Origin of the sequence: Rhodococcus sp. AG1013 (assembly GCF_003350365.1) — a bacterium.
In the GTDB taxonomy this organism is placed as follows: Bacteria; Actinomycetota; Actinomycetes; order Mycobacteriales; family Mycobacteriaceae; genus Prescottella.
On the sequence record NZ_QQAT01000011.1, the window covers coordinates 1 to 57671 of the forward strand.

At 68.2% G+C, this 57671-nt stretch carries 54 protein-coding genes, 1 tRNA gene and 1 pseudogene; 19 read left to right on the forward strand and 37 right to left on the reverse strand.

Translation table 11 applies throughout. The features are described 5' to 3' along the window. Positions 1–251: 251 nt before the first annotated feature. Complete coding sequence (gene murA / locus DEU38_RS14770) at positions 252–1514, reverse strand: UDP-N-acetylglucosamine 1-carboxyvinyltransferase (RefSeq protein ID WP_114722171.1); 1263 nt, start codon at positions 1512–1514, stop codon at positions 252–254. A 55-nt stretch (positions 1515–1569) separates the two neighbouring features. Here murA and DEU38_RS14775 point away from each other — a divergent pair, with 55 nt between their 5' ends. After that, the gene (locus tag DEU38_RS14775) at positions 1570–2148 is read left to right on the forward strand and encodes a cob(I)yrinic acid a,c-diamide adenosyltransferase (protein WP_114722172.1); all 579 of its coding nucleotides are present in this window, start codon (positions 1570–1572) and stop codon (positions 2146–2148) included. 74 nt (positions 2149–2222) lie between these two features. On the opposite strand, the gene DEU38_RS14780 is transcribed toward DEU38_RS14775, so the two are convergent. The 13 genes from DEU38_RS14780 to prmC form a co-directional block, all read right to left on the reverse strand. Continuing rightward, positions 2223–2645 carry a DUF2550 domain-containing protein gene (locus DEU38_RS14780; protein WP_114722306.1) on the reverse strand — a complete coding sequence of 141 codons (423 nt, stop codon included), beginning with the start codon at positions 2643–2645 and terminating at the stop codon, positions 2223–2225. A 48-nt stretch (positions 2646–2693) separates the two neighbouring features. Further along, entirely contained in the window at positions 2694–3062 is a 369-nt protein-coding gene (locus DEU38_RS14785; RefSeq protein ID WP_114722173.1) for a F0F1 ATP synthase subunit epsilon, read from the reverse strand. Positions 3063–3068: 6 nt separating this feature from the next. Next, a complete protein-coding gene (gene atpD, locus DEU38_RS14790) occupies positions 3069–4517 on the reverse strand; it encodes a F0F1 ATP synthase subunit beta (protein ID WP_114722174.1) in 1449 nt (482 codons plus the stop codon). A gap of 3 nt (positions 4518–4520) precedes the next feature. Beyond that, positions 4521–5501 (reverse strand): F0F1 ATP synthase subunit gamma, encoded by a 981-nt coding sequence (locus DEU38_RS14795; RefSeq protein ID WP_114722175.1) that lies wholly within the window; start codon positions 5499–5501, stop codon positions 4521–4523. Between the two features lie 48 nt (positions 5502–5549). Beyond that, entirely contained in the window at positions 5550–7193 is a 1644-nt protein-coding gene (atpA, locus tag DEU38_RS14800; RefSeq protein WP_114722176.1) for a F0F1 ATP synthase subunit alpha, read from the reverse strand. A 61-nt stretch (positions 7194–7254) separates the two neighbouring features. Then, complete coding sequence (locus DEU38_RS14805; RefSeq protein ID WP_114722307.1) at positions 7255–8079, reverse strand: F0F1 ATP synthase subunit delta; 825 nt, start codon at positions 8077–8079, stop codon at positions 7255–7257. A 5-nt stretch (positions 8080–8084) separates the two neighbouring features. Then, complete coding sequence (locus DEU38_RS14810; protein ID WP_114722177.1) at positions 8085–8645, reverse strand: F0F1 ATP synthase subunit B; 561 nt, start codon at positions 8643–8645, stop codon at positions 8085–8087. 9 nt (positions 8646–8654) lie between these two features. Continuing rightward, the gene (locus DEU38_RS14815; protein ID WP_114722178.1) at positions 8655–8909 is read right to left on the reverse strand and encodes an ATP synthase F0 subunit C; all 255 of its coding nucleotides are present in this window, start codon (positions 8907–8909) and stop codon (positions 8655–8657) included. 71 nt (positions 8910–8980) lie between these two features. Continuing rightward, positions 8981–9760 (reverse strand): F0F1 ATP synthase subunit A, encoded by a 780-nt coding sequence (gene atpB, locus DEU38_RS14820; protein WP_181818792.1) that lies wholly within the window; start codon positions 9758–9760, stop codon positions 8981–8983. Between the two features lie 411 nt (positions 9761–10171). After that, positions 10172–10636 carry a hypothetical protein gene (locus tag DEU38_RS14825; RefSeq protein WP_174914605.1) on the reverse strand — a complete coding sequence of 155 codons (465 nt, stop codon included), beginning with the start codon at positions 10634–10636 and terminating at the stop codon, positions 10172–10174. Between the two features lie 41 nt (positions 10637–10677). Continuing rightward, positions 10678–11859 (reverse strand): glycosyltransferase family 4 protein, encoded by a 1182-nt coding sequence (locus tag DEU38_RS14830; RefSeq protein ID WP_114722180.1) that lies wholly within the window; start codon positions 11857–11859, stop codon positions 10678–10680. Between the two features lie 63 nt (positions 11860–11922). Beyond that, the gene (locus tag DEU38_RS14835; protein WP_114722181.1) at positions 11923–12585 is read right to left on the reverse strand and encodes an L-threonylcarbamoyladenylate synthase; all 663 of its coding nucleotides are present in this window, start codon (positions 12583–12585) and stop codon (positions 11923–11925) included. Between the two features lie 33 nt (positions 12586–12618). Further along, positions 12619–13509, reverse strand: coding sequence for a peptide chain release factor N(5)-glutamine methyltransferase (gene prmC, locus DEU38_RS14840; RefSeq protein ID WP_114722182.1), 891 nt, complete (start codon positions 13507–13509; stop codon positions 12619–12621). A 141-nt stretch (positions 13510–13650) separates the two neighbouring features. Here prmC and DEU38_RS14845 point away from each other — a divergent pair, with 141 nt between their 5' ends. After that, entirely contained in the window at positions 13651–14058 is a 408-nt protein-coding gene (locus tag DEU38_RS14845; protein ID WP_114722183.1) for an amidohydrolase, read from the forward strand. A 9-nt stretch (positions 14059–14067) separates the two neighbouring features. Here DEU38_RS14845 and prfA read toward each other — a convergent pair whose 3' ends face one another. From prfA to argS, 8 genes are all read right to left on the reverse strand, one after another. Then, positions 14068–15147 (reverse strand): peptide chain release factor 1, encoded by a 1080-nt coding sequence (gene prfA, locus DEU38_RS14850; protein WP_114722184.1) that lies wholly within the window; start codon positions 15145–15147, stop codon positions 14068–14070. 163 nt (positions 15148–15310) lie between these two features. Beyond that, on the reverse strand, positions 15311–15544 hold the full coding sequence (gene rpmE / locus DEU38_RS14855) for a 50S ribosomal protein L31 (RefSeq protein WP_031938367.1): 234 nt from the start codon (positions 15542–15544) through the stop codon (positions 15311–15313). A gap of 215 nt (positions 15545–15759) precedes the next feature. Beyond that, positions 15760–17769 carry a transcription termination factor Rho gene (gene rho / locus DEU38_RS14860; RefSeq protein ID WP_114722185.1) on the reverse strand — a complete coding sequence of 670 codons (2010 nt, stop codon included), beginning with the start codon at positions 17767–17769 and terminating at the stop codon, positions 15760–15762. 332 nt (positions 17770–18101) lie between these two features. Beyond that, a complete protein-coding gene (thrB, locus tag DEU38_RS14865; RefSeq protein ID WP_114722309.1) occupies positions 18102–19034 on the reverse strand; it encodes a homoserine kinase in 933 nt (310 codons plus the stop codon). A 77-nt stretch (positions 19035–19111) separates the two neighbouring features. Continuing rightward, complete coding sequence (gene thrC / locus DEU38_RS14870) at positions 19112–20215, reverse strand: threonine synthase (protein ID WP_114722186.1); 1104 nt, start codon at positions 20213–20215, stop codon at positions 19112–19114. Beyond that, positions 20212–21525: a homoserine dehydrogenase gene (locus DEU38_RS14875; RefSeq protein ID WP_114722187.1), complete on the reverse strand. Its 1314-nt coding sequence runs from the start codon at positions 21523–21525 to the stop codon at positions 20212–20214. The genes thrC and DEU38_RS14875 overlap by 4 nt, the downstream gene beginning before the upstream one ends. Next, positions 21522–22943, reverse strand: a complete 1422-nt coding sequence (gene lysA, locus DEU38_RS14880) for a diaminopimelate decarboxylase (RefSeq protein ID WP_114722188.1) — start codon at positions 22941–22943, stop codon at positions 21522–21524. Before lysA ends, DEU38_RS14875 begins: the two co-directional genes overlap by 4 nt. Then, positions 22940–24592, reverse strand: a complete 1653-nt coding sequence (gene argS / locus DEU38_RS14885) for an arginine--tRNA ligase (RefSeq protein ID WP_114722189.1) — start codon at positions 24590–24592, stop codon at positions 22940–22942. Before argS ends, lysA begins: the two co-directional genes overlap by 4 nt. A gap of 166 nt (positions 24593–24758) precedes the next feature. On the opposite strand from argS, the gene DEU38_RS14890 reads away from it, so the two are divergent. From DEU38_RS14890 to DEU38_RS14900, 3 genes are all read left to right on the forward strand, one after another. After that, positions 24759–25664: a DUF3105 domain-containing protein gene (locus DEU38_RS14890; RefSeq protein ID WP_114722190.1), complete on the forward strand. Its 906-nt coding sequence runs from the start codon at positions 24759–24761 to the stop codon at positions 25662–25664. Between the two features lie 8 nt (positions 25665–25672). Beyond that, the gene (locus DEU38_RS14895; RefSeq protein ID WP_114722191.1) at positions 25673–26392 is read left to right on the forward strand and encodes a DUF305 domain-containing protein; all 720 of its coding nucleotides are present in this window, start codon (positions 25673–25675) and stop codon (positions 26390–26392) included. Between the two features lie 163 nt (positions 26393–26555). Then, positions 26556–26628, forward strand: a tRNA-Arg gene (locus tag DEU38_RS14900). 63 nt (positions 26629–26691) lie between these two features. Here the strand turns inward: DEU38_RS14900 and DEU38_RS14905 are convergent. Then, entirely contained in the window at positions 26692–27972 is a 1281-nt protein-coding gene (locus DEU38_RS14905) for a hypothetical protein (protein WP_114722192.1), read from the reverse strand. 35 nt (positions 27973–28007) lie between these two features. Next, on the reverse strand, positions 28008–29033 hold the full coding sequence (locus DEU38_RS14910) for a TIGR03617 family F420-dependent LLM class oxidoreductase (protein WP_114722193.1): 1026 nt from the start codon (positions 29031–29033) through the stop codon (positions 28008–28010). A gap of 90 nt (positions 29034–29123) precedes the next feature. Here DEU38_RS14910 and DEU38_RS14915 point away from each other — a divergent pair, with 90 nt between their 5' ends. Genes DEU38_RS14915 through DEU38_RS14925 form a run of 3 tightly spaced genes read left to right on the forward strand, consistent with a single transcriptional unit; the run spans position 29124 to position 33306 of the window. Next, positions 29124–32420, forward strand: a complete 3297-nt coding sequence (locus DEU38_RS14915; RefSeq protein ID WP_258557922.1) for an arabinosyltransferase domain-containing protein — start codon at positions 29124–29126, stop codon at positions 32418–32420. 60 nt (positions 32421–32480) lie between these two features. Then, positions 32481–32816 carry a helix-turn-helix transcriptional regulator gene (locus tag DEU38_RS14920; protein WP_114722194.1) on the forward strand — a complete coding sequence of 112 codons (336 nt, stop codon included), beginning with the start codon at positions 32481–32483 and terminating at the stop codon, positions 32814–32816. Positions 32817–32832: 16 nt separating this feature from the next. Further along, entirely contained in the window at positions 32833–33306 is a 474-nt protein-coding gene (locus DEU38_RS14925) for an SRPBCC family protein (RefSeq protein WP_114722195.1), read from the forward strand. A gap of 26 nt (positions 33307–33332) precedes the next feature. Here the strand turns inward: DEU38_RS14925 and DEU38_RS14930 are convergent, their stop codons facing one another. The 5 genes from DEU38_RS14930 to DEU38_RS14950 all read right to left on the reverse strand — a co-directional run bounded on the left by DEU38_RS14930 (position 33333) and on the right by DEU38_RS14950 (position 38629). Further along, a complete protein-coding gene (locus DEU38_RS14930) occupies positions 33333–33587 on the reverse strand; it encodes a helix-hairpin-helix domain-containing protein (RefSeq protein WP_114722196.1) in 255 nt (84 codons plus the stop codon). Positions 33588–33625: 38 nt separating this feature from the next. Continuing rightward, complete coding sequence (locus tag DEU38_RS14935; protein ID WP_114722197.1) at positions 33626–34741, reverse strand: 3'(2'),5'-bisphosphate nucleotidase CysQ; 1116 nt, start codon at positions 34739–34741, stop codon at positions 33626–33628. Next, complete coding sequence (gene cysC / locus DEU38_RS14940) at positions 34738–36591, reverse strand: adenylyl-sulfate kinase (protein WP_114722198.1); 1854 nt, start codon at positions 36589–36591, stop codon at positions 34738–34740. Before cysC ends, DEU38_RS14935 begins: the two co-directional genes overlap by 4 nt. Then, on the reverse strand, positions 36591–37517 hold the full coding sequence (gene cysD / locus DEU38_RS14945) for a sulfate adenylyltransferase subunit CysD (protein WP_114722199.1): 927 nt from the start codon (positions 37515–37517) through the stop codon (positions 36591–36593). The genes cysC and cysD overlap by 1 nt, the downstream gene beginning before the upstream one ends. Positions 37518–37693: 176 nt before the next feature. Further along, a complete protein-coding gene (locus tag DEU38_RS14950; protein ID WP_114722200.1) occupies positions 37694–38629 on the reverse strand; it encodes an IclR family transcriptional regulator in 936 nt (311 codons plus the stop codon). Positions 38630–38722: 93 nt separating this feature from the next. Between DEU38_RS14950 and DEU38_RS14955 the strand changes: the two genes are divergently transcribed. The 4 genes from DEU38_RS14955 to DEU38_RS14970 all read left to right on the forward strand — a co-directional run bounded on the left by DEU38_RS14955 (position 38723) and on the right by DEU38_RS14970 (position 43367). Then, positions 38723–39889, forward strand: coding sequence for a hypothetical protein (locus DEU38_RS14955; protein ID WP_114722201.1), 1167 nt, complete (start codon positions 38723–38725; stop codon positions 39887–39889). Between the two features lie 3 nt (positions 39890–39892). Next, a complete protein-coding gene (locus DEU38_RS14960; RefSeq protein WP_114722202.1) occupies positions 39893–40675 on the forward strand; it encodes an SDR family oxidoreductase in 783 nt (260 codons plus the stop codon). Positions 40676–40697: 22 nt separating this feature from the next. After that, entirely contained in the window at positions 40698–41846 is a 1149-nt protein-coding gene (locus DEU38_RS14965) for a sulfotransferase (RefSeq protein WP_114722203.1), read from the forward strand. 117 nt (positions 41847–41963) lie between these two features. Then, complete coding sequence (locus DEU38_RS14970) at positions 41964–43367, forward strand: alpha/beta hydrolase domain-containing protein (protein WP_114722204.1); 1404 nt, start codon at positions 41964–41966, stop codon at positions 43365–43367. On the opposite strand, the gene DEU38_RS14975 is transcribed toward DEU38_RS14970, so the two are convergent. After that, entirely contained in the window at positions 43357–44208 is an 852-nt protein-coding gene (locus tag DEU38_RS14975; protein ID WP_114722205.1) for an alpha/beta fold hydrolase, read from the reverse strand. The genes DEU38_RS14970 and DEU38_RS14975 overlap by 11 nt on opposite strands. 446 nt (positions 44209–44654) lie before the next feature. Here DEU38_RS14975 and DEU38_RS14980 point away from each other — a divergent pair. Next, positions 44655–45730, forward strand: a pseudogene (locus DEU38_RS14980) (MFS transporter). A gap of 36 nt (positions 45731–45766) precedes the next feature. Here the strand turns inward: DEU38_RS14980 and DEU38_RS14985 are convergent. From DEU38_RS14985 to DEU38_RS15010, 6 genes are read right to left on the reverse strand one after another with little or no spacing between them, the layout of a single operon-like run. Next, positions 45767–47014, reverse strand: coding sequence for a TerD family protein (locus DEU38_RS14985; protein WP_181818793.1), 1248 nt, complete (start codon positions 47012–47014; stop codon positions 45767–45769). 38 nt (positions 47015–47052) lie between these two features. Further along, positions 47053–47925 carry an HAD family hydrolase gene (locus DEU38_RS14990; RefSeq protein WP_114722207.1) on the reverse strand — a complete coding sequence of 291 codons (873 nt, stop codon included), beginning with the start codon at positions 47923–47925 and terminating at the stop codon, positions 47053–47055. Next, positions 47922–49031, reverse strand: coding sequence for a cysteine protease StiP family protein (locus DEU38_RS14995; protein WP_114722208.1), 1110 nt, complete (start codon positions 49029–49031; stop codon positions 47922–47924). Before DEU38_RS14995 ends, DEU38_RS14990 begins: the two co-directional genes overlap by 4 nt. Beyond that, positions 49028–50335: a phosphoribosyltransferase family protein gene (locus DEU38_RS15000; RefSeq protein WP_114722209.1), complete on the reverse strand. Its 1308-nt coding sequence runs from the start codon at positions 50333–50335 to the stop codon at positions 49028–49030. The genes DEU38_RS14995 and DEU38_RS15000 overlap by 4 nt, the downstream gene beginning before the upstream one ends. Further along, the gene (locus tag DEU38_RS15005; RefSeq protein ID WP_114722210.1) at positions 50332–51489 is read right to left on the reverse strand and encodes an HpcH/HpaI aldolase/citrate lyase family protein; all 1158 of its coding nucleotides are present in this window, start codon (positions 51487–51489) and stop codon (positions 50332–50334) included. The genes DEU38_RS15000 and DEU38_RS15005 overlap by 4 nt, the downstream gene beginning before the upstream one ends. Positions 51490–51518: 29 nt before the next feature. Continuing rightward, positions 51519–52712: a hypothetical protein gene (locus DEU38_RS15010; protein ID WP_258557923.1), complete on the reverse strand. Its 1194-nt coding sequence runs from the start codon at positions 52710–52712 to the stop codon at positions 51519–51521. A gap of 166 nt (positions 52713–52878) precedes the next feature. On the opposite strand from DEU38_RS15010, the gene DEU38_RS15015 reads away from it, so the two are divergent. The 5 genes from DEU38_RS15015 (at position 52879) to DEU38_RS29215 (ending at position 56409) form a co-directional block, all read left to right on the forward strand. After that, entirely contained in the window at positions 52879–53454 is a 576-nt protein-coding gene (locus DEU38_RS15015) for a TerD family protein (RefSeq protein ID WP_114722211.1), read from the forward strand. Between the two features lie 191 nt (positions 53455–53645). Next, the gene (locus tag DEU38_RS15020; RefSeq protein WP_114722312.1) at positions 53646–54224 is read left to right on the forward strand and encodes a TerD family protein; all 579 of its coding nucleotides are present in this window, start codon (positions 53646–53648) and stop codon (positions 54222–54224) included. A 61-nt stretch (positions 54225–54285) separates the two neighbouring features. Beyond that, positions 54286–55404 carry a DUF475 domain-containing protein gene (locus DEU38_RS15025; protein WP_114722212.1) on the forward strand — a complete coding sequence of 373 codons (1119 nt, stop codon included), beginning with the start codon at positions 54286–54288 and terminating at the stop codon, positions 55402–55404. Between the two features lie 26 nt (positions 55405–55430). Next, on the forward strand, positions 55431–56114 hold the full coding sequence (locus DEU38_RS15030; protein WP_114722213.1) for a tellurium resistance protein: 684 nt from the start codon (positions 55431–55433) through the stop codon (positions 56112–56114). A gap of 166 nt (positions 56115–56280) precedes the next feature. Beyond that, positions 56281–56409: a hypothetical protein gene (locus tag DEU38_RS29215; protein WP_258557924.1), complete on the forward strand. Its 129-nt coding sequence runs from the start codon at positions 56281–56283 to the stop codon at positions 56407–56409. A 76-nt stretch (positions 56410–56485) separates the two neighbouring features. On the opposite strand, the gene DEU38_RS15035 is transcribed toward DEU38_RS29215, so the two are convergent. Beyond that, complete coding sequence (locus DEU38_RS15035) at positions 56486–56941, reverse strand: tellurite resistance TerB family protein (protein WP_114722214.1); 456 nt, start codon at positions 56939–56941, stop codon at positions 56486–56488. Between the two features lie 168 nt (positions 56942–57109). Here DEU38_RS15035 and DEU38_RS15040 point away from each other — a divergent pair, with 168 nt between their 5' ends. Beyond that, a complete protein-coding gene (locus tag DEU38_RS15040) occupies positions 57110–57646 on the forward strand; it encodes a MarR family winged helix-turn-helix transcriptional regulator (protein WP_114722215.1) in 537 nt (178 codons plus the stop codon). The last annotated feature ends 25 nt before the right edge of the window (positions 57647–57671 follow it).

The window sequence follows — 57671 nt, forward strand, 5'->3', positions numbered from 1 at the left end:
AGATTCGCCAGGCGCTCTCCGTACAACCTCGTTTTCCCAGTCCCTCAGGTCCGGGTCGGTGTCCGTGTCGCTCTGACCTGGAATAAGTTACGCGAGCCGGCGGTGGGCGTCAAACCGCCTGGTCGGAGACGTACGGAGCAGACTTTCCGCAGGTCGTGCGGCCCGATCGGCGACGATTACGAACAAACGTCCAGTTGTGACGCCGAGCACAGGCCCTCGAGAGGCTCCAGGGCCCCTCCCCTGCGCGGCCGCTACTCGCTGTCGACCACTCTCCGGATGTCGCCGCCCAGTCCCGACAGGTCCTCGACGAAGCGCGGGTAGCCACGGTCGATGTGGTAGACGTCGTGCACCTCCGTCACGCCGTCCGCGACCAGGCCGGCGAGGACGAGGCCCGCCCCTGCGCGAATGTCCGACGACCACACCGGGGCGCTGGACAGCTCGGGCACCCCACGCACTACTGCGTGATGGCCATCGGTCCGGGCATCGGCACCCAGCCGGATCATCTCCTCGACGAAGCGGAACCGCGCCTCGAAGACGTTCTCGGTGATCATCGAGGTGCCCTCCGCGATCGCGGCGAGCCCGATCGCCATGGGCTGCAGGTCCGTCGGAAACCCCGGATACGGCAGCGTCGCGAAGTTGACGGCCTGGGGACGCTTCGCCTGCGCCACGCGGAACCCATCAGCCTCTGCCGACACCTGAGCGCCGGCCGCCCGCAGCTTGTCGAGCACCAGAGTCAGGTGCTTGGGGTTCACCCCGCGAACGAGGACGTCACCGCGAGTCATGGCCGCCGCAATCCCCCACGTCGCCGCGACGATCCGGTCCCCGATGACGCGATGCGTGGTCGGCTCCAGCTTCTCGACACCGCGAATGGTCAGCGTCGTCGAGCCGGCGCCACTGATCTTCGCGCCCATCCTCGTCAGCATGTTGCACAAGTCGACGATCTCCGGCTCCCGCGCAGCATTGTCGATGACGGTCTCGCCCCTGGCGAGAACTGCGGCCATCAAGATGTTCTCGGTCGCCCCGACCGACGGGAAGGCCAATCGAATGTTCGCGCCGTGCAGGTCATCGGCTTCCGCCACAACGCATCCGTGCTCGATCTCGCTGTGAGCGCCGAGCAGTCGCAGTCCCGACTGGTGCATATCGAGAGGCCGAGAACCGATCGCGTCGCCACCAGGCAGTGCCACAACCGCCTTCCGGCAGCGTGCAACCAGTGGTCCGAGCACGCACACCGACGCCCGGAACTGGCGCACGGCGGCGAAGTCCGCGTGGTACTTGGGCTGGGCCGGCGTCGTGATGGTCGCAACGGACCCCTCGAGGACGACCTCGCACCCGAGGCCCCTGAGGACTTCGGCCATCAGGGGCACGTCGAGGATGTCGGGGCAGTTGCTGATCACACTGGTTCCCTCGGCCAACAATGCCGCGGCCATCAGCTTCAGGACGCTGTTCTTCGCCCCGCCCACTGGCACCTCACCGACGAGGCGGTTTCCACCAGTGACAAGAAAGCGCTCACTCACAGTCGCACAGCCTAGCCAGGGCTGCGGCAGACCTGCTGGGCGGTACCGTTAGCCCATGGCTGTTCACTTGACGCGGATCTATACCCGGACCGGGGACGACGGCACCACGGGACTCAGCGATTTCTCCCGTGTGTCCAAGAACGATCCTCGACTGATCGCGTACGCGGATTGCGACGAAACGAACGCGAGCATCGGCGTCGTGCTCGCTCTGGGTGCGCCACCCGAGGAGATCGTCGACGTACTCCGGCAGATTCAGAACGATCTCTTCGACGCCGGAGCCGACCTCTCGACACCTGTCGTCCCGGACCCGAAATACCCGCCTCTGCGCGTGACGCAGCCGTACATCGACCGCGTCGAGGCCTGGTGCGACCAGTTCAACGAGCGCCTCGAGCCGCTGCACTCGTTCATCCTGCCCGGCGGCACCCCCCTCGGGGCCCTGCTCCATTCCGCCCGGACGATCGCCCGGCGCGCGGAGCGCTCGGCGTGGGCTGCCGTCGAAGCCAGCCCCGAGGACACCGGTGTGCTTCCGGCGAAGTACCTCAACCGACTGTCGGACCTGCTGTTCATCGTCAGCCGGCTGGCGAACCCGGGCGGCGACGTCCTCTGGAAGCCCGGTGCCGGAGGCGACGCCTGACCGCAACCGGGTAACGCGAAAGGGAGGCCCGCGGGCCTCCCTTTTCTCTTTCCGTCAGCGGCGTCTCGGCTCGATCAGGCCGGACGACCGCGCATCGAACGCCCCGATGGCCGCGATTCGACCCACGAGAGGAACGCGGTCAGTGCGCCCCGGTCCAGCGCGATCTCGTACGTCCGGGCGCCGTCCGTCACCTCGAGGATCACGATCTCGTCGGTCATGATGTCGTACTCGTTGCCGACCGGACCGCGACGAGCGCCGACCTCGATGCCCTGGCGACTCATCCGCGTGTCCGGACCCGGCCGCAGACTCGACAGCTTGAAGAAGACCAGGGAGCCCTCGCCATACCGCACCACTCCGTGCCGCCAACCGCTCCCGCCGGGGGCGGGCGTGACACGGAGGATCGCGGCGGTCCCGCCGCGACGCAACACCGTCAGTCGATACACGAAAGCCGCGACGAAGACCGCGAGCAGCACAACCAGAATGATGAGAACTACCATCCCGATCGTCACTGCTCGTCGGCTCCGTCGCGGCTCGTCGTGAACTGACTAGGCGCGCTCGACCGCACGCAGCTGACCCTTGGCGACCGCAATCGCCTCGAGGTCGTCGGTGGTCTCAGCCAGGACGGCCTTGGCCGCCTCGACGTCGACGTCCTGGGCCATGTCCGCGGACTCGGCCAGGATCGTCACCGTGGTGGCGGTCACCGAGAGGAAACCGCCGTGCACGGCCGCGACCACACGCTCGCCGTCGACGGTCGTGATCGAAACCACGCCGCCCTCCACCAGCTGACCGAGGACCGGCTCATGCCCGGGCATGACACCGATCTCGCCCTCGGTCGTCTGGGCGCTGACGAGCTTCGCCGATCCCGACCAGAGTCGCTGCTCGACGGCAACGAGTTCAACGGTCATCTCAGCCATGTCGGTCTACTTTCCGGCGATCTTCTTGGCAGCGGCCTCGACGTCGTCGAGTCCACCGCAGCTGTTGAACGCCTGCTCCGGCAGGTGGTCGAACTCGCCCTTGCAGACGCGGTCGAACGCCTCGATGGTGTCGCGCAGCGGCACGACCGAGCCGGGCTCACCGGTGAACTTCTCGGCGACGATGAAGTTCTGGCCGAGGAACTTCTGGATACGGCGGGCGCGGCCGACGAGGACCTTGTCCTCTTCCTGAAGCTCGTCCATACCGAGGATGGCGATGATGTCCTGCAGCTCCTTGTACTTCTGCAGGATCCGCTTGACCTCGTTCGCGACGCGGAAGTGCTCGGCACCGACGATGCCGGGCTCCAGGATGCGCGAGGTCGACGTCAGCGGGTCCACAGCGGGGTAGATACCCATCTGCGAAATCGGACGCGAGAGCTCGGTGGTCGCATCGAGGTGCGCGAACGTGGTGGCCGGCGCCGGGTCGGTGTAGTCGTCGGCGGGGACGTAGATCGCCTGCAGCGAGGTGATCGAGCGACCACGGGTCGAGGTGATGCGCTCCTGGAGCTCACCCATCTCGTCCGCCAGCGTCGGCTGGTAACCCACGGCAGAAGGCATACGACCCAGCAGGGTCGAGACCTCGGAGCCGGCCTGGGTGAAGCGGAAGATGTTGTCGATGAACAGCAGGACGTCCTGGCCCTGGACATCGCGGAAGTACTCCGCCATGGTCAGCGCGGACAGGGCGACGCGCATACGCGTTCCCGGCGGCTCGTCCATCTGGCCGAAGACAAGGGCGGTGTCCTGGAGGACGCCCATCTCTTCCATCTCGAGGTGGAGGTCGGTGCCCTCACGGGTCCGCTCACCGACGCCTGCGAACACCGAGGTTCCGGAGAACTCGCGGGCGATACGGGTGATCATCTCCTGGATCAGAACGGTCTTGCCGACGCCGGCACCACCGAACAGACCGATCTTGCCGCCCTTGACGTACGGGGTCAGCAGGTCGATGACCTTGATGCCGGTCTCGAGGATCTCGGTCTTGCCCTCGAGCTGATCGAAGGCCGGGGGCTTGCGGTGGATGCCCCACTGCTCGCCGTCGCGACCGGTGCCCGGAGCGTCGAGGCAGTCACCGAGCGCGTTGAACACGTGGCCCTTGACGACGTCGCCGACGGGAACCGAGATCGGCTTGCCGGTGTCGGCCACCGCAGCGCCACGGACCAGGCCGTCGGTCGGCTGCATCGAGATGGTGCGCACCAGGTTGTCGCCCAGGTGCTGCGCAACCTCGAGCGTCAGCGTCTTCGCCACCGACGGCAGGGTGACCTGCGAGTGCAGGGCGTTGAACAGGTCGGGAACATGGCCGCGCGGGAACTCAACGTCCACAACGGGACCGATGACCCGCACGACCCGGCCGGACGTGGTGTCCTGGCCGTTCGCGTTGGTTTGGGTTACTGCTGCGGTCATGTGCTAGTCACTTCCTGCGCTCGAGGCCAGCGCATTCGCGCCACCGACGATCTCGCTGATTTCCTGGGTGATCTGGGCCTGGCGAGCCTGGTTTGCCTGACGGCTCAGGGTGTTCACCAGTTCGTTCGCATTATCCGTCGCGGCCTTCATCGCGGTACGACGGGCGGCAGACTCCGAGGCGGCGGAGTCCAGCAGAGCCGAGTAGATACGCGTGCTGACGTACTTCGGCAGCAGAGCCGACAGCAGCGTGCCGGCCTCGGGCTCGAAGTCGTAGCCAGCCACCGGACCCGACTTGCCGTCGTGCTGGCCGTTGGACAGGATGTCCTCGCCCAGCTCGATGTGATCCTCGGTGTAGTCCACCTCGAGCGGGGCCATCCGCCGGACTTCCGGCTTCTGGGTGAGCATCGAGACGAAGCGCGTGTAGACGATGTGGAGCTCGTCGACGCCCTCGATCGTGCCTTCCCCGTTCGGTGCCTCGACCTCGGCACCGGATCCGGCCATGAACAGCTCGACCAGGTGACGGCTCGCCTTCGCGGCATCCGCGTAACCGGGCTCCTGGGAGAAGCCGGTCCACGATCCGCCGATGTTGCGGCCGCGGAAGGTGTAGTAGCCGAGTCCCTTGGAACCGAGCACGTAGATCACGGGCTCCTTACCCTCGGAGCGCAGCAGCTGGAACAGCTCCTCCGCCTCCTTGAGGGCATTGGAGTTGTAACCGCCACACATACCGCGGTCACTGGTGACGACCAGGACAGCGGCGCGCTTCGGGTTCGCACGCTCGTTGAGCAGCGGGTGATCGAGCGACGCCGAAGCACTGGCCAGCTCGGAGAGCACCTTGGTGATCTCCTCGGCGTACGGCTTGGAAGCCGCAACCCGGGCCTGCGCCTTCGTGATACGCGAAGTCGCGATCAGTTCCTGCGCCTTGGTGATCTTCTTGGTCGAGTTGACCGACTTGATGCGAGAACGCAGTTCGCGGATGCTTGCCATCGATCGATCACTCTCCCTTCGGGTGACGCTGAGTCATGGGGTCCACGCTCACTTGCTGACAGTGGTGCGCTTGACGGTGACCTTCTCCTGGCCGACCTGGGAAGCGTCGAGAGCTTCAGCCTCGGCCTCGTTCACGACACGGCTTCCGTCGGAGGCGAGGAAGCCCTGCTTGAACTTGTCGGTGGCCGCCATGAGGGCTGCGGTCGAATCCGCATCGAGGGCCTTGCCGCCCTTGATCGACTCGTAGACACCGGCAGCGTTGCGGTGCAGGTCCTCGAGCAGCTCGGCCTCGAAGCGACGGACGTCGCCGACGGGAACCGAGTCGAACACGCCTTCGCCGGCGAGGTAGATCGAGATGATCTGGTCCTCGACCGCGATCGGCGAGTACTGGTCCTGCTTGAGCAGCTCGACGAGGCGCTGGCCACGCTCGAGCTGAGCCTTCGAAGCGGCGTCCAGGTCGGAGGCGAAGGCCGAGAAGGCCTCGAGCTCACGGAACTGGGCCAGCTCGAGACGCAGCGAACCGGAGACCTTCTTCATGCCCTTGGTCTGCGCGGCGCCACCGACTCGGGAGACCGAGATACCGACGTTGATCGCCGGGCGGATGCCCTTGTTGAACAGGTCGGACTCGAGGAAGACCTGGCCGTCGGTGATCGAGATGACGTTGGTCGGGATGTACGCCGAGACGTCGTTGGCCTTGGTCTCGATGATCGGCAGAGCCGTCAGCGAACCGCCACCGAGCTCGTCGGACAGCTTGGCCGAACGCTCCAGCAGACGAGAGTGCAGGTAGAAGACGTCACCCGGGTAGGCCTCACGTCCCGGCGGACGACGCAGCAGCAGCGAGATGGCGCGGTACGCCTCGGCCTGCTTGGTCAGGTCGTCGAACACGATGAGGACGTGCTTGCCCTGGTACATCCAGTGCTGGCCGATGGCCGAACCGGTGTACGGGGCCAGCCACTTGAAGCCGGCGGAATCGGAGGCCGGGGCAGCGACGATGGTGGTGTACTCCATCGCGCCCTGCTCCTCGAGCGCCTGCTTGACGCCGGCGATGGTGGAGCCCTTCTGGCCGATCGCGACGTAGATGCAGCGGACCTGCTGCTTCGGGTCGCCGGTCGCCCAGTTTGCCTTCTGGTTCAGGATGGCGTCGACGCAGACCGCGGTCTTGCCGGTCTTACGGTCGCCGATGACGAGCTGACGCTGGCCGCGACCGATCGGGGTCATGGCGTCGATGGCCTTGATACCCGTCTGCAGCGGCTCCTCGACGGGCTGACGCTCCAGCACGGAAGCGGCCTGCAGCTCGAGCGCGCGAGTCTCGGTGGTCTCGATGTCGCCGAGGCCGTCGATCGGACGACCCAGCGGGTCCACGACACGACCCAGGTAGCCGTCGCCGACCGGCACCGACAGAACGTCGCCGGTCCGCTTGACTTCCTGGCCCTCTTCGATGTGCTCGTAGTCGCCCAGGACGACCGCGCCGATCTCCGTCGCGTCCAGGTTCAGCGCCACGCCGAGCACGCCGCCCGGGAACTCCAGCAGCTCGTTGGCCATCGCCGACGGCAGGCCGGTGATGTGAGCGATGCCGTCGCTGGTGTCGGACACCGTGCCGACCTCCTCGCGGGAGGCCTCCGGTGAGTAGCTCGCGGTGTAGTTCTCGATCGCGCTACGGATCTCGTCGGAGGAGATCGTCAGCTCCGCCATGTTTTTCCTGCTCTCGGTATCTGGTCTTCGAAAAGATCGGGAGTATGTGTTCGGTCGTCGGCTACTTGAAGGTCTTCCGCAGGGCAGCGAGGCGACCGGCCGCGCTCCCGTCGATGACCTCGTGGCCCACCCGGACGACCATGCCGCTGAGGAGGGCGGGTTCGACCTCCACGTGCACGGTGACGGGCTTGCCGTAGGTACGGGTCAGCGTCGCCGACAGGCGATCGACCTGCTCGCTCGACAACGCCGAGGCGCTGCGCACGTGCGCAACGGCCTTGTTCCGCTGAGCCGCAGCCAGCGTCGACAGTTCGTCGAACGCGTCAGCGGGAGCGGTCCGCAGGCGACCCACGGCCTGAATGGAGAGGGCCTCCGTGATCGCGGTGACCTTGCCGTACAGCAGCTTCGACAGCAGCTCGCGCTTGCCGGCGACGGGCGTCGAACGATCCGAAAGGACCTGCTCCAGCTGCGGATTGCCGGCAACGATGCGGCCGAGGCGGAAGAGCTCGTCCTCGACCGTGTCGCTCTGGTTCTGGTCCGCCGCTGCCCGGAGCAGGGACTCGCGTCCGACCGTGACCAGCGAGTTCAGCAGATCCGCCGAGGTCGACCAGTCCTGGCCCGCGGCGGCCTCGAGGGCTGCCAGCGCCTCGGCGCCGACCTTCCCCGAGAACACCTGGCGGGCCAGGCCCTGTCGACCAGCGGCAGGCGTGGACGCGTCGGCCAGGGCACTCCGAAGAGTGCGCTGACCGTCGAGAACCTCGACCACCGAGAACAGCTCGGATCCAGCCTGCGCCGCGGCCGAAGTGGCCGCGCCGGGAGAGACGGAATCCAACGCCGCGGTGAGCGCAGTACGGGTCTGCGTCAGGGCTTCACGGCTCGCTGCGTACATGGTGCTCACTTTCCTGCTGCGGAATCGGCGCTGACTGCGTCCAGCTCGTTGAGGAAGCGATCAACCGTTCCGGCGCGCTTGACGTCGTCGGCGAGAGACTCCCCGATGACCTTCTCGGCCAGGTCGACCGCGGTCTTGCCGAGGTCTCCCCGCAGCTCGGTCACGATCTGCTGACGCTGGGCGACGAGCTGGCTGTGACCGGCGGCGACGATGCGGTCGCTCTCCTCCTGAGCCTGTGCCTTCATCTCAGCGATGATCTGCTGGCCCTGAGTACGTGCTTCCTCGCGGATCTGTGCGGCTTCGGTGCGAGCCTCGGCGAGCTGGGCATGGTACTGCTCCAGCGCGGCCTTGGCCTCAGCCTGAGCCTCTTCGGCACGCTTGATGCCGCCGTCGATCTGCTCGGTGCGCTCGGCGAGAACCTTCTGGAACATCGGAAGGACAAACTTCCAGAAGACGAACCCGACGACCACCAGGGCAACGATCGACCAAGTGATGTCATACGTCGCGGGCAGGAGGGGGTTGTGTGTTTCCCCCTCGGCCGCGAGCAATGCGATGGTGGTTGACATGGTGTGTTCTTAGAAGATGAAGCCGGCAACGAGGCCGATCAGCGCGAGGGCCTCGGTGAATGCAATACCGAGGAACATCGTGGTACGAACCTGGCCGGCCATCTCGGGCTGACGGACCATGCCCTCGATCGCCTTGCCGACGACGATACCGATGCCGACGCCCGGGCCGATGGCCGCGAGACCGTAGCCGACTGCGCCGAGACCCTTGAAGGTGGTCGTCGTATCCTGCGCGAGGACCTCAACTGCCTGAAGCGCAACGCTCATGTGGTGTTCCGTTCCCTTTCTATTGCCCACCGCCGGGCGGCGAGTGGGACAGGTCTAACGATTGTGAGTGGTCAGTGCGAGTCGGCGTGGAGAGCCAGGTCGATGTACACCGAGGTCAGCAGGGCGAAGACGTACGCCTGCAGGAAGATCACCAGCAACTCGAAGAAGGTCATGGCGATGCCGGCCAGGATCGACGGCACGCCGAAGATCGCCTGGAACCCTCCGGAGGTGAAGAAGAAGTACTGCGTGGCGCTGAAGAACAGCACGAGCAGGATGTGCCCCGCGAGCATGTTGGCCATGAGACGGACCATCAACGTGAACGGCCGGAGCACGAAGGTCGAGAGGAACTCGATCGGGATGAGCAGCACGTGCAGCGCCGGCGGAACACCAGGCACCACGATGCTGGACTTCACGTACTTGAAGAAGCCGTACTTCTTGATGCCGACGTAGTTGAACGTGATGTATGCCAGTGCAGCGAGCACGAGCGGCATACCGATCTTCGCATTGGGCGAGATGTTCAAGAACGGCGTGATACTCGCGATGTTGCTTGCCAGCACGACGAAGAAGATGGTCGTGATGATCGGCAGGAAACGCTTTCCCTGCTCCTTGCCGAGGATGTCTTCCGCGATGTTGATCCGGACGAAATCGAGAGCAATCTCGCCAACGTTCTGGATACCGCGGGGAACGATCTTCGGGCTACGCATCGCGATGATGAAGAACAGTGCCACCAGGCCCGACATCAGCAGACGGATCAGCATCAGACGGTCGAGCTCGAAGGCGGTGCCTTCGAACAGCACTGCGGGCGGGTAGAAATCATCGAGTGACGGCGGATGGTATTCACCCGCGGCCATGAAGGTGACGCTCAGCGGTCTCTCCCGTAGTCGGCCGCAGGCATCACTGTCTGCGGTTCGATCGGACATTGACGATCTAACAAGTCGACCAGGTCGGCTCGCGTATTCGTCAGCAGCTGGAGACCCGGGTGAACCGGTCCTGGCGTCTGTCGGTGTCGGCGACGGTCGTCGACTCGGCAACGCGAGGGCGGTTCCGTCCGAATCGAAAATTCGGACAACTCCGACGACCCCTGCTGCCTGCAAGCGCGGCCCAATCTGCGGGTTCTATGGAATTTCCCGTAGTCAGCACACTCGCTTGGCCCAGAGACTATCAAGACATCTACGACGTTGTGTAGATGGGGTACCCCTTGAATCCGGGAAAGGCTCTCCGGGCATTCCCGGCACCCCCCTGCGGGCCCGCACGGTGACGGGCTAGTCGGTGCCCCCGTCGTCGTCGGACTCGGCGGGCGTGACATACGGAACCTTGGTCTGCATCACGCCGTAAGTCTCGGCGCCCAGCACGATGACCAGCGACAGGACAATGACGATGACCATGGCCTGGCGGTTGTAGAAGTCCAGTGGGTCCAGGATCGCGAGGACGGTGATCGCGAGGATCATCTTCAGCAGCCAGCTGCCGAGCAGCACCGCGCCGGCCGTTACGGCCGGGAGCTTGGCGGTCAGCAGCACCGCGAGGGCGGTGCACAGGATGAATCCGCCGCCGACGGCCGCTCCGAGGAGCGCCCCCCACAATCCCTCGACACCGGCGAACAGGCTCGCGACGATCGCGCCTCCGACGGCAAGCACGAGCAGTCCGAGCAGTCCGTAACGGACGCCTCGGCGGAGGGCAGCGGTGGGATCGGAAGAGTACGGCGCGGGGGTCGAAGTCACGGCACCCAGGTTAGAGGAAGGCTGCGGGACGCCCGCTGCCCCCGCCCTGGCTACCGGCGGCGATCCTGCTGCAATCCACGCCATGACGGGACCGCCGTGACCACCAGCGCGAACACCAGTCCACCGGCCACCAGTAGGACCACGACCCGCCGATCGATCAGCGCCGAGCCGACCGCTCCGAACGCGAGCACCGCGACCCACAAATAGATCAGCAACACGACGCGACGGTGCGAGTGACCGATCTGCAGCAGTCGATGGTGCAGGTGCATCTTGTCCGGGCTGAACGGGCTGACCCCGGCACGCGTCCGCCGGACGATGGCGAGCAGCAAATCGAGGATCGGAATGAACATGACCGCACCCACCAGCAGGAGCGGTGAGAGCAGGCCGAGCAGATCCCGGGACCCGTACGCACTCAGACTGATCCGGCCGGACGCACTCGTCGAGACCGCTGCCAGGGTCAGACCGATCAGCATCGACCCGGAGTCGCCCATGAAGATCCGGGCCGGCTGGAAGTTGTGCGGCAGGAAACCCAGACAGGCGCCGGCGAGGGCCGCCGCGATCATCGCCGGGGGGTACGCGCTGACGTCGCCGCCCTGGTCGTGGAGCAGTCCCACCGAGAAGGCACAGATCGCGAGCGACGCGATCAGCCCGAGCCCGGCCGCGAGGCCGTCGAGGCCGTCGACGAAGTTCATCGCGTTGATCATCACGACCGCCACCGCGACCGTCACCAAGCCCGCCTGCAGTTGATCGAGGATCACCGTGGTGCCCTCGCCGAACGGCAGGAAGACGATGTACCAACTGACCCCCATGACGACGAGGATCCCGGCCGCGGTCACCTGACCGACGAACTTGGTGAGCGCGTCGAGGCCCCAGCGATCGTCGATCACGCCGACCAGCACGATGACGAAACCGGCGACCAGGACCGCGCTGATGTCGGTCGTGAACTCGAACCCACGTGTCAGGGCCGGTAGCTGCTGCGCGAACAGGAGCGCGACGAGCATGCCGATGTACATCCCGACACCACCGAGTCGTGGCGTGGGCTGTACGTGGACATCGCGGTCGCGGGGCACGGCGACCGCCCCGAAGCGAATCGCGAGCACCCGGACCGCGCCCGTCCCCAGGAACGTGACGACGGCTGCGGTGAACAGCACCAGGAGTAGCTCACGCAGCGGCACACCCGCCCCGTTGCCACCCTGGGCGAGCGCCAGCAGGGCCGTATCCGCAGGACTCACCTGGACGACGCTACCGGCCGACCGGCCGACGGCCGGGATTGTGCACGACGAGTCCCGTCACGACTACGCCCCTCCCGGCAGCAGACTCTCCGCGGTGACACCGAGCACCTCGGCGACGTCGGCGGTCGACACCGCTCCCTCGCGGAGGATGCGCGGCTCGTCGCCGGTGAGGTCGACGATCGTCGACGCGACGGCGTGGGCGGCCGGTCCGCCGTCGAGGTAGACGCTGGCGGCCCCGCCCAACTGGTCGCGGGCTTCGTCGACGGTGGTCGCCGGCGGGCGTCCGGAGATGTTGGCGCTCGAGACCGCGAGCGGACCCACCTCACGCAGGAGGTCGAGCGCGACCGGGTGCAGCGGCATCCGCAGCATGACCGTCCCCCGGCTGTCGCCGAGATCCCAGGCCAGCGAAGGCGCTTGCTGCACAACGAGACTCAGACCACCGGGCCAGAAGGCCTTGATGAGGTCGCGTGCCTGCGGGCGCACCGAGTAGACGAGTCCGTCGATCGTGTTCCACGACCCCACCAGGACCGGCACCGGCATGTCCCGACCGCGCCCCTTGGCCCTGAGCAGGCTTGCGACGGCGTCACCGTCGAACGCGTCGGCGCCCAGTCCGTACAGGGTGTCGGTCGGCAGCACGACCAGTCGGCCGGCCCGCAGCGCGTTCTTGGCCGCGGTCAGTCCTGCTTCACGGTTGTCGGGTTGCTTGCAGTCGTAGACGGTGCTCACTCCCCCATCCTTTCACTCACGCTCGGAGCGCCGTCATCGTGCCGCCTCGACATCGGTCGCAACGCGGTGCGCCACCACGAATCGGGGCCGACCCGCGAGATCCGGATGTTCGACGACGTGATCGAACACCCGGCGTGACCGGAACAGTTCGGCGACCTGGGCGCCGTTGGTGTCGTCGTGCTCGACGCCCACCGCGCCGCCGATGCGCAGCCACCGCGCAATGTTGTTGACCATCGGCTTGATCACCGACAACCCGTCCGCCCCACCGAACAGCGCGGTGTGCGGATCGTGGTCGGCCACTTCGGGGTCCAGCACGGCGCCCTCGGGAATGTACGGCGGATTGGAGACGACGAGGTCGACGCCACCCTCGAGTTCGGTGAGTAACGCGCGGTCGGTCACGTCGCCCTGGAGGAGGCGGATCGGAGTGTCGCCGGCCTCGCGCCGACGATCGGAGTTGCGGCGCGCCCACGCCAGCGCCTCCGGCTGGAGTTCCACGGCATGGACGACGGCATCGGGCCTGGCGTGCGCGATCGCCAGCGCGAGCGCGCCGGATCCGGTGCACAGGTCCATCACGACGGGCGCACGGCGGCCGGACGACTCGAGATGTGCGAGCGCCCACGCCAGCAGGAGTTCGGTCTCCGGCCGCGGAACGAACACCCCCGGCCCGACCTCGAGCGAAATGTTGCCCATCGCAGTCGATCCCGTGATGTATTGCAGCGGAATACGTTCCGCGCGGCGCGCCACGAGCTTGCGGTACTCGTCGATCACGGGCGGGTCCACCAGCGGCACGAGGCCGAGTCGCGTCCGTTCGACGCCCAGCAGGTGCGCGGCGAGGAGCTCGGCATCCACCCGCGCCGAGGGGACCCCGGCTCTCTCCAACTCGGCGGCTGCCTCGATGATGGCCAGGCGGATGGGTTGTCTCACGGGTACAGACTGCCACGTCGGTCACGGACGCAGCACGGATAGGTGCCGGACAGCTTGCGCGGACGCTCCAGCGGCCGTACCGGCGATAGAATACGACCGGTCTGGACACCGTCAGACCGAGGCCGGACGAAGGAACATCCCATGTTCTCCGCCACAGCGGCGCGCTTGCTGACCGCCGCAGCATTCACCACAGTCACCGTCGCGATCGGACCCGCTCTCGCGCACGCCACCCCGTTCGACGTACAGCCGGCACCGGCGATCTGCCCCAACGGGATGGGAGTCGCCGACGCCACTCCACTGCCCGGTGGACGGCTCGCGATCAGCGTCGACGAGCCGCCGCCGGCCGGCGGCGGCAGGGTCGTGTGGGTCAACAACTCCACCGGCGCCAACGGCATCGCCACCCTCACCAACAACGGGACCCGCGCCGAGTTCGTCGCGGACACCGGACCGGGCACCGTCGTCACCGTGCTCGACGGTGTCTACACCAACGGCGCCGGTCAGCCCTGTGTGCTGGCGCAGGGCGGCGTCGCCACCACCGTCGTCCCCTGACGCGGGCGGCTACTCGGCAGCGAGACGCGCTTCGCGGTCGGCCTTGCCGAGGGCGTCGAGCAGCGCTTCCATGTCGCCGTCGAGGACCGCGTCGAGGTTGTGCGCCTTGAACCCGATGCGGTGATCGGTGATGCGGTTCTCGGGGAAGTTGTAGGTGCGGATGCGCTCGGAGCGGTCGACCGTGCGGACCTGGCTCTGACGACCCGCCGACGCCTCGGCGTCCGCGGCCTCCTCAGCGGCAGCCTGCAGGCGTGCCGCGAGCACCTGCATCGCGCGGGCCTTGTTCTGTAGCTGCGAACGCTCGTTCTGGCAGGTCACGACGATGCCCGTCGGCAGGTGGGTGATCCGCACCGCGGAGTCGGTGGTGTTGACGCCCTGGCCACCCTTGCCCGACGAGCGGTAGACGTCGATGCGCAGATCGGTCTCGTCGATCTGCACCTCCTCGACCTCCTCGGGCTCGGGGTAGATCAGCACACCGGCGGCGGAGGTGTGGACGCGTCCCTGCGACTCGGTCACCGGCACCCGCTGCACGCGGTGCACGCCGCCCTCGAACTTAAGGCGCGACCAGACACCGTCGCGGACGTCGCCCTTCGACTTGATCGAGATGGTCGCGTCCTTGTATCCGCCGAGATCGGAGACCGTGGCGTCGAGGATCTCGACCTTCCAGCCGGCCCGCTCGGCGTGACGGACGTACATCCGGGCGAGGTCGGAGGCGAACAGCGCCGATTCCTCGCCGCCCTCGCCGGACTTGAGCTCGAGCACCACGTCGTCGCCGTCGTGCGGATCCCGCGGGGCCAGCAGGTCGGTGAGTGCCTTGTCGAGCTCGGTGACCGTCTCCTCGAGCGCGGGAATCTCGGCCGCGAAGGTGGAGTCGTCGGCGGCGAGCTCACGCGCCGCCTCGAGATCCTCCTGCGCCGCCACGAGCTTGGCGTACGTGGCCATGACGGGTGCGAGCTCGGCGAAGCGCTTGCCGGCCTTGCGTGCCGCGGTCGGATCGTTGTGCAGTGCCGGATCGGCCAACTGCTGCTCGAGACCTGCGTGCTCGGCCAGGATGTCGTCGATCGCCGACGGCTGCGTCGTCCCTGCCATGGTGGGCTCCTGTTTCGCGTTTCGCGCACTTGTCGGTGTTTTCGAAGCCTCCGGACCGCGGCAAGCGCGCCAAACGCGGTTCAGGGGACGGCACAACTGTCGTGCCGGAGAAAAAGACCGACGCCCGGCCTGCAGAATCGCAGGACGGGCGTCGGCGGGACAGCTACTGGTCGGCAGCGGCCTTCTTGTCGGCACGCTTGCCGTAGCGAGCCTCGAAGCGAGCCACGCGGCCGCCGGTGTCGAGGATCTTCTGCTTGCCGGTGTAGAACGGGTGGCACTGCGAGCAGACCTCGACGTTGATACGTCCGCTGGTCGCGGTGCTGTGGGTCTCGAACGTGTTACCGCAACCGCACACGACGGTGGTGGCGACGTATTCGGGGTGGATTCCAGCCTTCATGGTGTCCCTTTCGATGGCCGCCGGGTCGACCTCGCCGTTCGAGGCCGTGAACCGGAACCGGACATGATTGTCACGCGATCGCCCATTCTGCCAGAGGCGGACGCATCCTCATAAACGCGCCCCCACGCAGATTGATTCCCGCCCGATACGACCTCGTCCCCGCTGCGCGAGGCACACGGGGACGAGGTCGTCGATCAGGTTCGGGCCTGTGGAGGTCAGTCCCCCAGCGCGCCCGGAGCAGTCTTCGAGACCTGCATCAGGAACTCGATGTTGCTCTTGCTCTTCTTGAGGCGGTCGACGAGCAGGTCGATGGCCTGGTGCGAATCGAGGCCGGAGAGCACACGCCGCAGCTTGTGCACGACGGCGAACTCGTCGGGGCTCATCAGCAGCTCGTCCTTGCGGGTGCTGGACAGGTTGACGTCCACCGCCGGGAAGACGCGACGCTCGGCGATCTTGCGGTCGAGCTTGATCTCGGCGTTGCCGGTGCCCTTGAACTCCTCGAAGATCACGGTGTCACCAGTCGAGCCGGTCTCGACCAGCGCGGACGCGATGATGGTCAGCGAGCCACCGTTCTCGATGTTGCGAGCGGCACCGAGGAATCGCTTCGGCGGGTACAGCGCGGTCGAGTCGACACCACCGGACAGGATGCGTCCCGACGCGGGCGACGAGTTGTTGTACGCGCGGCCCAGACGGGTGATCGAGTCGAGCAGAACCACGACGTCGCGACCGGCCTCGACGAGGCGCTTCGCGCGCTCGATCGCCAGCTCGGCAACCGAGGTGTGATCGGCCGGCGGACGGTCGAACGTCGAGGCGATGACCTCGCCGTTCACCGAGCGCTGCATGTCGGTGACTTCCTCGGGACGCTCGTCGACGAGGACGACCATGAGGTAGCACTCGGGGTTGTTGACCGTGATCGCGTTCGCGATGTCCTGCAGGACGGTGGTCTTACCGGCCTTCGGCGGCGACACGATCAGGGCACGCTGACCCTTACCGATCGGCATGATCAGGTCGATGACACGCGTGGTGAGGATGTTCGGCGTGGTCTCGAGGCGCAGTCGCTGGTTCGGGTAGAGCGGCGTGAGCTTGTTGAACTCCGGACGCTTGCGCGCCGCCTCGACGTCGCCACCGTTGACGGTGTCCAGGCGCACCAGCGGGTTGAACTTCTGCCGCTGGTTGCTCTGCTGCTCGCCCTCACGGGGAACGCGGACCGCGCCGGTGATCGCGTCACCGCGACGCAGGCCGTTCTTGCGAACCAGGTTCATCGAGACGTACACGTCGTTCGGGCCTGCGAGGTAGCCGGAGGTGCGCACGAACGCGTAGTTGTCGAGGACGTCGAGGATGCCGGCGACCGGCTGCAGGACGTCGTCCTCGCGGATCTCGGGCTCGCGGCCCTCGCGGACCTCGCCGCCCTCGCCACGGTCGCGTCCACGACGGCGCTCACGGAAACGGCGTCCGCGACGTCCGCGACCGCCCTCTTCGTCGTCACCGTCACGGCGTTCACCGCGACCTTCGCCACGAGGTCCGTTGCCGCCCTGGGAGCGGTCGCCGCCCTGAGCACGCTCGCCGCGGTCACCGCGTTCGCCACGCTCACCGCGCTCACCGCGCTCACCGCGCTCACGACGTCCGCCGCGCTCGCCGCGGTCGTCGGACTGCTGGTCCTTGCCCTGGTCCTTGGTCTGCTCCCGGCCCTGCTCCTGCTTGGAGTCGGCCGCCTTGGGCTCGGCCTGGGCGGTGTCGGCCTGCGCGTTCTCCGCCTCGGCACCCTCGGGAGCACCCGTACGACGCGAGGCGCCGCGACGCTGACGACCACGACGGCTGCCCTGCTCGGCGTCGGCGCTCTCCTGCACATCGGCAGTCGCCGGTGCCGACGACTCGGCGCTCTCCTTGCGAGGCGCCGGCGCTTCCGCGGCGGGAGCGGCTTCGGCAGGAGCCGCCTTGGCGGCACTCGAGCCACCCTGACGCTCCTTGATTGCGGCGATCAGGTCACCCTTGCGCATTCCCGAGGTGCCCTTGATACCGAGTTCGCCCGCGAGCGAACGAAGCTCGGCGAGCACCATCCCGGACAGCCCGGCTCCACGCCGGGCCTCGGCACGCTTGGTGGACGCGACGACCGCGCCCTCGCGCGGTGCAGCGTCAGAAGTCTTTGGAGAATTACCCGCCCGGGCACCCTCGGCCTCTGCCGGGGAATCTTGAACAGGCGTGGCAATCAGGTCCGTATCGGTCACGGAGGTCCTTTCCTTCCCTCGCTCGCGCTGCGCAAAGCCGAGGGTTCGTCCCGCAGTTCAGTCGACAACTGAACTCGGATGTGCCGTATCCGCTGGATGGAATGTCGGCCTTGTCCCCCATCACATCACCCGAGAAGGCGGGTGCTGTCGATCGATCCACGCAGAAGAAATCGCGTAGGAATCGTGCCAGGATTACCCCGAAGAAATGGAGTGATTGCCCTGGTGAAGCACCGGCGTCTGAAGCGCACGATGTACGGACACGCTCAGGATAGCGGCGAATGCCCTACTCGGCAAGAACCAGTCCTGAGCGCGTCCCATCGGTCCATCCGGACTCAGTCGATCTGAACGCCGTCTGCGATCTCGAGTTCGAGCACTCGCAGGGCCTCGCGCTCGGCCTCGACCCGCAGCGCCTCCGGGAACGGCCGGTCGGAAAGCGCCAGCACGGTCGGGCCGGCGCCCGAGACGGTGGCCGCGATCCCCGCCTCACGGAGCTTCGCGATCCACCGCGTCGTCAACGGCAGCGCCGGAGCGCGCTGCGTCTGGTGCAGCTTGTCCTCCGTCGCGGTCATCAACAGATCCGGTCGCTGGGTGAGCGCGACGACCGCGAGCGCACCGCGGCTGACGTTGAACGCGGCGTCGCGGTGCGGAACCGTCTCCGGCAGCAGTCCGCGGGTGAGCGCGGTCGACGAACGCTCGGACGGCACCAGTGCCACCACTCGGACGTCGGGGTGCACCGGCAACCGCACCGCGCGGTAGAGGCGCTGCGCATCGTCGTCGTCCGAGGTCTCGCTCCACGACACCACTGCCCCGCCCAGCACGCTGGCGGCGGCATTGTCGGGATGTCCCTCGAACTCCGACGACAGCTGCACCAGCTGCGCGTCGGTGAGCTCGAGTTCGGGAGCCGCCTTGCGGGCGAGTCCGTTGGCCGCGGCCAGGCCACCGACAGCGGCCGAGGCCGAGGAACCGAGCCCGCGCGAGTGCGGAATGGCGTTCCGGCACACCACATCCAGGCCGTCGGCCCACACTCCCGCCGCTTCGAGACCCCGCTCGATGGCGCGGACGACGAGGTGCGACGGACCCCACGGCACGTCGTCGGCGCCCTCACCCTCGACCCGGACGGTCAGGCCCGACTCGGTGGTGGTGACCGTGATCTCGTCGTACAGACCCAGCGCCAGCCCCAGGGTGTCGAATCCCGGACCGAGATTCGCACTGGACGCGGGGACGCGCGCGGTCACCGTGAGTCCGATGGGGAGGGTCTGTGTCATCGTCTGGTTCCGAGTCGTGGTCCGGGTCGTCTCGTCCTGGTTCGCCGGCGTGGCTGCCGTGTCCCTGGCCGCGGTCACTACGCCAGCTCGAGGGCGGAGGCGACAGCCACGGGGTCGACCGGGATCGGCTGCACCGCAGGCATGCCCGCGAGCGCGGTGTCGGGATCCTTGAGGCCGTTGCCGGTGACGGTGCAGACCACGGTCAGGCCGGAATCGAGCCAGCCCTCCTTGCGCGCGGCGAGCAGGCCCGCGACGCTGGCGGCCGACGCCGGCTCCACGAAGACACCCTCGGTGGCCGCGATCAGGCGGTACGCCTCGAGGATCTCCTCGTCGGTCGCGGCACGGAACGCGCCGTTCGACTCCTCCTTGGCGGCGACGGCACCGTCCCACGACGCGGGTGCGCCGATGCGGATCGCGGTCGCGATGGTCTCGGGATCCTTGACCGGGGCGCCGTGCACCAGCGGAGCGGCACCGGCGGCCTGGACACCGAGCATGCGCGGACGCACCGAGGTGATCCCGTCGGCGAAGTACTCCGAGTAGCCGCGCCAGTAGGCGGTGATGTTGCCGGCGTTACCGACGGGCAGCGCGTGCACGTCGGGGGCCTTGCCGAGGGCGTCGCAGATCTCGAATGCGGCGGTCTTCTGGCCCTCGATACGCACCGGGTTGACCGAGTTGACCAGGCCGATGGTCGGGAACTCGGCGGTGGTCTTGCGAGCCAGCTCGAGGCAGTCGTCGAAGTTGCCCTGCACCTGGATGATTCGCGCGCCGTGCATGACGGCCTGCGCGAGCTTGCCCATCGCGATCTTGCCCTGCGGAACCAGCACGGCGCAGCCCATCCCGGCCTTGGCGGCGTACGCGGCGGCGGAGGCGGAGGTGTTACCGGTGGACGCGCACAGCACGGCCTGCTGGCCGCGGGCGAGGGCGTCGGTGACGGCCATCGTCATGCCGCGGTCCTTGAAGGAACCGGTGGGGTTGAGGCCCTCGACCTTGAGGTACACGTCGCAGCCGGTGAGCTCCGACAGGTGCCCGGCGGGCAGCAGCGGCGTGCCGCCCTCGCGCAGGGTGACGGTCTTCCAGTTCGGTCCGATCGCGAGCCGGTCACGGTAGGCCTCGATCAGTCCCGGCCACGGCGTGTGGACGGGGGTGGTCTTGGTATCGGCCTTGGGGTTGGCGCCGGTCATTCGGAGGTACCTTCCAGTCGGAGCACGCTGGTCACAGCGGTTACAGATTCGAGTTCGGCAAGGGCGGCAACCGTTTCCGACAGTGCCGCGTCGTTCGCGAGGTGAGTGACGACCACCAGGCGCGCGCCGTCGCCGGCGCCCTCCTGCCGGACCGTGGAGATGCTGACGCCACGCTTGGCGAACTCGGCGGAGACCGCCGAGAGGACGCCGGCGCGGTCGGCGACCTGCATGTTCACGTAGTACCGGGTGGGAATGTCGCCCATCGGCGCGATCGGCAGGTCCGCGTACTTGGACTCGCGGGGTCCGCGTCCGCCGTGCACGCGGTTGCGCGCGGCCATGACGAGGTCGCCCATGACGGCCGACGCGGTGGGAGCGCCACCGGCGCCCTGGCCGTAGAACATCAGGCGGCCCGCGGCGGCGGACTCGACGACCACGGCGTTGTAGGCGCCGTTGACACCGGCGAGGGGGTGCTCGCGCGGGACGAGCGCCGGGTACACGCGGGCGGAGACGCGCTCGCTGCCGTCCTCGCCGACGATGCGCTCGCAGATCGACAGCAGCTTGATCGTGCAGTCCAGCGACTTCGCGGCATCGAGGTCGGCGGAGGTGATCTTCGAGATGCCCTCGCGGTACACGTCACCGGCAGTGACGCGGGTGTGGAACGCGATCGATGCGAGGATCGCGGCCTTCGACGCCGCGTCGAAGCCCTCGACGTCGGCGGTCGGGTCGGCCTCGGCGTAACCCAGACGACCGGCCTCGGCGAGCGTGTCGGCGTAGTCGGCGCCGGTCTCGTCCATCGCGGACAGGATGAAGTTGGTGGTGCCGTTGACGATGCCGAGGACGCGGTCCACACGGTCACCGGCGAGGGACTGGGTCAGCGGGCGGATCACCGGGATCGCGCCGGCGACGGCGGCCTCGAAGTACAGGTCCACGCTCTGCCGCTCTGCCGCCTCGGCGAGTTCGCCGGTGTACTCGGCGAGCAGGGCCTTGTTGGCCGTCACCACGGACTTGCCCGCGTTGAGCGCTGCGAGCACCAGCTTGCGCGGCAACTCGATACCGCCGATCACCTCGACGACCACGTCGACGTCGTCGCGGGTCACGAGGGACTCCGCGTCGGTGGTCAGCAACTCCCGCGGCACGCCGCGATCACCGTCGATGCGGCGCACCGCGACACCGCGCAGTTCCAGACGCGCACCGACTCGGGCCTCGAGGTCCGTCGAGTGGTCCCGGATGATCCGAGCCACCTCGCTGCCCACGGTCCCGAGGCCGAGAACAGCCACCCCGATGGCGCGCTGCGCCGATTCGCTGGTCACTCCGAAACCTCCAAGCTGAGCAGATCTTCCACAGTTTCCCTACGCAAGATTAGGCGTGAGGCGCCGTCTCGCACTGCCACCACGGCTGGGCGGGTGAGCAGGTTGTACCGGCTGGACATCGAATAGCAGTATGCGCCCGTCGCCGCGACCGCGAGCAAATCTCCGGGACCCAGGTCGTCCGGCATCCACGCGTCGCGGATGACGATGTCACCACTTTCGCAATGCTTGCCGACGACACGCGCGACGACGGGCTCGCCGTCGCTGTCCCGCGAGACCAGACGCGCATCATATTCCGCCTGGTACAGCGACGTGCGGATGTTGTCACTCATGCCGCCGTCGACGCTGATGTACCGCCGGGTCGCACCGGCGTCGAGGGTGACGTCCTTGATGGTGCCGACCTCGTACAGCGTGATGGTGCCCGGACCGGCAATCGCGCGGCCGGGTTCGACCATGAGGGTCGGGGTGGGCAGTCCCGCGGCCTCGGACTCGGTGGCGACGATGTGCGCGAGCTTGGCCGCGAGCTGGTCCACGGGCGGCGGATTGTCGCTGGACAGGTACGAGATACCGAGACCGCCGCCGAGGTCGACGATCGACAGCTGCGCGGTCTTCTCCGGCCCGAAACGGTCGACGATCTCGCGCATCAGCCCGATCACGCGGTGCGCGGCCAGCTCGAAGCCGTCGACCTCGAAGATCTGCGAGCCGATGTGGCTGTGCAGACCGACCAGTCGCAGGTTCGCCGAAGCGAACACGGCGGCAGCCGCCTCCATGGCCTTGCCGCCGGACAGCGAGAACCCGAACTTCTGGTCCTCGTGGGCGGTCGCGATGAACTCGTGGGTGTGCGCCTCGACACCGACCGTGATCCGGATCAGCACGTCCTGCACGACACCGTGCCGAGCCGCGACCTCGTCCAGGCGGTCGATCTCGACCATCGAGTCGAGCACGATGTGCCCGACGCCGGCGGTGACCGCGGTGTCGAGTTCGGCGACGGACTTGTTGTTGCCGTGCATCGTGATGCGCCCGGCGGGGAACCCGGCGTGCAGCGCGACGGCGAGTTCGCCGCCCGATGCGACGTCCATCGACAGTCCCTCGTCACGCACCCAGCGGGCGATCTCGGCGGACAGGAACGCCTTGGACGCGTAGTGCACGCGCTCGGCGCCGCCGAACGCGCGCGCCATTTCGCGGCACCGGGACCGGAAGTCGTCCTCGTCGACGACGAACAGCGGGGTGCCGTACTTCGCGGCCAGGTCGGTGACCGGGACACCGGCGATGCGGACGACACCGTCGGCGCCACGCTCGGCGCCACGCGGCCACACCTGCGCGGGCAGCGCCGTCATCGCCGACGCCGTGGTCGGACGCGGCGGCAGCCCGGGGGCGTGCTGGATCTCGGCGTGCCGGGGACCGGCGGGATGCGCGTTCACATGCGCTCCGGGGTGGAGACGCCGAGCAGTCCGAGACCGTTGGCCAGCACCTGACGCGACGCGTCGCACAGGGCCAGACGCGCGGTGTGCAGGTCGCCGGCCTCCTCCTCGCCCTGCGGCAGGATGCGGCACGCGTCGTAGAAGCGGTGGTAGGTGCCCGCGAGCTCCTCGAGGTACCGCGCGATGCGGTGCGGCTCGCGCAGGTCGGCGGCCTTCGCCACGACGCGCGGGTACTCGCCGATGGTGCGGATGAGGTCGCCCTCGCGGTCGTGCGTGAGCAGACCCAGGTTCGGGTTCTCCGCGCTCAACCCCAGGTCGGCGGCGTTGCGGGCGATCGAGCACAGGCGCGCGTGCGCGTACTGGACGTAGTACACCGGGTTCTCGTTGCTGGTGCTGGTCCACAGCTCGAGGTCGATGTCGATGCTCTGGTCCACCGACGAGCGCACCAGGACATACCGGGCGGCGTCGACGCCGATCGCCTCGACGAGATCGTCGAGGGTGATGACGGTGCCGGCTCGCTTGCTCATCTTCACGGCCACGCCGCCGCGAACGAGGTTGACCATCTGCCCGATCATGACCTCGACGGTGTCCGGATCGTCACCGAACGCGGCCGCGGCGGCCTTGAGGCGGCCGATGTAGCCGTGGTGGTCGGCGCCGAGCATGTAGATGCACAGGTCGAAGCCGCGGGCCCGCTTGTTCTGGAAGTACGCGATGTCACCGGCGATGTAGGCCGCGTTGCCGTCCGACTTGATGACGACGCGGTCCTTGTCGTCACCGAAGTCGGTGCTCTTGAGCCACCACGCACCGTCCTCGTGGTACAGGTTGCCGGAGCTCTTGAGGGTCTCGACCGCCGTCTCCACCGCGCCCGACTCGAACAGCGAGTTCTCGTGGAAGTAGACGTCGAAGTCGACGCCGAACTCGTGGAGCGTGCGCTTGATGTGGGTGAACATCAGCTCGACGCCGATGGACCGGAAGGTCTCGTGGCACTCGGCCTCGGGCAGCTCGAGGACGCCCGGGGCCTGCTTCTGCACATCGGCGGCGATGTCGACGATGTATTCGCCGGCGTACCCGTCCTCCGGCGCCGGTTCGCCCTTCGCCGCGGCGATCAGCGAACGCGTGAAGCGGTCGATCTGGGCGCCGTGGTCGTTGAAGTAGTACTCGCGCGTCACGTCGGCGCCCTGCGTGGACAGGATACGGCCCAGCGCGTCGCCGACCGCGGCCCAGCGGGTTCCACCGAGGTGGATGGGGCCGGTGGGGTTCGCGGAGACGAATTCGAGGTTGATCCGCTTCCCGGCGAGCGCGTCACCCGCGCCGTACGCCGCGCCCGCCTCGAGCGCCTTCGCGACGATCGCGCCCTGCGCGTCGGCTGCGAGGCGAATGTTGAGGAAGCCGGGTCCCGCGACGTCGGCCGAGTCGATGCCCTCGGACGCCGTCAGCGCCTCCGCCAGCCAGGTGGCCAGATCGCGGGGATTGACGCCGGCCTTCTTGGCGACCTGCATCGCCACGTTGGTGGCGTAATCGCCGTGCTCGGGATTTCGCGGACGCTCGACCGTCAACGTCGCGGGCAGTACGGATACGTCGAGTCCGTGCTCGGCGAGCACCTTCGCGGCGGTCCCTCGGAGCAGTTCGGCAAGGTCGGCTGGAGTCACAGGAGTCCATCTTATTGCCTGGACGAGCACACCGATTACCCAGTATCGCCCTCTCAGAGGTTTCACTCAGGGTCGGAACGTACAGTGGTGAAGCCTGAGGGGGATCGGGGAGGCTACATACTCCTCGGAGATGCCCTATGTCCAATCACCGAAAGAGCACTCATCGATGCCCAGCGGTTCGGAAAGTCGCGGTCCCGGAAATAACAACACCCGGGCCAAGTCAGCCAAGGCAATCAAGGCAGCGAAGAACAAGGGCGGGGTGCCTGCCGCCAAGCGCGGCGGGGGCACGGCGCGCCAGATTCCGTGGCTGACCATCGGCGCGGTCATCGCCGTCGTCGCCCTGATCGGCGTCCTCGCGATCAACATCTTCCCGAAGTACCAGGATCAGCAGGCGGTGGCGAAGTTCACCCCGTCCGAGTCCAATCAGGATCCGTCGACAGCGATCGACGGCGTCGTCACGGTCGACTACCCGGCCGGCGTGCACGTCGACGCGACCCAGCGGGTCGCGTACGACCAGACCCCGCCGTTCGGCGGACCGCACGATTCCGTGTGGGCCACATGCATGGGCACCGTGTACGCCGATCCGATCCGCACCGAGAACGCCGTCCACTCGCTCGAACACGGCGCGATCTGGATCGCGTACAACCCCGACAAGATCGACGACGCGCAGCGCAAGCAGCTCGAGGAGCGTGCAAGCTCCCGTGACGGCTACATGCTGATGTCTCCGTACCCGGGCATGGACTCCCCGATCTCGCTGCAGTCGTGGGGACACCAGCTCGAGGTCGACACCGCCGATGACGAGCGCATCGACCAGTTCATCGCCGCCCTGCGCCTCAACCGGTACGCCTACCCCGAGGTCGGCGCGAGCTGCTCGACGATCCCCGGCTCGTTCGATCCCGCCAACCCGCCTCCGTTCGACGCGGCCGCGCCGGGACCGGACGCGGTCCCGATGGACGGCGGCGGCATCACGCCGGACGCGAGTGAGACCGGCGGCGGCGCCGGTCTGCCCAATGGCATGCAGATTCCGACCGAACTCCAGCAGCCGGCGCCCGCGACCGGCGGAAACGGCTGACCGACCCGATGACCGACAACCAGAACCAGGCCGAGGCCGGTCCCGCTCCGTCCAGCCGCAGTCAACGAACGGCGCTCACCGTGATCGGGCTGATCGGTGTCCTGGCCATCGGATTCGCGCTCGGGTTCTTCGTGAAGCTGCCGCTGAACGACGACACCACCACAGTCCCGAAATCTGATTCCGTCGACGTCGGGTTCGCGCAGGACATGACGGTCCATCACAACCAGGCCATCGACATGGCCACGATCGCGCTGACGAAGTCGGGCGATCAGGCGGTGAAGAACCTCGCGTACGACATCCTGACGACCCAGCAGAACCAGGTCGGCCAGATGCAAGGCTGGCTGGCCCTGTGGGATCAGGCGCCACTGCCCAGCGGCGGGTACATGACCTGGATGACCGAGGGCGAGGGCCACGGTCATTCGGACCACGCAGCGGCATCGACGGCGGAGCCGGCGCAGGACTCCAGCTCGATGCCGGGTATGGCGAGCCCCGAGGAGATGTCGGCGCTGGGACAGTCGTCGGGGCCGGCGCTCGACGTGATGTTCCTTCAGCTCATGCTGCGGCACCATCAGGGTGGGCTCCCGATGATGCAGTACGCCGAGCAGTACGCGGACGTTCCGGTGGTTCGTAACCTCGCGAAGACGATGGTCGCGACGCAGCAGGGCGAGTCGACGCTCATCACGGGCATGCTCGCGGAGCGGAACGCCGCCCCGCTACCGATGAACTAGTCGGTACGCCTGTGGACCGGGCGGCGCATCCTCGAACGGGTGTGCCGCCCGGTCTCGTTTCCGCGCCGACCGGCCGAGAAACACCGATCTACCAGGCGATGTGGATGATCGCCGACAATGCGCTACGCTAACTCCGCCCACTGGCACACCGGATTTCCGGTGCGCCCCCGTAGCTCAGGGGATAGAGCGTTCGCCTCCGGAGCGAAAGGCCGCAGGTTCGAATCCTGCCGGGGGCACCGAGAAGGCCCCACTCTTTCGAGAGTGGGGCCTTCGGCCGTTTCCGGGCATGGTCCGTGACGTCAGTAGGCCCCCCGGGCTCCCGATCGCAGATCGAGTCCCCACGCGCCCACACCGCACAACACGATCGCTGCGAGGGCAACCGCGGCGGCGGGCGCCGAGACCGACACCTGCGGTTCGAAGACCGACGACGACGCGTAGTCGGCGTACCGTTCGGTGATCGTCCAGGCCGCTGCCGCGATGCCCGGGATCCCGACGGTGAACGGTAGCGAGAGTCCGACCGTGGACGCAGGCGCAGCTGTGGGCAGACAGGCACCGACCACGTACCCCGCTGCGGCGGGCAGCACGAACATGGAGGCGATCGAGCGGAGATCCCACTCGGGTGCCACCAGGGACGCCGCAGCCACCGCCGCCAGGAGCGCGAACCCGGCCACCGGAACCGGCCACCGGAGCCCCGTCGCGACTCCGGCGACGATCAGCGCGGCCGGAATCGCGAGGGCCCACCAGTCGGTGCTCGACCACGGCATTCCCCCTGTTGCCGCGGCGAGTACCGCGACACCGGCGAACACCACCTGCCCGTCACGCCCGGGCAACTGCCACGCGATCCAGGCAACCAGCGCCACCGTCACACCGACGTACGGATACCACCACTCGGGACGCGCCCCCGACTCGATCAGGATCCAGTTGGCCGCGAAGGCCGCGACGGGCAGTGCGGCGGCGACCGCGAGCCACCGGGTGTCGACCCGCGCAGTCCACGAAACTCTCCGATCGACGAGAGCCGTCAGGACGACCAGGACCGCGGCTACGACGGCGGGCCACAGGCCCACCACGCCCGACTGCTCCACGGACTCGCGCGACGTCAGCGGGGCATAGCCGATCCAACCCGAGTCCGCACTACCGAACCGACGCAGGTCGACGACGGACCCCGACAGCAGGAAGGCACCGATGGCACCCCCGACGAGCGCGGCCTGGACGTTCCGATCGCGGGCGGCGAGAGGTGAGATCGCACCCAGAACCATGCCTGCGGCAACGGAATTCGAGTACAGGAGCACCGCCGGATCGTCGGGATACGACAGCACCTCCGGCAAGGCGAGCAGCAGCAGCCCGGCCACGGCAGCGGCCGTCACCAGCGTCACCGAGCGCCGCCGGGTCAGTGCAACCGTCACCAGCACGGCCACGACGGCGGCACACGCGACACCCGCCCCGTTCGCGGAGAGGGCGTCGGGCAGCCTGCTCCCGCCCCTGACGTAGTCGTCGGGCATCGGCGACCACAACACCCGACCGGCGAGCACACCGCACAGCAGTGCGGCGAGCACGGGCACGATCCGAGCGACACGACTCATCCCACTCCCCTCCACAACTCTCCAGCTTCCGGGCCCTACATGGCCTGCAACTCGGCCACCACGTCGGCCATCCGCCGATCCTGGTCGGGGTTCTCGGGCAGCGCCAGCGTGACACCCTGCGCGACGCCGTCCAGACGCCGGCTGATCGCGTCGGCGAGCGTGTCGTAGCGCGCGGTAGGCACGATCGTGCCGAGGACGTCGTCGGTGACGATGTCGCGCAACCGATCCCAGTCCTCGCGACGGACCAGATCGGACAACCACCCCTGGAGGTCGGGGAAGCCGTGACGCTCGAGCGCACCGCGGTAGGCCGGCGTCGAGTACAGGAACGCGAACAGGCGGCGGCGACGTTCGCGTTCCTCGGCGACGTCCGCGTCGGTCGCGCCGGTGATCACCTGCAGTCCGGCAACGACATCGAAGCCGTCGAGGCAGCGACCTACCGTCGACGCACCTTCGGTCAGCGCCGGCACGCATTCGTCGACGAGGTAGCGCGGATCGGAGTTGGTGGGGTGGGTGACGAGGCCGTCCGCGCACTCTCCTGCGACGCGGCACATGAGCGGTCCCACGCCGCCCAGGTAGATCGGGGGCATCGGGGTTGCCGAATCGGGGCCCGGGTTGAAGTACGGCTGCATCCGCGTGAAGCGGTACCTGTCCCCCTCGTACGCAACGAGTTCTCCGGTGCGGAACGTCGCGAACGCGGCCCGCACGACGCCGACGTATTCACGCATCGCCGCCGCGGGCGCGCTCCACGGCATTGCGTACCGCTCTTCGATGTTCTGCCGGATCTGGCTGCCGAGACCGAGATGGAACCGTCCGCCGGACAGCTTCGACAGGTCCCATGCGGTGTAGGCGGTCACGAGCGGGCTGCGCACGAACGCGAGCGCCACCGAGGTCCGCACCGTGATCCGTTCGGTGGCCTGCAGCGCGAGCAACGCGAGCAGGAACGGGTCGTGCACGGTCTCCGAGACGTGGAGGCCGTTGTAGCCGGCGGCCTCCACGCGTCGGGCGAACTCGGCCACCTTCGACAGATCGATGGCGGGATCGGTTCCGGTGTAGACCTTCATCCGTCAGTTCTACCCGGCGAATTGCCGGATTTCGCAGTGACGCGGTGCGTATGGCCGCGGTTCGTGTGATTGCGGTTACCATCGCTTCTCGTGGTCGACAGCATGGTGGGGGCGGAGCATGCATCCGCGAGCGGGCAGGCACGAGCAGACGATCGGGCGGCGTCGAGGTGGGGGCTTCGACGTGCGCGACTGGTCGCGATCGTCGCGGCAATCGTCGGCATCGTGTCGGCGCTGGTCATACCTTTACTGCCGGTGCATCAGGAGCAGGCGACGCTGTCGTGGCCGCAGAACGGCGTCACGACCAGCGTCGAGGCGCCCCTCGTGTCGTATGCGCCCTTCACCTTCGACGCCCGCATCCCGTGCGCGACGGCCGCGGGCCTCGACGACGGAGGCCTTCTGGTCTCGACGATTCCCGCCGGTGCGCCGGGAACGGAGCAGTACGGCCTCATCGCCAAGACCGTGGCGGCGTCGGAGTCCACACCCGCCCGCCTGGAGGTGATCCTCCGCGACAGGTCGCTGATCTCGACTCCGCTGTCGGAACTGCGCGGCGTCGACTGCGCGATCGTCATCTCGTCCGATTCGAACCGGACGACGGCGTCGATCACGGGCCCCGGCGGGGAGTTGACGACGAAGACTGTCGAGGGCGACGTCCGCCCCCAGATGGTCGGCGTGTTCAGCGATCTCGACGGTTCGGCACCGGCCGGGTTGCAGGTGACCGCGGAACTCGACACCCGGTTCTCCACGACGCCCACGCTGATCAAGATCGTCGCGATGATCGTCGCGGTGCTGGCGACGTTGCTGGCCCTGCTCGCGCTGCATCGACTCGATCTGACGGACGGCCGCCGGGCGCGCCGTTTCCTGCCCGCCCGGTGGTGGCGTTTCGGGGTCGTGGACGTGGTCGTCATCGGAACGCTGCTGCTGTGGCACTTCATCGGCGCGACCACTGCCGACGACGGCTACCAGTACACGATGGCGCGCTCGGCGCAGTCGTCCGGCTACATGTCCAACTACTTCCGCTACTTCGGTGTCCCGGAGACCCCGTTCGGCACCCCGTACTACTACATCTTCGGACTGCTCGACGACATCTGGAACGCGAGTCCGTGGGTGCGCCTGCCGGCGCTGCTCGCGGGCATCGTGACGTGGATGGTGCTCAGTCGCGAGGTGGTGCCGCGGCTCGGTGCCGCGGCGCGCACGAGTCGCCTCGCGCTGTGGACGGGCGCGTTGGGCTTCCTCGCGGTGTGGTTGCCGTACAACAACGGCCTGCGTCCGGAACCGATCGTCGCGGCCGGTGTGCTGCTCACCTGGTGCTCGGTGGAGCGGGCGATCGCGACCCGGCGCCTGCTGCCGGCGGCGGTCGCGATCCTCGTCGCCGCCGCGACGCTCTCGGTCGGGCCCTCCGGAATCATCTGTTTCGCTGCACTGCTCGCCGGACTGCGGCCGCTCCTGCGGATCGTGATCGCACGCGCGAAGACCGTCGGTTTTGCGGCGCTGTTGTTGCCGCTCGTGGCCGCCGGCACCGCCATACTCGTCGCGATCTTCGCCGACCAGACGCTCGCGGTCGTCCCGGCGATGCAGGACGCCCACGACGCCGGCGGCCCGAGCGAGAAGTGGTTCAGCGAGAACCTGAGGTACCAGTGGTTGCTCAACGACACCGCCGACGGCTCGCTCTCGCGGAGGTTCGGCATCTTCGTGATGTTCCTGGGGCTCGCGGTCTCCGTCCTCGCGATGTTGCGCAAGGGAGGACGCATCCCCGGCACCTCGGCCGGTCCGTCCCGCCGCATCATCGGGGTCACGTTCGGCGCTGTCGCGCTGATGATGTTCACGCCCACCAAGTGGACGCACCACCTCGGCGTCTTCGCCGGCCTGGCGGGTGCCCTCGCTGTGCTCACCGCAGTCGCCGTCAGCACGGCGGTGCTGCGCTCGCCCCGTAACCGTGCTCTGTTCGCAGCCGGGATCCTGTTCCTCCTGGCGTTCACGTTCATCGGGACGAACAACTACTGGTACGTGTCGGCGTGGGGTGTGATGTGGTGGGACAAGCCGCCGTCGCTCGCCGGCACCGGAGCTGCGACCGTGCTGTTCGGTGGGGCGATCGTGATGGTCGCGGTTGCCGCGTGGTGTCACGTCCGCGATTCCCGTGTACCCGAACCTGGTTCCCGCACCCGGTGGTTGTGGGCGCTGCCCCCGCTGACGATCGCCGCCGCCGCGATGGTGCTGTTCGAGGTGCTCTCGCTCGCGAAGAGCACGGTGAGCCAGTACCCCGCGTACTCGGTCGGCAGATCGAACTTCGACGCGCTGCGTGGCCAGAACTGCGGGCTCGCGAACGACGTGCTGCTCGAAACCGATCCGAATGCGTCCATGCTGCAACCGCTCTCGGGCGACGCGGCGACCGCGCTCGCCGGCACCGAATCCACCGGGTTCGGGCCCAACGGCGTCGCGTCTGATCTCAGCGCCGACGCGGAGACCGCGGCATCGGGCACCGCAAACATGGTCAACCCCGACACGACGACCACCACGACGGACACCGCGGCCGGAACGGGCGGCGGCGAGGGATCGGTGGGCGTCAACGGCAGCTCCGTCGCGCTGCCGTACGGGCTCGACCCCGCCACCACGCCCGTGCTCGGCAGCTACCGCACCAGCGAGCAGACCCCGGCGTCACTGGTCAGCGGCTGGTACGGTCTGCCGGCCGTCGGCGACGACGGCACCCGCGGCGACATCGTCTCGATTGCGGTCGCCGGGCGGATCCGCTCGATGGACCGCGACGGCATCGTCACGTACGGCCAGGACCTCGAGCTGGAGTACGGCGTCCGCCGACCCGACGGTTCGGTGGACGTCCTGGGCCGGGCGCTGCCCTTCGACATCGGGCCCGAGCCGTCGTGGCGGAACGTGCGGGTTCCCCTGGACCAGTTGCCCGCCGAGGCCGACGCGGTTCGTCTCGTCGCCTCCGACGAGGACCGCGATCCCGATCAATGGCTCGCGGTCACTCCTCCGCGAGTTCCGCAGACGCGAACCCTCCAGGACGTCGTCGGGTCCGACACCCCGGTGCTCGCGGACTGGGCCGTGGGGCTCCAGTTCCCGTGCCAGCAGCCGTTCTCGCATCTGAACGGTGTCGCGGAGGTGCCTGGGTACCGGATCCTTCCCGATCGCCCGGGTGCGGTCTCGACGAACCGGTGGGAGGACCATTTCGGTGGTGGCCCGCTGGGCTGGACCGACCAACTGTTGACCGCCGAGACGATCCCGTCGTATCTCGATCACGACTGGCGTCGGGACTGGGGACAGATCGAACAGTTCACGCCGCGCAACGAGTCCGCGGTGCCGGCCGAACTGACGACGGTGACGGAACGGCGGTCGGGGCTGTGGAACCCGGGTCCGATGACCCTGCGTTTCTGACGGCCCGCGAATTGACGTCGATCCCTTGACTTAGAGCGGCGAGCGAGAATACTTAAGTGGGTGCTTAAGTATTCCGCGCCACTCGACGGGGTGTTCCACGCACTGTCGGATCCGAGTCGGCGCGGAATGGTCGAGCGACTCAGCCGCGGCCCGGCCTCGGTCAGCGAGCTCGCGGCGCCGTTCGACATGTCACTGCCCGCCGTAGTGCAGCATCTCCGGGTGCTGGAGGCGTCCGGACTCGTCCGGTCCGAGAAGATCGGCCGAACCCGCACGTACCAGCTGATCCCGGGCGCTCTCGACCCCGCCGGACAGTGGATCGCCCAGCGGCGCACCACCTGGGAGCGTCGACTCGACCGACTCGGCGACTACCTCACCGAGACCGACGAAGCACGCTGATTCGTAAGGAGCAGCCATGAGCACCCGATCGGTCACCCATTCCACATTCGTCATCGAACGCACCTACGACGCCGGCCCGGAACAGGTCTTCCACGCGTTCGCCGACCCCGACACCAAGGCCCGCTGGTTCACCGCCCCCGACGAATGGGTGTCGGGCGAGAACACGATGGACTTCCGTGTCGGCGGTCGCGAGACCACCGCGGGCGGGCCGAAAGACGGCCCGGTGCATTCGTTCTCGTCCATCTACCAGGACATCGTGCCGAACGAGCGAATCGTCTACACGTACGACATGCACATGGACGACGTCCGGACCTCCGTGTCGCTGGCGACGATCGAGTTGTTCCCGTCCGGGGCCGGCACTCGGCTGATGATGACCGAGCACGGCGCGTTCCTCGACGGCTACGACGACGCCGGGTCCCGCGAGGAAGGCACAAATCTTCTACTCGACGCGCTCGGGGCCGCCCTGGCGGCCGAGTCCGCATCGGCGTAATCGTCGATCCCGACGACGGAGGCCGGTTACGGAGCCCCGAACTCCGGTCGATCCCGGTGTGCCCGCTCGAGGACCGCAGCGATCGCCGCGCGGGCTTGCGGGCTGTTGCGCCAGCAAGTCGACCCGGTGACGGCAGCCCCCGCGTCGAGGATGTCGTCGGCGTGGACGGATCGCAATGCGTCGAAGCTGTCGTGGCCCATGTCTTCGAGCCGTCGCACCACGGTGGGCCCGACACCCTTCAGAGCCAACAGGGCCGACCGTTCGCCGTCATCGAATGCCACGGGGGTGACACTACCGGCAGGTCTGAACGCCTAGCTAGCTAGCGTTGCGGTTCGATGATCGCCGTGATCGAGTCGATCTCGGCGCTCGGGATCGCGAAGTGTTCGGTGATCGCGACGGTGAGGGTGTCGCGTCCGAAGCTCATGTCGAGCAGGAAGCGGGCCACCACGTCGGTGCCCCACTCCCGGAACTCGAGGTCCCGGACGGCGCTGATCGGCCGGTACTGCGCTCCGTTCTCGAGCATGGCGCGAATCTCGTCGCCGGAATCGCCTGTGCGCTGGCCGTTCTCGTAGCGGTGACAGTGCCGGGCGAGCCGGACCTTGCTGGTGTCGTGGGTGACGAGGGAGTCGATGTATTCGCGCGCCATCGCCACCCGCGGGGTGTCGGTGGGACCGCCGGTCTCCTCGGCGATCCCGGCGAGCAGCGGGACCGCGAGGTCGCGGCGGCAGATGAGCAGGTCGGGCAGGTACGGATGGGGTTCGTTGTAGCGCAGGGGCGTCCCGTCGATCCGGGAACAGTGCAGTCCGGCGGCCAGAGCGACGCCCACCGGTGCCGCCGAGTCCCATTCCCATTGCCCACCGGCGTGCACGTACGCGTCGGCCTCACCGCGCAGCACCGCCATCGCCTTCGCTCCCGCCGACCCCATCGGGGCGACGTCGGCGCCGACCCGCCGGGCCAGCGCGTCGACGAACTGCGGTGGCCGGCTGTCGCTCACCAGGATTCGTGGCCGAGCACGGTCGGTGGCGACGGCGTGGACCGCACCGCTGACGTACACCTCGCGGCGCGCGGGTTGTGCGACGGCGGCGGCGGTGATGCCGAGTCCCCGCTCCCACAGCGCGACGTGGACGGCCCAGTCGGTGCGGCCCACGAGGCCGTACTCCCGAGAGCCGTCGAGCGGGTCGATGATCCACACCCGTGGATTGTCCAGCCGGAACGGGTCGTCGGCGGATTCCTCGGACAGCACGGCGTCGCCGGGCCGGGCGGCGGCCAGCCCGTCCAGCAACAGGACGTTGGCCGCCTTGTCGCCGCGTCGGCCCAGTTCCTTCGCGGCCGCCCGGTCGAGCGGGGTCTCCCCCAGCTCGCGGGCGCGGATCTCCAGTAGCAGGTCGCCCGCGCGAGCGGCGAGGTCGGCGGCGAGTTCGGCGTCGGTGCTCACAGGTGCAGATACTCCATGATCTTCGCGGCCTGCGCGACCGGGTCGCCGTCCTCGGGCCGCAGCACCAGTTCGGCGTCCTCGGGCGCCTCGTACGGGTCGTCGACGCCGGTGAAGCCGGTGATCTCCCCCGCCCGCGCCTTGGCGTACATGCCCTTCGGGTCGCGCGCCTCGCACTGTTCGATCGGGGTGTCGACGAACACCTCGACGAACGGCAGCCCGGCCTCCTCGTGCAGGCGGCGCACCCGGTCCCGGTCCGCGCGGTACGGACTGATGAGCGATGCGATCGCGACGGTGCCGCCGTCCGCGAGCAGCTGCGAGACCGCACCCACCCGACGGACGTTCTCGGCGCGGTCCGCGGCAGTGAAACCGAGGTCGGCGTTGAGTCCGTGCCGGAGATTGTCGCCGTCGAGCCGGTAGGCCGGCACCCCGGCCGCGACCAGGCGGCGTTCGAGCTCGACGGCCACGGTGGACTTGCCGGACGCCGACAACCCGGTGAGCCACACGGTCATCCCGCGCGTGGCCCGCTCCTCCCTGGACACCGCGGCCGAGTGCCACACCACCTTCGATTCCTTGAGCGTCGGGCCGGTGATCATGCCGGCCGCGACGGTGTTGCCGGTCGAGTCGTCGACGAGGATGAAGCTGCCCGTGACCCGGTTGCGGCGGTACGGGTCGAACAGCAGCGGCTGCTGGGTGCGCAGCTGGATGCGTCCGATCTCGTTGAGCGTCAACGACTGCGCGGTCTCGTCGCGGTGCAGGGTGTTGACGTCGAGGCGGTAGTCGAGCCGGACGACCTGGCCCCTGGTGGCGCGCGTGGTGTGCAGCACGGTGTACCGGGCGTCCTCGCTGAGGGCCGCCTGCTCGGTGAGCCAGCAGACCATCGCGTCCAGCTCCTGACCGACGAGCGGGCGGTTGTTGGGCCGGCACAGGGTGTCGCCGCGGCTCACGTCCAGGTCGTCGGCCAGCTGCACGCACACCGCGGACGGCGCGAACGCCTCCTTCACCGGCTCGCCGCCGGGCCCCCAGATCGCGGCGATCGTCGACGTGAATCCCGACGGCAGGGCGACCACCTCGTCGCCGGGTTTGAACACACCGCTGGCCACGGTTCCGGCGTAGCCGCGGAAGTCGTGCAGGTCGGCGTCGGTCTGCTGCTGCGGCCGGATCACGTACTGCACGGGCAGGCGCGCGTCGATGAGGTTGCGATCGGACGCGATGTGCACGTCCTCGAGATGGTGCAGCAGCGACGAACCCTCGTACCACGGCATGTTCTCGGTGCGGGTGACGATGTTGTCGCCCTTGAGTGCAGACACCGGAATGAACGTCAGGTCGTGCACGTCGAGTTTGGTTGCGAACTGGCCGAACTCGTCCTTGATCTCCTCGAATCGCTCCTGCGACCACTCGACGAGGTCCATCTTGTTCACACACAACACGAGGTGCGGGATCCCGAGGAGCGTCGACAGGAACGCGTGCCGCCGGGTCTGCTCGAGCACACCCTTGCGGGCGTCGACGAGGATCAGCGCGAGGTCCGCGGTCGAGGCGCCGGTGACCATGTTGCGCGTGTACTGCTCGTGACCGGGGGTGTCGGCGATGATGAACTTGCGCTGTGGGGTGGCGAAGTAGCGGTGCGCGACGTCGATCGTGATGCCCTGCTCGCGCTCGGCCCGAAGTCCGTCGGTGAGCAGAGCGAGATCGGTGTACTCGGTGCCCCGCTCGCGACTGCTGCGTTCGACCGCCTCGAGTTGGTCCTCGAAGATCGACTTCGAGTCGTACAGCAGGCGTCCGATCAGGGTGGACTTGCCGTCGTCGACGCTGCCCGCGGTCGCGACGCGGAGGAGTTGCTGGGTGTGCACCATCAGAAGTACCCCTCCTTCTTGCGGTCTTCCATCCCGGCCTCGGAGATTCGGTCGTCGGCGCGGGTGGCGCCACGCTCGGTGATGCGGCTCGCGGCCACCTCGGTCACGACCTCGGCCGCGGTGACGGCCGACGACTCGACGCAGCCGGTGCACGTCGCATCGCCGACGGTACGGAACCGGACGAGTTCGTCACGGGACTCCTCCCCCGGTAACAGGGACAGGAACCGCGTGTGCGCCAGCAGCATTCCGTCACGCTCGACGACGGGTCGGCGGTGGGCGTAGTAGATCGACGGCAGCTCGATCTCCTCCGCGGCGATGTACTGCCAGATGTCGAGTTCGGTCCAGTTCGACAGCGGGAACACCCGGATGTGCTCGCCCCGGCGGTGTCGCCCGTTGTAGAGGCTCCACACTTCCGGGCGTTGCGCCTTGGGATCCCACTGGCCGAACTCGTCCCGGAAGCTGAACACCCGTTCCTTGGCGCGGGCCTTCTCCTCGTCGCGCCGGGCGCCGCCGAAGACCGCGTCGAAACGGTTGTCCCGGATGCCGCGGAGCAGGGTGTGCGTCTGCAGCCGGTTGCGGCTGGCCCGCGGGCCCGTCTCCTCCACCACGTGCCCGGCGGCGATGTCGTGCTCCACACTCGCCATGACCAGTCGCAGCCCCAGGCGGTCGACGGTCCGGTCCCGGAACTCGATGACCTCGTCGAAGTTGTGTCCTGTGTCGACGTGCATCACCGCGAACGGCAACGGCGCGGGCCAGAAGGCCTTCGCCGCGACGTGCAGCATGACCACCGAGTCCTTGCCGCCGGAGAACAGCAGCACGGGACGCTCGAACGTCGCGGCGACCTCACGGAAGATGTGGACCGCCTCGGCCTCGAGCGCCTGCAGGTGGGACAGCTCGTAGGTGGACGGGGATGCCAGGGGTGTCACGCGCGGCTCCTCGACGGATCAATCGGTACAGTTTTGTACCGGGTCGGTTCGCATACTGACTCTGAGCCGAGAATAGAACCGGTTCCACCGGGCGGTCAATGGCTCGCGATCACCCCGCGCCGTGGCCGAATGTCACATCGGTTCAGTCAGACCGAACGCATGTGACATTCGGCCGGTCAGGGGCGGACGGGACACCGACCGCCGACCTCCGCAGTCACGGCATCCGCGGCCGCCACGAGCGCCGCACCACGCCGTGCGATCTCCGCGCCACTGATCGCCCCACCCACGTCGAGCGTCAGCACGAGCGCCTGGTGGCCGTCCGCGTCGTAGACCGGCGCGGCGATCAGGCTCACCGGATACTCGACGTCGACCTCGGTCTCGCTGTGCAGATAGACACGCTCACCGAGGCTCGACACCATCTCGCCGATCAGCTCGCGAAGCTCCGTCGGTAGATCCCGACCGGCGACGCCCGCCATGAGCGAGAAGAGCTTGCGCCCGACCGGGGTGAGCCGCTCGACGAGGTAGCCGACCCGGCGGCAGTCGTCGACGACCCGCTGCAGGAGGTCACGGTCGAGGACGACCGGCAGCGCCGGCTCCCGCCGCAACCAGGCCTCGAGATCGTCGTCGCCGTCCCAGATCACGTACATGAGTCCGACCGGCGGGGCGAACGGATACGCCTGCCCCACCCGGGCCGCCGTGCGCCCCAGGGTGACCCCCGGTGGGTTGACGGTCTCGAGAATCATGACCTGGTCACCCACCACCGCAGACGCCGTACACACCGCACCGAACTCGGCGGCGATCTTGTCGAGTTGGGCACGCGCGATCGGCCCGATGGCGAATCCGCGCTGCGCGGCGCGTCCAGCGGCGATGAGCGCAGGACCGAGGCCGTACGTCTTCGACGCCAGATCACGGGTGAGGTATCCGCCGGACACCAATTCGGAGAGGATGCCGAGGCAGGTCGGCTTGCTGATCGCCAGCGTGCGCGCGAGTTCGGACAGCCCGAATCGCTGCTCCTCCCGAGCGACGAGGAAGTCGAGGATCTGGACGACCCGCGCCGTCGGCGGAGAACGGCGTCCACCGGACTCGGCGGGCTCGGCGACCCCTGCAGTCATTGACCACTCCTTGAAACACGTTCTATCGTCTGACGCATCGCATGTTCTACCACCCAGGTACATATTTGTACCACCGGATAGAAGGAGCAAGGTGTGCTGACGGATCCACTCGCCGAGGCCATGGCCGAGGCCGAGAAACTGGTCGAGAGCGCCCCCCATATTCGGTCGGAGCAGGACCTACTGGAGGGGATGCAGTACCTCGCCGGCGGAATCCTCGCGACCGTCCACGCGGCTTGGGCCACCGAGAAGACTCATCCGACCTTCATCCAGGGCACCGGGCCGTACACGAAGATGGGCCTCGACAATCCCGACACCCTGTACTTCGGGGCACGGATCAACGACGACGCCGAGTACATCGTGACCGGAACCCGCGGCACCACCGCCGACCTGAGCTTCCAGGTGCTCAGCGGCAACTACACCAACGCGAACGTGCCGGGCAGCGAGATCGCCTTCGACGACCGGGAACTCCACATCGAGGACGACGGGACGTTCGTCGCCACGTTCGGGCCGAGTCCGGCGGACGGGCGACGGAACCACTTCACGCTTGGACCGGGCTCGAGCCAGCTGGTGGTCCGCGAGGTCTACAGCGACTGGAGCCAGCAGCGCGGCACCATCCGGATCGAACGCGCCGACCGGATCGGTGTCCCGGTGCCGCCGCTCACGAAGGAAGAGACCGAGAAGCGGTTCGCGCGCGCAGGCAAGGCACTGGTCACCCGCGTCAAGACGTGGCTGCAGTTCCCGCAGTGGTTCTACGACAACCTGCCGGTCAACACGATGACCGCACCGCGGCTCACCCCGGGCGGCCTGGCCACGCAATACTCCTCGGTGGGCCACTACGAACTCGCCGACGACGAGGCGATGATCATCACGGTGCCGAAATCCGATGCGCCGTACCAGGGTTTCCAGCTGGGCAGCCTGTGGTACATCTCGCTCGACTACATCGATCACCAGACGTCGCTGAACAACACCCAGGCGCAGGTCGATCCGGACGGAATGATCCGGATGGTCCTGAGCGAGCACAACCCGGGCGTGACCAACTGGCTCGAGGCCCTCGGCCATCCGCGCGGCTACCTGCAGTTCCGGTGGCAGCGGACGTCGCGGGAGTTCACGCCCGAGGACGGCCCGACCGTCGAGGTGGTCAAGCTCGACGAGATCGCCGCGAAACTGCCGTTCCACGAACACAACAAGATCACGCCGGAGGACTTCGCCGCCCGCATCGCGGCGCGCCAGTCTGCCGTCGCCGACAGAATGCTGGGGTAGGACATGACAAATCTGTTGCAGGACAAGGTAATCGTCATCTCGGGCGTGGGACCGGCGCTGGGCCGCACCCTCGCGCTGCGTTGCGCCGAGGCCGGCGCCGATCTGGTGCTGGCCGCGCGCACCCAGTCGCGACTCGACGAGGTGGCCAAGGAGGTCACCGATCTGGGCCGACGCGCGGTGACGGTGTCGACCGACATCACCGACGACGCCTCGGCCGCCCACCTGCTGGCCGCCACCACCGACGCCTTCGGCCGGGTCGACGGCCTGATCAACAACGCCTTCACGGTGCCGTCGATGAAGCCGTTCGGCCGCACCGACTTCCAGCACATCCGCGACGCGATCGAGCTGACCGTGCTCGGTGCGCTCCGCCTGACGCAGCTGTTCACCCCGGCTCTGGCCGAGTCCAAGGGTGCGGTCGTGAACGTGAACTCGATGGTGCTGCGGCACTCGCAGGAGCGCTACGGCAGCTACAAGCTCGCCAAGTCGGCGCTGCTCGCGATGTCGCAGTCGCTCGCCACCGAACTGGGACCGCAGGGCATCCGCGTGAACTCCGTCGCGCCCGGCTACATCTGGGGTGACACGCTCAAGAAGTTCTTCGAGCACCAGGCCGAGAAGTTCGGCATCACGGTGGACCAGGTCTACGAGCACACCGCGGCGAACAGCGACCTCAAGCGCCTGCCGACCACCGACGAGGTCGCCAACGCCGTGATCTTCCTGGCCTCACCGATGGCCAGCGCGATCACGGGCCAGTGCCTCGACGTCAACTGCGGCGAGTTCCACCACTAGAGCCGGCTTCTGAAGGAGCACCATGACTGAACGCACGACCGTCGGCACCGTCGAGGACCTGCACGCGTCCGCGACCAGGATGACCGGCCTCACCGACTTCGGCGTCGACGACTACACCGAGGCTCTCGGCGTACTGCTCGACTCGTACGCCCGCGACGAGGACCTGACGCCGTTCGGCAGCAAGATCTCTCGCGTCTTCCTCCGCGGCGCGCTGGTGGCGAGGCTGCTGAGCGAGGCGGCCTGGAAGCAGTTCCCCGAATACGCCGACGTGCAGATCGAGCGTCCGATCTTCGTCACCGGCCTCCCCCGCACCGGCACCACCGCACTGCACCGCCTCCTGACCGTCGACCCCGCGCATCAGGGTCTGGAGATGTGGCTGACGGAGATGCCGCAGCCGCGGCCGCCGCGCGACACGTGGGACTCCAATCCGGTGTTCCAGGCGATCGAACAGCAGTTCAGCCAGCACCACGTGGATCACCCCGAGTTCATGGGCGTGCACTACATGTCGGCCGGCGAGGTCGAGGAGTGCTGGCAGCTGCTGCGTCAGACCTTCAAGTCGGTGTCGTACGAGTGCCTGGCGAACCTGCCGACGTACTCGACATGGCTGCAGGGCCAGGACTGGACCAACGCCTACGCCCGACACAAGAAGAACCTCCAGCTCATCGGCCTGCCGGACCGCGACCGGCGGTGGGTCCTCAAGAACCCGAGCCACCTGTTCGCGCTCGACGAGTTGATGGCGGTGTACCCGGACGCGCTGATCGTCCAGACCCACCGTCCGCCGAGCACCATCATCCCGTCGATGTGCAGCCTCGCCGAGCACGCCACCGAGGGCTGGTCCAACACGTTCCGCGGCGAGGTGATCGGCCGCGGCCAGCTGGACCTGTGGGCGCGCGGGCTCGAGGACTTCACGGCGGCGCGGGCCAAGTACGACCCGGCCCAGTTCATCGACGTCGACTACCGCGACTTCGTCGCGGACCCGCTGGGGACGGTCGAGAAGATCTATTCCCAGTTCTCGATCCCGATGTCCGACCAGGCACATCGCGAGATGGAAGACATGCATTCCGAGAGCCACTCCGGCAACCGCAAACCGGCCCACCGGTACACGCTCGAGGAGTACGGGCTCACCGCCGAGGAGGTCGACGAGCGGTTCGGGGACTACGCCGGGGGCTGAACCGAGAAAGAGTCCCACCCAGCGAGACCCCAGTGTGATCGTCGCCACACCGACGCGTTAGGTTTCACGCGTGGGGGCTGCAACGGCGCAGTCCCCTGTCAGAGAGGCTCGATCCGAATGTTCCTGCACGCAAGACGATTCGACACCGACCGCGACCGACTGCCCGACGGGATGCACAGTTCCCCCGGGACTGCGACCTCCGTCGACCTGGCGGCGGCCGGTTACACCGAGCAGGAGTTCTTCCTCAGCGGCACCGCCACGGCGTACCGCGAGGACGGGGCGTGGGAATCCGACGGACGGTGGGCGGTCACCGAGGCCGGGCAGGCCCCGTACCGGACGCGGTTGCTGGTGCGGGCGCCGAAGGATCCGAGCCGTTTCAACGGCACCGTCGTCGTCGAGTGGCTCAACGTCAGCGGCAACGTCGATGTGGACGTCGACTTCGGCTACATGCACTCCGAGTTGCTGCAGGGCTACGCGTGGGTGGGTGTCTCCGCTCAGGCGGCCGGCGTCAACAGCACCGGCGGCAGCCCGCTCGGACCCAACGTCGTCGGGCTCAAGGCGTGGGATCCGCAGCGCTACGGACCGCTGCACCACCCGGGCGACGCCTACTCGTACGACATCTTCTCCCAGGCCGGGGCGGCACTGCGCGCACCGCGCGGTGCCGCCCCGCTCGCCGGACTGGTGGTGGAGAACCTGATTGCGACCGGCCAGTCGCAATCCGGATTCCGGATGCTCACGTACGCCAACGCGATCCATCCGCACGCACGGGTCTTCGACGGTCTCTTCGTCCACAGCCGCGCCGGGTTCGGGGCTCCGCTCGGCTCCGGATCCGGTGTCGCGGCGCTCGACGGGCCGGACGGCCCGACGGTGGTCGCGCCCGCCCGGGTGCGAACGGACCTCGACATCCCGGTGTTCCAGGTCCTCACCGAAACCGAACTGTTCGAACTGGGCGGGGGACCCGGCCCCAAGTCGTTCGTCGCCGCCCGCCAACCGGACACCGACCGCCTCCGGACGTGGGAGATCGCGGGCACCGCGCACTCCGACGCGCACGCCCTGCGAATCCTCTACCCGCAGTACACCGCCCAGTTCGGGCAGATCCGGGATCTGGGCACCATGTTCGGGATCGTCAACGACGGCCCTCAGGCACAGGTCGTGTCGGCCGCGCTGCGTGCCCTGCGCACCTGGGTCACGGACGGTACCGCGCCGGCATCCGCCGAGCCCATCGAGACCACCGGCTCCGGCATCGTCCGCGACCGCTTCGGCAACGCCCGCGGCGGCGTGCGCACGCCGGCCGTCGAGGCCCCGGTCGCGGCGCTGACCGGAGAGACGGTTCGGGTGCCGAACAACGGCGCGACCGTGCCGCTCGACGCCGAGACGCTGACCGCGCTGTACCCGGACCAGGACACCTACGTCTCCCGGGTCTCCCAGGCCACCGATCGCGCGGTCGCGGCCGGCTTCCTGCGATTCGAGGACGGTCGAACCCTGGTCGCTGCCGCCCGCAGCACCTACGTCAGGAGCTGACCGGCGGCTGCCCGAGGTGGGCGCCGAGGAGGGCGTCGACGCGCTCCGGCGCCTCCTCCGGGATCCAGTGGCTGACTCCGCGGAGGATCTCGAACGTGTACGGCGCGTCGACGAACCGCTCCGTCCCACGCGCGCCTGCCTCCCCGACTGCAATGTCCCCGTCGCTCCACACATACAGGGTGGGGACACGCACCCTGGCCGACGTCGCACCGGGAGTGGTGAGCATCATCGCGCGATACCAGTTCAGTCCCCCGCGGGCTCGGCCACGATCATGCATCGCCGCGAGATCGCGGTCGGCCGCCGCCGCGGTCATCCCGCTCGCGAGGAGGTGACGTCGCACGAATTCTCCTGCCGCGAACGCCCGTTCGGGCAGGAGCGGCAGCTGGAACGCAAGCATGTACCACGACATCCCGATCTGGCGGCTCGTCATCAGCGCCCGCGCGAAGGCAGCAGGATGCGGCGCCGACAGGGCGGTGAGGGTCCGGACCAGGTCCGGACGACGGGCGGCGAGCGTCCAGGCGACGGCCGCACCCCAGTCGTGCCCCACCACGTGTACCGGACCGAGCCCGGACTGTTCGACGAGCGCGACGGTGTCCGCCGCGAGTTCGGAGAGCCGATAGGCCCACCGAGCGCGGGGCCGGGCCCCCGGCGAGCAGCCGCGCTGATCGACGGCAAGGGTCCGGAAGCCGCGCGCGTGCAGCAGCGGCGCCAACTTGTCCCACGACCGGGAATCCTGCGGGAATCCGTGCAGCAGCACCACCGGCTCACCGCCGATCGGGCCCCCGTCAAGCACGTCGAACGTCAGCCCGTCCCGCCCGTACGACGCGACCCGCCCCGTCATGCCCGAACCCCCTCACGTCGGCGTGCGCCATCTCACGCTATCGACGCCCCCTCGGCCCGTCAACGACCCGCCAATTGGACAAACGTCCAGTAGTTTGGTTCGAGTTCACCCATATCCGACATTCGCCTGCTAACTTCTAGACCCAGTGGCGTCGGGCCACATCCACCAGCTCACTCAGAGGACTAAACATGGGTTCCTTCTCCACGCTCAGCGCCGTCATCGACCTCGTCAAGACCATCATGCCGCTGATCCAGCAGCTCAGCTCGCTGAGCTGATCATCGCCACCACGTGAGGGCCGGGTTCCCCAGGGAGCCCGGCCCTTGCGGCATCCACGCACGGAAGGCCGGACGCCGAATCCGCGCGCACGGCGTGCCATCGTGCGTCCGGGTTTCCATCCCGCGGGAGCGCGCTCGCGTGACCGGGCGCACATCCGCCATCGTCTGTGCATGACCGCCGACGACACGCTACGAACAACGCCCGGAACCGATCCGGACGCCGCTCGCGCCGCCACGAACGAGACGCGGGGACCGCGAACCGGCACGATCGTGGCACTCGGCTCCATGACGGCCCTGGGCCCCTTCACGATCGACATGTATCTGCCGGCACTGCCGGAGCCTCGGCACTGGACTCCACGCCGTCTGGCGCGCAGCTCACCATCACCGGAACGTTGATCGGTCTGGCACTGGGCCAGCTCGTGGTGGGTCCACTGTCGGACAGCCTGGGCCGCAAGCGTCCCCTGGTCGCGGGGATCGCCCTCCATATCGTCAGTTCGCTCCTCGCGCTGTTCGCCACCGGCATCGCGATGCTCGGCGCCCTGCGCGTGTTCCAGGGCATGGGCGCCGCGGCCGCGGCGGTCGTCACGATGGCGATGGTCCGCGACCTGTTCTCCGACAAGGCCGTAGCCGTCGTGATGTCCCGACTGATGTTGATCCTCGGTGTCGCGCCCGTGATCGCCCCCGGTGTCGGTGGCGCGCTGCTGGTGGCGTTGACGCCCGTGTCGAGTGTCGTGATGGCCTCGCTCTTCGCCTACGTCTCCGGGGCGTCCTTCGTGTACCAGGACCAGTTCGGACTCGACCAGCAACAGTTCGCGCTCGTCTTCAGCGCGGGCGCCTTCTCGATGATCGGCGCCACCCAGGTCAACGTCCGACTGCTGCGCCGTTGGTCTCCGCTGCAGATCGTGCGGGCGTCGCTCACCGCCGCGCTGGCCTTCGGGCTGGTCGCGATCGTGGTCGCGCACTTCGAATTCGGCGGGCTCGCCGGGTTGGTCGCCGCCCTGTGGATCATGCTCGCCGCCATCTGCTTCGTGCTGCCGAACGCCCCTGCGCTCGCGCTGTCCCGGCACGGTGAGGCCGCCGGAAGTGCTGCGGCCCTGCTCGGCTCGATGCAGTACGCGGTCGGCGCGCTGGTCGCTCCGGCCGTGGGCCTGCTCGGCAACACCAGCGTGGCACTCGTGCTCAGCATGACCGCGTGCGTCGCGCTCGCCCTGGCCGTGATGATCGGGACTGCACGCCGGCAGCCGTGACACGCGCCGATCACGCGCGCCCGGCCGCCCGCGTCGTCAGTCGTTCAGGAAGCGGCCGAGGTGCGGAATGGCCTTGCTCGCGGTCTTCGCGTCGAAGCCCTCGCCGATCGCCTGCAGCTTCCACTCACCGCCCTGCCGGTAGACCTTCGCCATCGCGACAGCGGTGAAGGGCATTCCGCCCTGCAGCGTGAACCGCGCGAGTTCGGTCCCCTGTGGTGCGTCGACCAGGCGGCAGAAGGCGTTGGCGATCTGCTCGAAGGTCTGTCCCCGGAACGACGTGACGATGAAGACGATGGTGGTGACCGTGGGATCGACGCGGGTGAGATCCACGGTGATCACCTCGTCGTCGCCGGCGCCGTCCCCGGTGAGGTTGTCTCCGGAATGCACGACGGCCCGGTCGTCGGACTGGAGCGCGCCGTAGAACACGATGTCGGAGACCTTGGTCCCGGCGAACATCACGGCCGAGGCGTCCAGGTCGATGCTGGACGACGACCGCGACCCGAACAGTCCTCGGCTGCTGACGGGATCCCAGCCCAGCCCCATCCGGACCTGGGTCAGCGCCACCCCGCCGTCCTTACGGAGGGTGACCTTCTGCCCCTTGCTGAGGTTCACCCGCTTCTTCTTGGTGAGGCTGACCTCGGGCGCCTGCGGCGCTGCCGGGGCCGGTGGCGGCGCCGCATGCGTGCCGGCGGTGCCGCCGTTGGTGGACTGATGCGCGGGTGCCGCGGGCGGCACCATCGTGGGGGCCGCGCCGGTCACCGCGGGCGTGGGAGCAGGCGCGTCGTCGACGGACACTCCGTGATCAGTGACCAGTGCCGCGAATCCGCCGGCGTATCCCTGGCCGACGGCACGCACCTTCCACGAGCCCTGGCGGCGGTACAGTTCGAGCGCGATCACGATCGACTCGGTGTCCAGACCGTCGATGCGGTACTCGTACAACACGTTTCCGGAAGCATCGGAGAGTCGCGCGGTCGGCGGCGCCGAGCGACCGAAGCTGCTCGCGGCGTCGTCGAGGGTGATGACCGCTCGCACCTGCTCCACGTCGGCCGGGATCGCCGACAGCGACACCGCCAGTTCCGCGGCCTGCCCGGGGGCACCGGGCTGCAGGCGCACGCCCGGCCCGGTGGGCTGGTTGAAGAACACGAAGTCGCTGTCGGAGCGGACCTTTCCCTCCGCGGTGACCAGCAGCGCGGACAGGTCCGCCGCCGCGGTGAGGACGATCGAGACGACGACATCGTTCACGGACAGGGCGGCGTTCTGACCCTTGGTGAGCTCTTGGGGCACGGCGATCATCCTCTTCTGGTGGACGGTACGGGTCTCGGTCAGGTGTGCGGGGCGGTGGCGGTCGACGCGCTCGGGCCGGCCGGTCGAGCGGTCCCGGCGTGACGGAGGAACCAGCGCAGGATCTCCTCCCCCGCAGCGATTCCGCGTCCGGCCGTGACGGTCAGGTGCGGGTGCTGCCAGTCCAGCGCGTCGAGTTCGCCGTGCCGGGGCCGGATCGCGGCGTCGGCGGCGGCGAGCATGTCGGCATCGAGCGCGCCGTCCCCGGCCGCGAGCGTCATCGAATCCGCGGCGATGGAGCCGTCGGCGATCAGACGTCGGCGAACCTCGGCCACCGCGGCACTCTTCGACACCGCGTTCGGCATCGTGTAGATCTTGCGGCCCTGTCGGGAGACGTTCCAGCCGCGCGCGGCGCACCACGCACCCCACTCGGCGAGGAAGCTGTCCGGCAACACCGCGAGATCGACCACGAGATAACAGAAGAGCTGGTCGGCGACGCGGCAGTTGCTGACCCAGTCGTCGCTGATCCGCGACCGCAGTGCGGCGGTGACCTCGTCGAGCTCTGCACCCGCGCGCTGCGTGGCTTCGTCGATGCCGCTCCGCCACCGCGGATCCGGGATCCCGTCGACGAGGATGTTGCCGCCGTTGCTGGTGATGGCGTACCGCCACGGGCCGCCGGGCAGGGTGATGCGGCGGAACTGCTCGATCGTGCGGGTCGTGGTCGGAACCAGCACCGCAGCCCGCGCCACGGCCTGCAGGAGCGTCGCCCCGGTCTCGGTGACGAACGACAGCGGTGCGCCGTCGTAGTGCTCGACGCAGCGCAGGTCGGAGTCGGTGGCCGTCGGGTCCAGGCCCATCGCGGCCCGCGAATAGATCATCGTCCGATCGAGGTCGGTGGCGACGAGAACGGTCATGTCACATCCTTGATCAGGCCCATGCAGGAGTACGCGAGGTCGGGCACGACCTCGACCGGGACGCCCCGGGCATCCGCGAGCAGACGGATGTGGGCGTGTTCGGGCGCATCGAGATCCCGCACCAGTACCTTCCACGGGACGCGGCGCAGCAGCACCCGGGTGGTCTCTCCCACGCCGGGCTTGACGTAGTTGATCGTCGAGATGTCGTACCGCGCGCGGATCTCCTCGACCGAGGCCCAGCCCGCCCAGGTCGGCGTGCGGTCGCCGGATCGGATGGCGGCGACGTCGCCCTCGACGGTCGCCTGCACGTCGGGGAAGCAGGCGCCGATCGTGTCGAGCAGATCGTTGGAGACGTCGGCGGCGGCGAGTTCGCGGTAGAACTTGGCGCCGTGGAACTCGCCGGGCGCGATCAGTGCGTCGTTGAGGACGGTGCGCGACACGAGTCCGGAGACTGTCGAATTGAGGCACGCCGACGCGATGAGGAAGTCGTCCCGGGTGCCGTAGGTGCGCGCACACGAGCCCGGATCGGCCAGGACCGCGAGGTCGGGATCGAACACCGCCCCGCCCGACGCGGCATAGGCCGCCAGCGCCGCGTCGAGCTCCCGCGTGATCGCACCCTTGCCGGTCCAGCCGTCGACGAACACGACGGACGCCGGATCATAATGGGCGGCAAGGTAGTCCAGCGCCGCAGTGTCGATCCCGCGATCCCGGACGATCGACACTGCGTAGTGCGGCAGGTCGAGCCCGTGCATGCACATCGCCCACCGGCGCATCAGGATCCCGATCGGGGTCCCGGCACGTGCGAGGGAGACGAGCGTGATGTCGTGGCCCCGCTCCTCGAGAATGAGTTCGGTGACCACACCCACCGCCCGGGCCAGGCGCTCGGCACTCTCGACGAGGACCTTGTCGAAGAGCTCCCGGTACTGCGCGTCCGGCTGGTACTCGATGGGCAGCGATTCGGCGTAGTGCGCGCGGCCCGACTGGATGCGCCGCTCACGTTCGGCGACATCGGCCTCGAGATCCACCCCGGACAGGTCCTTGAGCAACCAGCGGACGTCGGTCGCCGGGTACGAGCCGAAGTCGGGGCCGGTCAACGGCGCGGTCACGCCGGATCCTGTCGCATGCGGGCGAGGTGCCGAGGGTCGGCAGCCGGGACCACCGCGAGCAGGACGTCGTTGCCCGCCGCGGTCAGCACGTCGAGGAGCCCTCCTCCGACGTGAAGCCGGTCGGTGTCGGCGGGAGAATCCGCGACGACGATCAGCAGCGGACGCACCGCCGGATCGTCGGGCCAATGGGCGTTGTAGAGATACCGCGCCGCGGTGTCGTCCCCTTCGGGCGCGACGAAGGTGTATCCGCGGCGCAGCGGGTACCCGGGCTCGTCGAGCACGTACGCCGGTGAGCGCGTGGTGGTCTGGAACCGGACCTCACGACCGCTCGCGCCGAGCGCGGCCGCCAGTCGCAGTGGCAGGTACATCAGCTCTTCGTGACCGACGACGACGGCCGGGCGCTCGGGGTCGACACGGGTGGCCAACTCCCTCGCGGCCGCCGTGATCGCCGCGTCGAAGTCGTCGGCGTCGGCGTGCAGAAATCCGTGCCGTCCACCGTCGGGTACCCCCGCCGGCCACGGCAACTCGATGCGCTCGACCGTGCCGCGGTCACCGGAGATCGGGTTGAGAACCGGGTCCGGCAGGGCGACGACCCGATCGATCAGCCCCTCGGGGAGGACGGTGCGCCCGCTCGCGAGGCTCACGAAGTCGATGGTGACCCCGAGATCGGCTGCGGCAGCCTCTGTCTGGTCACGGTGGCGTCCGGTCCGCATGTCGACCAGCGACGCGACGATGTAGCGACCTCGCGGATGATGCGCGTGCAGCGCACGAATGGCGTCGACAGCCGTTGCACCGGTGGAGATCTCGTCGTCGACGAGGATCATCGGACAGTCGTCCGCCAGCAGATCCGGCGACGTGGGTTGCAGGAGATGGCTCGTCGCGTGGGAGTGCCCCTCCTCGAACCCGGCGAAGGTCCGGGCCCCGGGCACGTCGCGCCGGGTCGAATGCAGATAGCAGCGGGCTCGCATCCGGGTGGCGACGCAGTGCCCGAGACCGGTCGCCGTCTCGGCGAATCCGAGGACGGTGACATCGACTTCGGATTCGCGTTCGGCGGGGACCCCCAGCGCCGCGAGCACCAGGTCACCGAGCCGGTCACCGGCCGCGATGACGACGTCGGGCGCGGTCGGCAGATGCTTGCCGAGGACCGTCGACACCAGCAGGTGCGCGCGACGCGGATTGCGACGCAGTCCCGGCTCGACGAGCTGCGGGACGGTGTAGCCGGCGTCCGAATCGACGTGGTCGAGCGCGAGCCCGAACTCACGCGTCGCCCACGACTCGACGACCGGCGCCCCCGGAGCCGTCACCGCGTCACCAGCGCGGTCAACAGGTCGACGAACGTCACGCCCTTGTTGGTGACCCCGAACACCCGGGCACGGCGCAGTGTCGCCTCGGCCCAGTTCCGGTGTGGGCGAACCTCGTTCATCTTGTTCCTGTATCCCGACGCTTGTACACCACCGACCGCCTCGCTGCCGAGGATGTCGAGTGCGTCGTGGTATTCCTCGTGCGTGACCGCGGACAGCGCATGGACCGCCGCCACGTGGGACGGGTGGATGACGGTCTTGCCCTGGATGCCGTTCGCCCGATCCAGGGCGATCTCGCGCAACAGCCCGTCGAGGTCGCGACTGACGAGCTGCTGGCGGAAGAGCACCGCGTCGTGTTCGGCGAACGGGGTGGCCCGGAGCATCGGCCGGAACATTCGCTCGTGGTCGGCGAAGTACTCCCACACCGGGCCGGTGATGACGAAGCCCGTCCCGTCCGCGCGGCCCAGGTAGTTCACGACGTCGGCGATCACGTCGACGACCACTCGGACGTCGTAGATGGTGAGGTCCCGGTCCCGGCGGATCCCGAACGTGCTGCACATGTCGGTCGCGCCGAGTCTGACCGCGAGGACGCGGTCGCGGTGTCGCTCGAGCAGTTCACCGACCGCATGCAACTCGGCGTCGCGGCTCTGCCGGTGCACCAACTCCGGCGACTCGAGTACCGGCATCGCGTACAGGTGCTTGCCGAGCCGGTCGGACGCGTCCGCGATCTCGTCGAGGAACGCGCCGCTAGCACTGGTGAACTTCGGAACGACGAACCCGGTCAGCGCGACGACGCCGGTGGTGATTGCGTCGGTGATCGCCCGGATACCGTCCGGCGTCCGGACCCGCACGAACAGCAGCATGTTCGCCGCCACGGTCCCGGCGAGCTCGTCCAGCGCCGCAACTGCATTGGCCATGCCCGCTTCGACCTCGTCGTCCGCGACGGCGTCCTCGAGATCGAGCACCATCGAGCAGACGCCCTCGCTGCCGCGACGCAGGATCGTCGCGGTGAGGTCGTCACGCGTGGCCGGCACGTACAGCGTCGCACCGAGCGCGACGGCCAGCAGATCCCGGTCCGCGCTGTCGTCGAACGCCTCGGTCGGATGCAGGAACAGCGTCTCGGCGGCCGCCGCGTCGAGTTGATGGAAATGCCTCATCGCGCACGACTCGGTTGTAGTCCCCCATGTCATGGTGTGGCGCTCTGCCCTCTCATGCGTTGCACAATTCCAGCGACGAAACTCGACACGGCGTCGAGCTCGGTGATGTAGGCCCAGTAGTCCGGATGTGTCCCGGCCAGGCGGTCGACGGCGCGTTCGATCCGGTCCACCTGAGCGTCCAGTGCTGAACCCCACTCAACGGCAAGCCCCGAATTGACCGCGAGCAACTGGGCGTCTCGAAGCCGAAAGCGTACGGCATCGACCTTCGCCCGCGGGTCGGTGCGTACGTCGCGCAGGAGCCGGAGCCGATCGGTGACAGCGTCGACGAGGCCCTCCGCATCCACCAGCGTTGCACGCACTCTCGCGGTCAGCTCCGACGCGAGGTCGGGGTCGCCCGCGGCGAGCGCAGCCTGGGCCTCGGCGAACAGCACCTCGGACTGCTCGATGAGGCGCACGCTCTCGCGATCGTTGCCGACCAGGTCGTCCGAACTCGCGGCGTTGAACTCGCGGAGGATCGACGAGTACGCGGGGCCGAGGTCCGCGGCCCGGTTCCGTACCGCGGCGATCCGGGTCGTCACCGACGACAGCGCATTCCGCGCCTGGCGCTCCCGGTCCGGTGCGGCCGCCAACGCGGATCCCAGCTCGGCCACCGCGTCGTTGAGGCGCGCGGCCGCGTCGCGGACCCGACGGATGTCGTCCTGCGCACCCGCGCCGGCCAGCAGGAGCGAGGCCTCGTCGATGGCGGCGACCCCGGCCCGGACCGAGGAGTAGCCCGCGTACGGGCCCACCGCACTCCGGCACGCGGCATCGGCGGCGGACTGCGCCTCGACGGCGATCCGTGGAATTGCGTCGAGCAACGACGCAGCATGCTCGAGATGCGCACGGTGGGAGCCGTAGAACTCGTCCACGAGGTGGGCCGCGTCGATCAGCGCCCGGGTGGTCGCGTCGAGGTCGGTTACGGTGGCCCGTCCGCTGTCGGCATCGTCACATGTCGCCACGTACCGACTGCCGACCTCGTAACAACCGTCGCGCACCGACTGCCACTGCCGGTGGATCCCTTTGTCCGGATAGAGCCGATTCGATGCCGCAACCGACGACTCGGCGATACGCTGGCGGCCGTCCAGGTCGAGGAACGCGGCGGTCATGGTTTCGCGGGCACGACGCATCGCCTCGTCCTCGTCGCGGGACTCTCCGAAGAACCGTCCCGACCATCTACCGGCCACCGCTGCATCGTACTGGTTTGCCCGCATTCGCGACCTGGCGACCTGCGCCGTAACGCGATGTCATGTCGAACGATTATGGTGTTGCTGCACGATCGCTGTAACACGACATATCGGGCACGTGGCCGAAGGTTAGTGCCTGATTCCACACCACCGAAAGGACTCCTCGATGGGTGTCAGCTTGACCAAGGGCGGAAACGTCTCCCTCACGAAAGAGGCGCCGAACCTCACGGCGGTTGCAGTCGGTCTCGGCTGGGACGTGCGCAGCACCACCGGCACGGATTTCGATCTCGACGCGAGCGCGATCGGCGCGGGCGCCGACAAGAAGGTAATCTCCGACCAGCACTTCATCTTCTTCAACAACCTGCGCTCGCCCGACGGCTCGATCGAGCACGCCGGCGACAACACCACGGGTGCGGGCGACGGCGACGACGAGGTCATCAACGTCGATCTCGCGGCCGTTCCGGCGAACATCGAGAGCATCTTCTTCCCGGTCTCGATCTACGATGCCGACACCCGCGCACAGTCGTTCGGCCAGGTCCGCAACGCCTACATCCGCGTCGTCGACCGCGCGAACGGCAACGAGCTGGCCCGCTACGACCTGTCCGAGGACGCCTCGACCGAGACCGCGATGGTCTTCGGCGAGCTGTACCGCCACGGCGCCGAGTGGAAGTTCCGCGCGGTCGGCCAAGGCTACGCCTCCGGCCTGGCCGGCATCGCCCGCGACTACGGCGTCAACGTCTAGTCGTTCCGGCACGTTCCACCGATTCATCTGAGCGTGTGGCCGCGCGATCCGAACTACGATCCCGCGGCCACACGCGCCAGGAACCTCCGACGCTGCACGGGACCGGCAACGTTGCACGACAACAGTTCCCGATTCCCGTGGGCGTCCGCTTTCCCGTGTCCGAGATCCGCTGTCAACAGAGGAAACAGACCATGAGCGTCACGCTCACCAAGGGGGGCAACGTCTCCCTCTCGAAGCAGACCGACAACCTCACCACAGTCGCTGTCGGCCTCGGCTGGGACGAACGGGCCACCACCGGAGTCGCCTACGACCTCGACGCCTCGGCTCTACTGACCGGCGCGACCGGAAAGGTCCTCTCCGACCAGCATTTCGTCTTCTACAACAATCTGCGATCGCCCGACGGTTCGGTCGAGCACACCGGAGACAACCTCACGGGTGACGGCGACGGCGACGACGAGGTCATCAACGTCGACTTGATCGCCCTGCCCGCCGACGTGACCAACATCTTCTTCCCGGTGTCGATCCACGAGGCCGATGCGCGCGGTCAGTCCTTCGGCCAGGTCCGCAACGCCTACATCCGCGTCGTCGATCGCAACACCGGAATCGAGCTCGCCCGCTACGACCTGTCCGAGGACGCGTCCACCGAGACCGCGATGGTCTTCGGCGAGGTCTACCGCCGCGGTGCCGAGTGGAAGTTCCGCGCCGTCGGGCAGGGCTACGCCTCCGGCCTGGCCGGCATCGCCCGCGACTACGGCGTGAACCTCGGCTGACCGAGTTACCCAACTCTGACGTCGGCCGTCCAGGTCGGCGACCCTACAGAACGGCCGCACAATGGTTCTCCGCATTTTCGGCGTCTCTTTAGTCGTCACTGTGCTCTCTCTCATCGTGGCTGGGATCTACGGCGGCCCCGAGGCCGTCTTCCTGGTCGCGATCCTGTCCATCCTCGAGATCTCCCTGTCCTTCGACAACGCCGTGATCAACGCCACCGTCCTGCAGCGGATGAGTGAGTTCTGGCAGAAGATCTTCCTCACGGTCGGCATCGTGATCGCGGTGTTCGGCATGCGACTGGTCTTCCCGCTGGTGATCGTCTGGGTCGCCTCCGGCCTGGGCCCGGTCGAGGCGATGCGCCTCGCTCTCAATCCGCCGGCCGACGGGGCGTCGCACTTCCCGGACGGCAGCGCGAGCTACGAGACGATCCTCACCGATGCGCATCCTCAGATCGCCGCGTTCGGTGGCATGTTCCTGCTGATGCTGTTCCTGAACTTCATCTTCGAATCGCGCGAGATCACCTGGCTCAGCTGGCTCGAGCGCCCGCTGGCCAAGATCGGCAAACTCGATCAGCTCGAGGTCGTCGTCGCCGGCGCCCTACTGCTGGCGACCGCGTTCCTGTTCGCCGACGACGACAACCGCGGCACCATCATGGTGGCCGGTGTGGCCGGCCTGATCCTCTACATCGTCGTCAACGGCCTGGGCGAGTTGTTCAACCTGCCGGAGGAGGGCGAGGAGGCCGAACCGTCACGTGGTCCGTCCAACCTGGCGAAGGCCACCGGTAAGGCCGGCTTCTTCCTGTTCCTCTACCTCGAGGTTCTCGACGCGTCGTTCTCGTTCGACGGTGTGATCGGCGCCTTCGCGATCACCGCGGATCCGATCATCATCGCCCTGGGCCTCGGTTTCGTCGGCGCCATGTTCGTCCGCTCGATCACCGTGTTCCTCGTCCGCAAGGGCACGCTCTCGGAGTACGTCTACCTCGAGCACGGCGCGCACTGGGCCATCGGCGCCCTCGCGGTGATCCTGCTCGTGTCGATCGGCGTGCACGTCAACGAGCTGATCACGGGCCTCGTCGGCATCCTCCTCATCGGGGCCGCGTTCATCTCCAGCCTCGTCCGTAACCGCAAGGCCGGCAAGGACGGCGACGCTGTCGCCGAGCGCACTCCCGCCTCAGTCGGCTGACCCGACCCGAACCGAAGGAGCCACAGATGGCCATCGACTACACCCGCCGCCCCAGCACTCCCCCGGCCGGCGCGACGCCGCAGGGCGGTGTGAACCTCAGCAAGATCAGCCTGACCAAGAGTGCACCGTCGGTCAGCCTCACGAAGGCCGGTGAGCGCCAGGGCAAGATGCGCGTGAACCTCAACTGGTCGCAGGGCGGTGAGCCCCAGAAGAAGGGCTTCTTCGCCAAGCTGACCGGAGGCGGTGGCGGGGTCGACCTCGACCTGGGCTGCCTCTACGAGCTGACTGACGGATCCAAGGGCGTCATCCAGGCGCTGGGCAACAGCTTCGGTGCGCTCGACACCGCACCTTTCGTCCAACTCGACGGCGACGACCGGAGCGGTGCCGTCTCCGGCGGCGAGAACATGCACGTCAACCTGGACCGGCCGGAGATGTTCCGGCGGGTGCTGATCTTCGCGATGATCTACCAGGGTGCCCCCAACTGGGCGGCCGTCGACGGCGTCGTGACGCTGTTCCCGACGGTGGGTCCGCAGGTCGAGGTCCGCCTCGACTCGGCCGACAACAATGCCCGCATCTGCGCGATCGCGATGCTCGAGAACAACGGCAACGGCATCACGGTCAACCGTCTGGTCAACTACATCAACGGCAGCCAGTCCGACCTGGACGCCGCCTACGGGTGGGGTATGCAGTGGCAGGCAGGCCGTAAGTAGTTCCACCCTTCGCCGAACAGGAGCGGCAGCGCACGTGGCAATCCACGTGCGCTGCCGCTCCTGTAGTTCGTCCGGGCCGATGCCGACAGCGATCTCACTCTCCACGAGTGAGGACGCTCGCCCCCTGCCTCCACTAGCGTTCCCCGTACCGACGGGAGGACAGAGCATGTTCGAGTTCGTACAGCAGGCCCACCACGACGTCCGGCAGCTACGTGGGCCTCGACATCACCACCACCGCCACCTCGGCACCAGTCGACGACGGGCGCTGCTGCGCGCCCGGCTCGAACACCACTGAGCGTCCCGCCCGGCGCAGAGCAATGCCCCCGGCGTTCACGGACCTGTCGAACGCCGAGGGCACGAAATCTGCAGGATCAGAGCTCGAACTCGGACGGATCGATGCCGACCGCGAAGCAGGCCTCCTTGACGGCAGCCTTCTCGTGCTGGTCGAAGTTGCCGTCCGCGCCACCGATGATGATGCCGATCTGGATGACCGCGCGCGCCTGCTCCGGCTTGGACTTCAGCTTGCCGATCGTCGCGGTGGCCTCGACCTTGCCGAAGTCGAAGTCTCCGGCCAGCTTGTCGCAGTACCAGTCGAACTTCTCACGCAGTTCGGAGGAGTCGAACACCTGCAGCGACTGGTTGTTCATGATGAGCGCTGCCGTCTTCTGACGCTCGGACGGATCGATGCTGCCGTCGGCGGCCGCGATCAGCGCGCACATCGCCATGGAGCCGTTCGCGAATTCCTTGTTCTTGAACTGCGCGGTCTTCGTCTGAAGCTGTCCGCTCATTTCCTGGGTCTTCGACTTGAGCTGATCCCAAAATCCCATGAGATTCCTCCTCGTTCACGCTCTGTATCCGCAGTACACCGGTCCGAGCCAGCCTAGCCGAATCAGACAGATCGGATACCGCCGCCGTCTGCCCCCAGAGCACGTCCGAGCGCGTTTCGGGGAGGGACAGCGGTCGATTCGCCCGGCGCAGCATGGGATGATCGACGCATGCCGTCACCGTCACCACTGCCGCTGGATCCGATCGAGGAAGCGCACCGCCAGTGGACGCAGCACGGCTGGGGCGCAGTGGCCGACGGCATGGCGGCCGTGACGTCGCTGATGCGGGCTCAGCAGATCATGATGGCGCGCGTCGAGAAGGCACTGAAACCGTTCGGGCTCACGTTCTCCCGCTACGAACTACTCACGCTGCTGACGTTCACCCGCTCGGGCGCCCTGCCGATGGCGAAGGCCAGTGCCCGCCTGCAGGTCCACCCGACGAGTGTCACCAACGCCGTGGACCGCCTCGAGGACGCGGGTCTGGTCCGGCGGGTGCCGCACCCGACCGACCGGCGTGCCACGCTCGTCGAGATCTCCGACGAGGGGCGCGACCTCGCGCTGCGGGCGACCGAGGCGCTCAACGCGCAGGTGTTCGCCGAACCCGGACTCGCCCCCGAGCAGTTGGATTCATTGATCCGCGTCCTCACCGAACTGCGCTATCAGGCAGGCGATTTCGACACCGGCGATCAGCCGGGCAAGTGGCACTGAGATAACACCGAACGCGCATCGGCCC

Coding starts and splice junctions, on each gene's coding strand:
- DEU38_RS15005 (WP_114722210.1), bottom strand. CDS start 51,489: ATGAGGCATTTCCATCAACTCGACGCGGCGGCCGCCGAGACGCTGTTC.
- DEU38_RS14805 (WP_114722307.1), bottom strand. CDS start 8,079: ATGTACGCAGCGAGCCGTGAAGCCCTGACGCAGACCCGTACTGCGCTC.
- DEU38_RS14905 (WP_114722192.1), bottom strand. CDS start 27,972: ATGAGTCGTGTCGCTCGGATCGTGCCCGTGCTCGCCGCACTGCTGTGC.
- DEU38_RS15030 (WP_114722213.1), top strand. CDS start 55,431: ATGGCCATCGACTACACCCGCCGCCCCAGCACTCCCCCGGCCGGCGCG.
- DEU38_RS14775 (WP_114722172.1), top strand. CDS start 1,570: ATGGCTGTTCACTTGACGCGGATCTATACCCGGACCGGGGACGACGGC.
- DEU38_RS15025 (WP_114722212.1), top strand. CDS start 54,286: ATGGTTCTCCGCATTTTCGGCGTCTCTTTAGTCGTCACTGTGCTCTCT.
- DEU38_RS14780 (WP_114722306.1), bottom strand. CDS start 2,645: ATGGTAGTTCTCATCATTCTGGTTGTGCTGCTCGCGGTCTTCGTCGCG.
- DEU38_RS14795 (WP_114722175.1), bottom strand. CDS start 5,501: ATGGCAAGCATCCGCGAACTGCGTTCTCGCATCAAGTCGGTCAACTCG.
- cysC (WP_114722198.1), bottom strand. CDS start 36,591: ATGGTGCACACCCAGCAACTCCTCCGCGTCGCGACCGCGGGCAGCGTC.
- atpA (WP_114722176.1), bottom strand. CDS start 7,193: ATGGCGGAGCTGACGATCTCCTCCGACGAGATCCGTAGCGCGATCGAG.
- DEU38_RS15040 (WP_114722215.1), top strand. CDS start 57,110: ATGCCGTCACCGTCACCACTGCCGCTGGATCCGATCGAGGAAGCGCAC.
- DEU38_RS14890 (WP_114722190.1), top strand. CDS start 24,759: ATGCCCAGCGGTTCGGAAAGTCGCGGTCCCGGAAATAACAACACCCGG.
- DEU38_RS15020 (WP_114722312.1), top strand. CDS start 53,646: ATGAGCGTCACGCTCACCAAGGGGGGCAACGTCTCCCTCTCGAAGCAG.
- DEU38_RS14990 (WP_114722207.1), bottom strand. CDS start 47,925: ATGACCGTTCTCGTCGCCACCGACCTCGATCGGACGATGATCTATTCG.
- prfA (WP_114722184.1), bottom strand. CDS start 15,147: ATGGCAGGGACGACGCAGCCGTCGGCGATCGACGACATCCTGGCCGAG.
- DEU38_RS29215 (WP_258557924.1), top strand. CDS start 56,281: ATGTTCGAGTTCGTACAGCAGGCCCACCACGACGTCCGGCAGCTACGT.
- DEU38_RS14815 (WP_114722178.1), bottom strand. CDS start 8,909: ATGAGCGTTGCGCTTCAGGCAGTTGAGGTCCTCGCGCAGGATACGACG.
- DEU38_RS14965 (WP_114722203.1), top strand. CDS start 40,698: ATGACTGAACGCACGACCGTCGGCACCGTCGAGGACCTGCACGCGTCC.
- DEU38_RS15015 (WP_114722211.1), top strand. CDS start 52,879: ATGGGTGTCAGCTTGACCAAGGGCGGAAACGTCTCCCTCACGAAAGAG.
- DEU38_RS14810 (WP_114722177.1), bottom strand. CDS start 8,645: ATGTCAACCACCATCGCATTGCTCGCGGCCGAGGGGGAAACACACAAC.
- atpB (WP_181818792.1), bottom strand. CDS start 9,760: ATGGCCGCGGGTGAATACCATCCGCCGTCACTCGATGATTTCTACCCG.
- DEU38_RS14925 (WP_114722195.1), top strand. CDS start 32,833: ATGAGCACCCGATCGGTCACCCATTCCACATTCGTCATCGAACGCACC.
- DEU38_RS14960 (WP_114722202.1), top strand. CDS start 39,893: ATGACAAATCTGTTGCAGGACAAGGTAATCGTCATCTCGGGCGTGGGA.
- DEU38_RS14785 (WP_114722173.1), bottom strand. CDS start 3,062: ATGGCTGAGATGACCGTTGAACTCGTTGCCGTCGAGCAGCGACTCTGG.
- DEU38_RS14975 (WP_114722205.1), bottom strand. CDS start 44,208: ATGACGGGGCGGGTCGCGTCGTACGGGCGGGACGGGCTGACGTTCGAC.
- DEU38_RS15035 (WP_114722214.1), bottom strand. CDS start 56,941: ATGGGATTTTGGGATCAGCTCAAGTCGAAGACCCAGGAAATGAGCGGA.
- DEU38_RS14970 (WP_114722204.1), top strand. CDS start 41,964: ATGTTCCTGCACGCAAGACGATTCGACACCGACCGCGACCGACTGCCC.
- thrB (WP_114722309.1), bottom strand. CDS start 19,034: ATGACACAGACCCTCCCCATCGGACTCACGGTGACCGCGCGCGTCCCC.
- DEU38_RS14950 (WP_114722200.1), bottom strand. CDS start 38,629: ATGACTGCAGGGGTCGCCGAGCCCGCCGAGTCCGGTGGACGCCGTTCT.
- DEU38_RS14895 (WP_114722191.1), top strand. CDS start 25,673: ATGACCGACAACCAGAACCAGGCCGAGGCCGGTCCCGCTCCGTCCAGC.
- DEU38_RS14845 (WP_114722183.1), top strand. CDS start 13,651: ATGTTCTCCGCCACAGCGGCGCGCTTGCTGACCGCCGCAGCATTCACC.
- atpD (WP_114722174.1), bottom strand. CDS start 4,517: ATGACCGCAGCAGTAACCCAAACCAACGCGAACGGCCAGGACACCACG.
- thrC (WP_114722186.1), bottom strand. CDS start 20,215: ATGACCGGCGCCAACCCCAAGGCCGATACCAAGACCACCCCCGTCCAC.
- DEU38_RS14910 (WP_114722193.1), bottom strand. CDS start 29,033: ATGAAGGTCTACACCGGAACCGATCCCGCCATCGATCTGTCGAAGGTG.
- rpmE (WP_031938367.1), bottom strand. CDS start 15,544: ATGAAGGCTGGAATCCACCCCGAATACGTCGCCACCACCGTCGTGTGC.